The organism is Arthrobacter sp. Y3221157, from assembly GCF_059089865.1.
Window position 1 is genome coordinate 56,747 of sequence record NZ_JBNHFD010000003.1, and the last position, 57,319, is coordinate 114,065.

At 66.1% G+C, this 57,319-nt stretch carries 49 protein-coding genes and 1 riboswitch (2 of these 50 cut by a window edge); of the genes, 27 read left to right on the plus strand and 22 right to left on the minus strand.

The features are described 5' to 3' along the window. From AC5RTT_RS01975 to AC5RTT_RS01985, 3 genes are all read right to left on the minus strand, one after another. Positions 1-52: the beginning of a MarR family winged helix-turn-helix transcriptional regulator gene (locus tag AC5RTT_RS01975; protein ID WP_494123852.1), read on the minus strand. Its footprint begins 383 nt before the window's first position; only the first 52 of its 435 coding nucleotides appear in the window; it begins with the start codon at positions 50-52; its stop codon lies beyond the left edge, outside the window. Between the two features lie 126 nt (positions 53-178). Next, entirely contained in the window at positions 179-1,378 is a 1,200-nt protein-coding gene (locus tag AC5RTT_RS01980; RefSeq protein WP_494010660.1) for an amidohydrolase, read from the minus strand. 99 nt (positions 1,379-1,477) lie between these two features. Continuing rightward, complete coding sequence (locus AC5RTT_RS01985; RefSeq protein ID WP_494143795.1) at positions 1,478-2,611, minus strand: mannose-1-phosphate guanylyltransferase; 1,134 nt, start codon at positions 2,609-2,611, stop codon at positions 1,478-1,480. Positions 2,612-2,877: 266 nt separating this feature from the next. Here AC5RTT_RS01985 and sdhC point away from each other — a divergent pair, with 266 nt between their 5' ends. From sdhC to AC5RTT_RS02010, 5 genes are all read left to right on the plus strand, one after another. Further along, a complete protein-coding gene (sdhC, locus tag AC5RTT_RS01990; RefSeq protein WP_015936418.1) occupies positions 2,878-3,258 on the plus strand; it encodes a succinate dehydrogenase, cytochrome b556 subunit in 381 nt (126 codons plus the stop codon). A 3-nt stretch (positions 3,259-3,261) separates the two neighbouring features. Next, positions 3,262-3,723, plus strand: a complete 462-nt coding sequence (locus tag AC5RTT_RS01995) for a succinate dehydrogenase hydrophobic membrane anchor subunit (RefSeq protein ID WP_494010662.1) — start codon at positions 3,262-3,264, stop codon at positions 3,721-3,723. Between the two features lie 108 nt (positions 3,724-3,831). After that, positions 3,832-5,631 (plus strand): succinate dehydrogenase flavoprotein subunit, encoded by a 1,800-nt coding sequence (sdhA, locus tag AC5RTT_RS02000; protein WP_494143796.1) that lies wholly within the window; start codon positions 3,832-3,834, stop codon positions 5,629-5,631. A 1-nt stretch (position 5,632) separates the two neighbouring features. Next, positions 5,633-6,415: a succinate dehydrogenase iron-sulfur subunit gene (locus AC5RTT_RS02005; protein ID WP_133351107.1), complete on the plus strand. Its 783-nt coding sequence runs from the start codon at positions 5,633-5,635 to the stop codon at positions 6,413-6,415. A 94-nt stretch (positions 6,416-6,509) separates the two neighbouring features. Continuing rightward, positions 6,510-7,280, plus strand: a complete 771-nt coding sequence (locus tag AC5RTT_RS02010; RefSeq protein WP_494143797.1) for an alpha/beta hydrolase family protein — start codon at positions 6,510-6,512, stop codon at positions 7,278-7,280. Here the strand turns inward: AC5RTT_RS02010 and AC5RTT_RS02015 are convergent. From AC5RTT_RS02015 to glyA, 10 genes are all read right to left on the minus strand, one after another. Next, the gene (locus AC5RTT_RS02015; RefSeq protein ID WP_494143798.1) at positions 7,237-8,259 is read right to left on the minus strand and encodes a YihY/virulence factor BrkB family protein; all 1,023 of its coding nucleotides are present in this window, start codon (positions 8,257-8,259) and stop codon (positions 7,237-7,239) included. The genes AC5RTT_RS02010 and AC5RTT_RS02015 overlap by 44 nt on opposite strands. Before the next feature lie 85 nt (positions 8,260-8,344). Continuing rightward, positions 8,345-8,941, minus strand: coding sequence for a 2'-5' RNA ligase family protein (locus AC5RTT_RS02020; protein WP_494123856.1), 597 nt, complete (start codon positions 8,939-8,941; stop codon positions 8,345-8,347). A gap of 4 nt (positions 8,942-8,945) precedes the next feature. Continuing rightward, complete coding sequence (gene trpS, locus AC5RTT_RS02025) at positions 8,946-9,989, minus strand: tryptophan--tRNA ligase (RefSeq protein ID WP_494143799.1); 1,044 nt, start codon at positions 9,987-9,989, stop codon at positions 8,946-8,948. Between the two features lie 34 nt (positions 9,990-10,023). Further along, on the minus strand, positions 10,024-10,857 hold the full coding sequence (locus AC5RTT_RS02030; protein WP_494143800.1) for an exodeoxyribonuclease III: 834 nt from the start codon (positions 10,855-10,857) through the stop codon (positions 10,024-10,026). A gap of 10 nt (positions 10,858-10,867) precedes the next feature. Further along, positions 10,868-11,431, minus strand: a complete 564-nt coding sequence (locus tag AC5RTT_RS02035; RefSeq protein WP_494010670.1) for a hypothetical protein — start codon at positions 11,429-11,431, stop codon at positions 10,868-10,870. Between the two features lie 144 nt (positions 11,432-11,575). Beyond that, the gene (locus AC5RTT_RS02040; protein WP_494143801.1) at positions 11,576-12,418 is read right to left on the minus strand and encodes an ABC transporter permease; all 843 of its coding nucleotides are present in this window, start codon (positions 12,416-12,418) and stop codon (positions 11,576-11,578) included. Then, positions 12,415-13,266, minus strand: coding sequence for an ABC transporter permease (locus tag AC5RTT_RS02045; RefSeq protein WP_494143802.1), 852 nt, complete (start codon positions 13,264-13,266; stop codon positions 12,415-12,417). The genes AC5RTT_RS02040 and AC5RTT_RS02045 overlap by 4 nt, the downstream gene beginning before the upstream one ends. After that, a complete protein-coding gene (locus AC5RTT_RS02050; RefSeq protein WP_494143803.1) occupies positions 13,259-14,236 on the minus strand; it encodes an ABC transporter ATP-binding protein in 978 nt (325 codons plus the stop codon). Before AC5RTT_RS02050 ends, AC5RTT_RS02045 begins: the two co-directional genes overlap by 8 nt. Positions 14,237-14,377: 141 nt before the next feature. Continuing rightward, complete coding sequence (locus AC5RTT_RS02055) at positions 14,378-15,280, minus strand: bifunctional methylenetetrahydrofolate dehydrogenase/methenyltetrahydrofolate cyclohydrolase (protein ID WP_494143804.1); 903 nt, start codon at positions 15,278-15,280, stop codon at positions 14,378-14,380. Positions 15,281-15,283: 3 nt separating this feature from the next. Then, positions 15,284-16,582 (minus strand): serine hydroxymethyltransferase, encoded by a 1,299-nt coding sequence (gene glyA / locus AC5RTT_RS02060; RefSeq protein ID WP_494010675.1) that lies wholly within the window; start codon positions 16,580-16,582, stop codon positions 15,284-15,286. A 147-nt stretch (positions 16,583-16,729) separates the two neighbouring features. Beyond that, positions 16,730-16,815: riboswitch (ZMP/ZTP riboswitch) on the minus strand. Positions 16,816-16,858: 43 nt separating this feature from the next. On the opposite strand from glyA, the gene purU reads away from it, so the two are divergent. Then, positions 16,859-17,719, plus strand: coding sequence for a formyltetrahydrofolate deformylase (gene purU / locus AC5RTT_RS02065; RefSeq protein ID WP_494051374.1), 861 nt, complete (start codon positions 16,859-16,861; stop codon positions 17,717-17,719). A 233-nt stretch (positions 17,720-17,952) separates the two neighbouring features. Next, positions 17,953-18,471, plus strand: coding sequence for a gamma carbonic anhydrase family protein (locus tag AC5RTT_RS02070; protein ID WP_494143805.1), 519 nt, complete (start codon positions 17,953-17,955; stop codon positions 18,469-18,471). A gap of 1 nt (position 18,472) precedes the next feature. Here AC5RTT_RS02070 and AC5RTT_RS02075 read toward each other — a convergent pair whose 3' ends face one another. Then, a complete protein-coding gene (locus AC5RTT_RS02075) occupies positions 18,473-20,209 on the minus strand; it encodes a flavin monoamine oxidase family protein (RefSeq protein ID WP_494010679.1) in 1,737 nt (578 codons plus the stop codon). A 50-nt stretch (positions 20,210-20,259) separates the two neighbouring features. Further along, the gene (locus tag AC5RTT_RS02080; protein ID WP_494143806.1) at positions 20,260-21,765 is read right to left on the minus strand and encodes an amino acid permease; all 1,506 of its coding nucleotides are present in this window, start codon (positions 21,763-21,765) and stop codon (positions 20,260-20,262) included. A gap of 110 nt (positions 21,766-21,875) precedes the next feature. Here AC5RTT_RS02080 and AC5RTT_RS02085 point away from each other — a divergent pair, with 110 nt between their 5' ends. Next, complete coding sequence (locus AC5RTT_RS02085) at positions 21,876-23,561, plus strand: PucR family transcriptional regulator (protein WP_494143807.1); 1,686 nt, start codon at positions 21,876-21,878, stop codon at positions 23,559-23,561. Here AC5RTT_RS02085 and AC5RTT_RS02090 read toward each other — a convergent pair. After that, positions 23,558-24,352, minus strand: coding sequence for a nitrilase-related carbon-nitrogen hydrolase (locus tag AC5RTT_RS02090; protein ID WP_494143808.1), 795 nt, complete (start codon positions 24,350-24,352; stop codon positions 23,558-23,560). The genes AC5RTT_RS02085 and AC5RTT_RS02090 overlap by 4 nt on opposite strands. Positions 24,353-24,557: 205 nt before the next feature. On the opposite strand from AC5RTT_RS02090, the gene AC5RTT_RS02095 reads away from it, so the two are divergent. The 9 genes from AC5RTT_RS02095 (at position 24,558) to AC5RTT_RS02135 (ending at position 35,946) form a co-directional block, all read left to right on the plus strand. After that, positions 24,558-25,748: an ROK family transcriptional regulator gene (locus tag AC5RTT_RS02095; protein WP_494010683.1), complete on the plus strand. Its 1,191-nt coding sequence runs from the start codon at positions 24,558-24,560 to the stop codon at positions 25,746-25,748. A 131-nt stretch (positions 25,749-25,879) separates the two neighbouring features. Then, a complete protein-coding gene (mmsA, locus tag AC5RTT_RS02100; protein WP_494143809.1) occupies positions 25,880-27,442 on the plus strand; it encodes a multiple monosaccharide ABC transporter ATP-binding protein in 1,563 nt (520 codons plus the stop codon). Between the two features lie 45 nt (positions 27,443-27,487). Continuing rightward, positions 27,488-28,780 (plus strand): multiple monosaccharide ABC transporter permease, encoded by a 1,293-nt coding sequence (mmsB, locus tag AC5RTT_RS02105; protein WP_494143810.1) that lies wholly within the window; start codon positions 27,488-27,490, stop codon positions 28,778-28,780. Between the two features lie 50 nt (positions 28,781-28,830). Then, complete coding sequence (locus AC5RTT_RS02110) at positions 28,831-29,928, plus strand: substrate-binding domain-containing protein (RefSeq protein ID WP_494143811.1); 1,098 nt, start codon at positions 28,831-28,833, stop codon at positions 29,926-29,928. Positions 29,929-30,108: 180 nt separating this feature from the next. Then, positions 30,109-31,179: a Gfo/Idh/MocA family protein gene (locus AC5RTT_RS02115; RefSeq protein ID WP_494143812.1), complete on the plus strand. Its 1,071-nt coding sequence runs from the start codon at positions 30,109-30,111 to the stop codon at positions 31,177-31,179. A gap of 209 nt (positions 31,180-31,388) precedes the next feature. Beyond that, entirely contained in the window at positions 31,389-32,330 is a 942-nt protein-coding gene (locus AC5RTT_RS02120) for a hypothetical protein (RefSeq protein ID WP_494143813.1), read from the plus strand. A gap of 88 nt (positions 32,331-32,418) precedes the next feature. After that, positions 32,419-33,879, plus strand: a complete 1,461-nt coding sequence (locus tag AC5RTT_RS02125; RefSeq protein WP_494143814.1) for a hypothetical protein — start codon at positions 32,419-32,421, stop codon at positions 33,877-33,879. A 280-nt stretch (positions 33,880-34,159) separates the two neighbouring features. Continuing rightward, the gene (locus tag AC5RTT_RS02130; protein ID WP_494143815.1) at positions 34,160-35,428 is read left to right on the plus strand and encodes a serine/threonine-protein kinase; all 1,269 of its coding nucleotides are present in this window, start codon (positions 34,160-34,162) and stop codon (positions 35,426-35,428) included. Further along, entirely contained in the window at positions 35,425-35,946 is a 522-nt protein-coding gene (locus tag AC5RTT_RS02135; RefSeq protein WP_494143816.1) for a hypothetical protein, read from the plus strand. Before AC5RTT_RS02130 ends, AC5RTT_RS02135 begins: the two co-directional genes overlap by 4 nt. 129 nt (positions 35,947-36,075) lie before the next feature. Here the strand turns inward: AC5RTT_RS02135 and AC5RTT_RS02140 are convergent, their stop codons facing one another. After that, positions 36,076-38,295: an NADP-dependent isocitrate dehydrogenase gene (locus tag AC5RTT_RS02140; protein WP_494143817.1), complete on the minus strand. Its 2,220-nt coding sequence runs from the start codon at positions 38,293-38,295 to the stop codon at positions 36,076-36,078. A gap of 331 nt (positions 38,296-38,626) precedes the next feature. Here AC5RTT_RS02140 and AC5RTT_RS02145 point away from each other — a divergent pair, with 331 nt between their 5' ends. Together AC5RTT_RS02145 and AC5RTT_RS02150 are read left to right on the plus strand one after the other, a co-directional pair. Next, positions 38,627-39,589 (plus strand): trypsin-like serine peptidase, encoded by a 963-nt coding sequence (locus AC5RTT_RS02145; RefSeq protein ID WP_494143818.1) that lies wholly within the window; start codon positions 38,627-38,629, stop codon positions 39,587-39,589. Further along, complete coding sequence (locus AC5RTT_RS02150; protein WP_494143819.1) at positions 39,573-39,770, plus strand: hypothetical protein; 198 nt, start codon at positions 39,573-39,575, stop codon at positions 39,768-39,770. Before AC5RTT_RS02145 ends, AC5RTT_RS02150 begins: the two co-directional genes overlap by 17 nt. A 135-nt stretch (positions 39,771-39,905) precedes the next feature. Here AC5RTT_RS02150 and purH read toward each other — a convergent pair whose 3' ends face one another. Further along, a complete protein-coding gene (purH, locus tag AC5RTT_RS02155) occupies positions 39,906-41,591 on the minus strand; it encodes a bifunctional phosphoribosylaminoimidazolecarboxamide formyltransferase/IMP cyclohydrolase (protein WP_494143820.1) in 1,686 nt (561 codons plus the stop codon). A 141-nt stretch (positions 41,592-41,732) separates the two neighbouring features. Between purH and AC5RTT_RS02160 the strand changes: the two genes are divergently transcribed. Continuing rightward, the gene (locus tag AC5RTT_RS02160) at positions 41,733-43,085 is read left to right on the plus strand and encodes an MFS transporter (protein ID WP_494143821.1); all 1,353 of its coding nucleotides are present in this window, start codon (positions 41,733-41,735) and stop codon (positions 43,083-43,085) included. 115 nt (positions 43,086-43,200) lie between these two features. Here the strand turns inward: AC5RTT_RS02160 and purN are convergent, their stop codons facing one another. Next, positions 43,201-43,770: a phosphoribosylglycinamide formyltransferase gene (gene purN, locus AC5RTT_RS02165; RefSeq protein ID WP_494143822.1), complete on the minus strand. Its 570-nt coding sequence runs from the start codon at positions 43,768-43,770 to the stop codon at positions 43,201-43,203. Positions 43,771-43,809: 39 nt separating this feature from the next. Here purN and AC5RTT_RS02170 point away from each other — a divergent pair, with 39 nt between their 5' ends. After that, on the plus strand, positions 43,810-44,241 hold the full coding sequence (locus tag AC5RTT_RS02170; protein ID WP_494143823.1) for a hypothetical protein: 432 nt from the start codon (positions 43,810-43,812) through the stop codon (positions 44,239-44,241). 21 nt (positions 44,242-44,262) lie between these two features. Here AC5RTT_RS02170 and AC5RTT_RS02175 read toward each other — a convergent pair whose 3' ends face one another. Together AC5RTT_RS02175 and AC5RTT_RS02180 are read right to left on the minus strand one after the other, a co-directional pair. After that, positions 44,263-45,576 carry a cell division protein PerM gene (locus tag AC5RTT_RS02175; protein WP_494143839.1) on the minus strand — a complete coding sequence of 438 codons (1,314 nt, stop codon included), beginning with the start codon at positions 45,574-45,576 and terminating at the stop codon, positions 44,263-44,265. 474 nt (positions 45,577-46,050) lie between these two features. Next, complete coding sequence (locus tag AC5RTT_RS02180; RefSeq protein WP_494143824.1) at positions 46,051-46,902, minus strand: PRC and DUF2382 domain-containing protein; 852 nt, start codon at positions 46,900-46,902, stop codon at positions 46,051-46,053. A 263-nt stretch (positions 46,903-47,165) separates the two neighbouring features. On the opposite strand from AC5RTT_RS02180, the gene AC5RTT_RS02185 reads away from it, so the two are divergent. Beyond that, on the plus strand, positions 47,166-48,335 hold the full coding sequence (locus AC5RTT_RS02185; RefSeq protein ID WP_494143825.1) for a glycosyltransferase family 4 protein: 1,170 nt from the start codon (positions 47,166-47,168) through the stop codon (positions 48,333-48,335). Next, entirely contained in the window at positions 48,335-49,744 is a 1,410-nt protein-coding gene (locus tag AC5RTT_RS02190) for a UDP-glucose dehydrogenase family protein (RefSeq protein WP_494143826.1), read from the plus strand. The genes AC5RTT_RS02185 and AC5RTT_RS02190 overlap by 1 nt, the downstream gene beginning before the upstream one ends. A 6-nt stretch (positions 49,745-49,750) precedes the next feature. On the opposite strand, the gene AC5RTT_RS02195 is transcribed toward AC5RTT_RS02190, so the two are convergent. After that, a complete protein-coding gene (locus AC5RTT_RS02195) occupies positions 49,751-50,617 on the minus strand; it encodes an HAD hydrolase family protein (RefSeq protein WP_494143827.1) in 867 nt (288 codons plus the stop codon). 220 nt (positions 50,618-50,837) lie between these two features. Here AC5RTT_RS02195 and AC5RTT_RS02200 point away from each other — a divergent pair, with 220 nt between their 5' ends. The 4 genes from AC5RTT_RS02200 to AC5RTT_RS02215 form a co-directional block, all read left to right on the plus strand. After that, a complete protein-coding gene (locus AC5RTT_RS02200; protein WP_494052373.1) occupies positions 50,838-51,107 on the plus strand; it encodes a GlsB/YeaQ/YmgE family stress response membrane protein in 270 nt (89 codons plus the stop codon). A gap of 165 nt (positions 51,108-51,272) precedes the next feature. Next, a complete protein-coding gene (locus AC5RTT_RS02205; protein ID WP_494143828.1) occupies positions 51,273-53,462 on the plus strand; it encodes a sensor domain-containing protein in 2,190 nt (729 codons plus the stop codon). Positions 53,463-53,603: 141 nt separating this feature from the next. Further along, on the plus strand, positions 53,604-56,615 hold the full coding sequence (locus AC5RTT_RS02210; RefSeq protein WP_494143829.1) for a response regulator: 3,012 nt from the start codon (positions 53,604-53,606) through the stop codon (positions 56,613-56,615). After that, positions 56,612-57,319, plus strand: partial view of a GGDEF domain-containing response regulator gene (locus AC5RTT_RS02215; protein WP_494143830.1) — the 5' portion only. Its footprint extends 201 nt past the window's final position; 708 of the gene's 909 nt are visible here — the first part of the coding sequence; the start codon lies at positions 56,612-56,614; the stop codon falls past the right edge of the window. Before AC5RTT_RS02210 ends, AC5RTT_RS02215 begins: the two co-directional genes overlap by 4 nt.

Below are 57,319 nucleotides of genomic sequence, written 5' to 3' on the forward strand. Positions count from 1 at the left end.
CGGAGTAGAGCGCAAAACAGACCTGGCGGTCCAGGCGGGGAGCTTCACTCATGGCAACAACAGTAGCGCGCAACTAAGTTGTGTACAACTTACCCAGCTCCGAGGCGCAGGTAAGGAATGAAAAAGCCCGACGCCGGCACTTCAGCACGTGCCGGCGTCGGGCTTTCCCGAAAAGCGTTTAGAAGTCGCGGATGGTGCGCAGGGCGGCCGCGGTGAGGACCCGGATGCCCAGGCCCAGGGCCTGCTCGTCCACGATGTAGTCGCCGCGGTGCAGGTCATATTCCTCGCCGCCGGGGGTCTTGGTGCCCAGGCGCATCATGGCGCCGGGGAGCTCGGCAAGGAACCAGGCAAAGTCCTCCCCGCCCATGGACTGGGGCGTCAGCACCACGGCGCTCTCGCCGATTTCCGCGCGCGCGGCTGCCTCAATGATCGCCGTTTCGTGTTCGGAGTTCACCACCGGGGGCACACCCCGGGTGTGTTCAAGCCGGACGTCCACACCGTAGGGCGCCGCCACCTGGTGGACCACCTCGTCCAGCAGCTCGCCGGCCTCGTGCCAGGCCTCGCGGTCCAGGCAGCGCATGGTTCCCGCCATGTAGCCGGTGCCGGGAATCGCATTCGGCGCGGATCCGGCGGAAATCTGGCCCCAGACGACGGACACTCCGCTGCGGACATCCACCCTGCGGGACAGGACGGCGGGAACGTTGACCGCGATCTGGGCCAGGGCGAACACCAGCTCTTCCGTCAGGTGCGGCCGGGAGGTGTGCCCGCCCCGGCCGGAAAGCTCGATCCGGATGGTGTCCGATGCCGAGGTGATGGCCCCGATGCGCGTTCCGATCTTGCCCACTTCGATGCGCGGGTCGCAGTGCAGCGCCATGATGCGGGGCACGCCCTCCAGGACGCCCTGCTCAATGCAGGCGTGGGCACCGCCCGGCATGGTCTCCTCGGCAGGCTGGAAAATGATCCGGACGGTCCCGCCCAGGGGGGTCTCCTGGTGCATGCGGTGCAGTACCAGGGCAATGCCAAGCATGGTGGCGGTGTGTACGTCGTGGCCGCACGCGTGGGTGACGCCGTGGTTCTTGGACGCGAACGGCAGGCCCGTTTCCTCGATGATGGGCAGGGCGTCGATGTCGCCGCGCAGGGCGGTGGCAATGGGACCGTCGCCGACGTCCACCGTGAGCCCGGTGCCCTCGAGGCGGCGGGGTTTCAGGCCGGCCTCCTCGAGGCGCTCGGCCAGTTTGTCCGTGGTCCGGTACTCCTTGAAGGAGAGTTCGGGGTGCGCGTGCAGGTCCCGGCGGAATTCAATCAGTTCCGGCAGGAGCGGTTCGAGCCAGGGCGACACCAGGGCGGTGGGCTCGGCTTCAGTAGTGTAATTGCGCACTTCATCACTCTAGCGAGGATGGACGCAATACAGGCCATCACGGTTACCGCGTTACATCCCGGGCAACCGTGACGGCAAGAACTGCAGGCAAACTTTGGGTTAAAGGACGTCCGTGTCGCCGCTGGCCTTGAGGGCGTCAACGGCTGCCTTGACCCGCTGCGAGTTGGCCATGGTGGTGACCAGCAGGGCATCGGGGGTGTCCACGATGACCACGTCCTGGATGCCGATCAGGGCGATCACACGCTTGGTGTCGGTAACCACCACGCCGCTGGAGTTCTCGGTGAACACGCGCGCGCCTTCGCCGAGGACAGTCACGTCATCCACTTCCTTGGCGGAGTTGAGCCTGCCCACGGAGGCGAAGTCACCGACGTCGTCCCAGCGGAAGGTTCCGGGCACGACGGCGACGTCCCCGGCTTCCGCGGCGGGCTCCGCCACGGCATAGTCGATGGCGATTTTCGGCAGGGTGGGCCAGATGCGCGACGTGACCTGGTCCCGGTTAGGGGTGTCCCAGGCACGCGCAATCTCCTGCAGGCCCTGGAACAGTTCCGGCTGGTTGGCTTCGAGGTGCTTGAGCAGCAGCGCAACCGGCGCAACGAACATGCCAGCGTTCCACACGTAGTTGCCACTGTCCACGTACTGCTGCGCCACCACCTCGTCCGGCTTTTCCACGAACTCCACCACGTCCTGCGCGCTGGGTGCGCCGTCGATGTGGAGGTCCTGGCCGGAACGGATGTACCCAAAACCGGTGGATGGGTGCGTGGGCTTGATGCCGATGGTTACGATCTTGCCGGCGGCGGCGGTGTGGATGGCCTCGCGGACGGCCGCCTGGAAGAGATCGTCCGGGCTGATCACCTGGTCGGCGGCGAAGGAACCCATGATGGTTCCGGGATCGCGCTCGTGCAGGATGGCCGCGGCAAGCCCGATGGCTGCCGCCGAGTCCTTGGGCTCGGACTCGAGCACCAGATCCGAATCCGTGACCTCGGGAAGCTGGCGGCACACTGCATCGCGGTGCGCCTTGCCAGTGACAACCAGCATCCGACTACCGGCCAGCGGGTGCAGCCGGTCGTAGGTGGCGCGCAGCAGCGTACTGCCCGAACCCGTGAGGTCGTGGAGGAACTTGGGAGCTGCGGCTCGTGACAGAGGCCAGAGGCGGGTCCCCACTCCGCCGGCCGGGATCACCGCGATGAAGCGGTCAAGGGGTGATGCCGGGCTTGTCACTTTGTCTGTACTCATCACCGCCTACTTTAGCTGACGAGCCGCTGGAGCCTCCGGCGTGAACCGAGCGCTGACACAGTGTGGCCATGAACCGGGCGGGCGGTGTGGCATTTGTCTCATAATTTTCAGAAATCCGCGCCACTACAGGGCACCAAGGCGTTCCTAAATTGAATAAGCTGTTAGCTGAGCCTAGATTTAGGCCTGAGCTACGAGTGCTCTCGCAGCAGGCGTTCCCCCCGCGTGGATCTCATGCCAGCGCCGCTGTGTTGCAGGGAGGTTTATCAGTGCCGACAAAACCAGCTGGCACCTTGTACCGCGGCCGTGAAGGCATGTGGTCCTGGGTAGGACACCGTATTACCGGTGTAGTGATCTTTTTCTTCTTGTTGGTCCACGTTTTGGACACCTCCTTGGTGCGTGTGTCTCCCGAGGCTTACACCGCCGTGATCGGTGCATACAAGAACCCCTTGATGGCCCTTGGCGAAACCGGGCTTGTCGCCGCCATCGTGTTCCACGCTTTCAACGGCCTGCGGATCATCGCAGTCGACTTCTGGAAGAAGGGTGCCAAGTACCAGCGGCAGATGCTGTGGGCAGTCCTGGGCCTGTGGGTCGTGACCATGGTTGCCTTCTCCATCCGCCATCTGTCCCTCGCCCTCGGAGGCCACTAAGCCATGTCTGCAACCATCGAGAGCCCCCGCAGCGGGCGGATAGCCCCCCAGTACCGGCGCAACGGCGGCACCCGCGGCAACTTCGAAATGATCGCCTGGCTGTTCATGCGCCTCTCCGGCGTGGTGCTGGTGGTCCTCATCTTCGGACACCTCTTCGTGAACCTCATGGTGGGCGAAGGCATCCACGCCATCGACTTCGGCTTCGTGGCCGGCAAGTGGGCGGATCCCTTCTGGCAGTTCTGGGACCTGGCCATGCTGTGGCTGGCCATGCTGCACGGCACCAACGGCGTGCGCACCATCATCAATGACTACGCAGAGAAGGACACCACCCGCCGCTGGCTGAAGACTGTCCTGTACTCCGCCACCGTGGTCATCATCGTCCTGGGCACCCTGGTGATCTTCACCTTCGATCCGTGCCCCGTCGTGGATGGCGTTCCCCTGCCGGGCGGATTCTGCCCTGCCTAGCACCGGCATCATCCCGGGCCCGCGGGCTTTTCCGCGGGCCCTGTTTTGCGGAGCAGGCAACGCCGCCCCGTTGTTCCATAGCGAATTTTGAGAGAAAGAGCATCTGGTATGCAGGTCCATAAGTACGACGTCGTCATCGTCGGTGCCGGTGGCGCTGGCATGCGCGCCGCGATCGAATCAGGTCAGCGTGCGCGCACAGCAGTACTGACCAAGCTCTACCCCACCCGCTCGCACACCGGTGCGGCCCAGGGTGGCATGTGTGCAGCCCTTGCCAATGTCGAGGAAGACAACTGGGAATGGCACACGTTCGACACCGTCAAGGGTGGCGACTACCTGGTTGACCAGGATGCCGCGGAGGTCATGGCCAAGGAAGCCATCGACGCCGTGCTGGACCTGGAAAAGATGGGCCTGCCGTTCAACCGCACGCCCGAAGGCCGCATCGACCAGCGCCGCTTCGGCGGCCATACCCGCGACCACGGCAAGGCGCCCGTCCGCCGCGCCTGCTACGCGGCGGACCGCACGGGCCACATGATCCTTCAGACGCTGTACCAAAACTGCGTCAAGCACAACGTCGAGTTCTACAACGAGTACTACGTGCTGGACCTCCTGACGGTTGAAGAGGACGCGGTCCGCGAGGACGGCACCCCCTACAAGCAGAAGCGCGTGGCGGGCGTGGTCTCCTACGACCTCGCCTCCGGTGAACTGCACGTCTTCCAGGCCAAGTCCGTGGTGTTCGCTTCCGGCGGCGCCGGCAAGGTCTTCAAGACCACCTCGAACGCCCACACCCTCACCGGTGACGGCATGGGCATCGCCTTCCGCCGGGGCATTCCGCTGGAGGACATGGAGTTCTTCCAGTTCCACCCGACCGGCCTGGCCGGCCTGGGCATCCTCCTCTCCGAGGCTGCCCGCGGTGAAGGTGCCATCCTGCGTAACTCGGAGGGTGAGCGCTTCATGGAGCGCTACGCCCCCACCATCAAGGACCTGGCACCCCGTGACATCGTGGCCCGGTCCATGGCCAACGAAGTCCGTGAAGGCCGCGGCTGCGGCCCGAACAAGGACTACGTGCTGCTGGACCTGACCCACCTGGAGCCGGCCCACATCGACGCCAAGCTTCCGGACATCACCGAGTTCGCCCGCACCTACCTTGGCGTCGAGCCCTACACCGAGCCTGTTCCGGTGTTCCCCACGGCGCACTACGCCATGGGCGGCATTCCGACGAACATCGAAACTGAGGTCCTCCAGGACAACGACACCGTTGTCCCCGGCCTGTTCGCCGCCGGTGAGGTGGCCTGTGTGTCCGTGCACGGTTCCAACCGCCTGGGTACCAACTCGCTGCTGGACATCAACGTGTTCGGCAAGCGTGCGGGCATCGCTGCTGCCGAGTACGCCAAGACCGCCAGTTTTGTGGAACTGCCGGAGAACCCGACGGCGTACACCACCGAACTGCTGGACATTGCCCGCAACGGCACCGGCGATGAGAAGGTGGCGCAGATCCGCAAGGAACTGCAGGACACCATGGACGCGAACATGCAGGTGTTCCGTACCGCCGAGACGCTGAACCAGGTTCTGCGCGACATCGCATCGTTCGAGGAGCGGTACAAGCGCATCAACGTCCAGGACAAGGGCAAGCGCTTCAACCTGGACCTGCTCGAAGCCGTGGAGCTGGGCTTCCTGCTGGAACTGGCCAAGGTCATGACCGTGGCCGCCCTGCACCGTGAGGAATCCCGCGGCGGACACTTCCGCGAAGACTTCCCGGAACGCAACGACGAGAAATTCATGAAGCACTCCATGGCGTACAAGGACGACCACGCGCCGGCTGACGGATCGGCAGAAGCTATTGCCGGCATCCGCCTGGCCACCAAGCCGGTTGTCTTTACCCGCTACGAGCCGATGGTGAGGAAGTACTAAGATGACCGCTGAAATCGCTGAGCCAGCCTCAAAGATTGAACTGCCTGCCGGCGTCGGCGGTGGCGGCGAAATCCCCACGTTCGATGTGCACATGCGCGTCCGCCGGTACAACCCGGAGGTCTCCGAAGAGGCGACCTGGGACGATTTCCACCTCACCATGTACGGCACGGACCGCGTCCTGGACGCCCTGCACAAGGTCAAGTGGGAGATGGACGGCAGCCTGTCCTTCCGCCGCTCCTGCGCCCACGGCGTGTGCGGATCCGACGCCATGCGCATTAACGGCCGCAACCGCCTGGCCTGCAAAACCCTGCTGAAGGACCTGGACACGTCCAAGCCCATCACGGTGGAACCCATCAAGGGCCTGCCGGTGGAGAAGGACCTCATCGTGGACATGGAGCCGTTCTTCCAGTCCTACCGCGAGGTCATGCCGTTCCTCATCAACAAGGGCCACGAGCCCACCCGGGAACGCCTGCAGTCCGCCGAGGACCGAGAGCGTTTCGATGACACCACCAAGTGCATCCTGTGCGCCGCGTGCACGTCCTCCTGCCCGGTGTTCTGGACCGACGGCCAGTACTTCGGCCCGGCGGCCATCGTGAACGCACACCGCTTCATTTTCGATTCCCGCGATGATGCCGGTGACATGCGCCTGGAAATCCTGAACGACAAGGAAGGCGTGTGGCGCTGCCGCACCACATTCAACTGCTCCGAGGCATGCCCCCGCGGCATCCAGGTGACGCAGGCTATCGCCGAGGTCAAGCAGGCAATTCTTTCCCGCAAGATCTGACCAGGGATCAAGCGGACGACGGCGTCGCCCACCTTGTACGGAAAACGTACGGTGAGCGGCGCCGTCGTCGTATCAACGATAGAAAGGGGACGCGGTGTCCCGCTCGGAAAAAGTCTCGTTCGCCGGCTCCACGGGGGAAATCCTCTCCGGCATTATCGATGTGCCGGAAGGCCCGGTGAAGGGCTGGGGCGTCTTCTCGCACGGCTTCACCCTGGGCAAGGATGCACCGTCGGCTTCCCGGATGTGCAAAGCCCTGGCGGACAGCGGCGTAGGCATGCTGCGCTTCGACAACCTGGGCCTTGGCGGTTCCAGCGGGGAGTGGGCCGCGGGTTCGTTCAGCCATAAGGTGGCGGACACGGTCAAGGCTGCCGAGTTCATGCGGAATGAAGGAAAGGCGATTTCCCTGCTGGTGGGGCATTCTTTCGGCGGCGCCGCGGTGCTGGCCGCCGCCAGGGAGATTCCGGAGCTCGACGCCGTCGCAACAGTCGGCGCCCCCTTCTCGCCCAAGCATGTTGCGCATGTCTTTGACGCTGCGCTGGACAAGATCCTGAGTGAGGGCAGCGCCGAGGTGGACCTTGGCGGCAAGCGGGTGGAGATCCGCAAGCACTTCGTGGAGGACCTGGAGAGGGCTGACCTTACAGACTGCATCCGGCAGCTGCACAAGCCACTGATGGTGCTCCACTCCCCCACGGACAACACCGTGGGAATCGAGAATGCCAGCACCATCTTCCAGACGGCCCGCCACCCGCGCAATTTTGTGTCCCTGGAGGGCAGCGACCATCTGTTGACGGGCAAGGGACAGGCGGCACGGGCCGCACGGATTATCGCTGCGTGGGCCGACCAGTACCTCGACGCCGGGCAGTAGCGGCTTTGCCGTCCTCGGAGTAGAGCGGGGCCTTCCCGGGCTGGACCGGTACTTTTCCCGGCTGCACCTGGCGTGCGCCCCACATGCCCTTGTCGTGACCTGAGGGGCCGTGCCGAAGGTCTGCTTCCCGGATGGCAGCCCAACCTGCAGAGATCAGGTACACCTGGCTCACCAGGTTGAACCAGATCAGGAGGCCGATGATGATGGCGAACGGCGCAAGGATGGGGTTGCGGCTGGCGCCTGCCAGCAGTTCGGTGCTGAAGATCTGGAGCACGCCCGTGCCCAGCGCCGCCAGGACGGTGCCTTCCAGCAGTGCCCTGCGGGACAGTTTGAGGCTCGCAGCGAACTTGTACATAATGAGCGCCGTTGCCCAGCCCAGGACCAGGGGAACAGCAATCTTTACGGAGGTGGCCAACGGCCCCGCCAGCGCGTCATCGAGCCGTAGGAAGTCCGAGACCCACCCCGCAGCGGCTCCGAACACCAGGGAAGCTCCCGCGCTGATCACCAGCGCAACACCCAGCAGCAGCAGCGTTCCGGCATCCCGCAGCTTCAGCAGGATGGGGTTGACCGTCAGCGGCGCCAGCTGCAGGACGCCGCGCAGCCCCTCCCGGATACCGGAAATCCAGCGCAGCGAGGTGACCACAGTGACCAACGAGCCGATCACAGCTGTCCAACCCAGCCCGTCCGGATTCAGCAGGTCCTGCGGATCCACCAGCCCGGGGCCGCCGTTGAGCTTCAGGAGCCCGGGCGCACTCGATGCCACACTGCTGATCACCGTGTCCAGGAGGGCCGGCTGTCCCCGCAGGACCAGGCCGGCGATGGAGAAGCCGGTTGTGAGGAGGCCGGTGATGGAGAAAAACATGTTGAAGCCGATGCCGGCGCTCATCAGCGGTCCGCGCTGAAGGGTGTAGTGCCGGAGCGCGCGCATCGGCCGGAATACGTTGAGCCGGGCCAGGATCCACTGGAACATGGCCATCATTGCGGCCAGGGGGCCTCCGCCGGACCTGCGTGCCCTTCCCCAGTCAATCCGTTTCTGGATGACGGCAAGCTTCAGCTGGGCACGTTCAGTGGGAAGAGGCTGCTGCTCCGCCTGCTTTGGCTGCGGCTTCCGCGGCGGCTTCCGCGAATCTGGTGCCGGCGTGGTTGTCAGTTTCGCTCCCAAAGTCCAGCTCTTCCCGTAGCTGCCAAATGCCGTCTGCATCGTGCTCGTAAAGACCCATGCTAACCACGGGGAAGGTGGCCCTGTAGTTCTTCAGCGCCGTTTCCGCCTCATCAAGGCTTTCCGGGGCGACGTCGTGGGCGATGGTGACGTGCGGATGGTAGGCAAAGGGAAGTTCCCGCTGGAGCGGGCCCTGCTGGAGTTTCCCGTGCAGCTCAACACAGTCCTCAAACCCTTCCTCCACGTTGATGAAGACCACCGGTGAAACGGGTCGGAAAGTCCCTGTGCCGGCGATCGTCACCATGAACGGGCTCTGCCGGCGCGCCACCTCGCGCACGTGCTCACACGTGGCGTCCCAGTCATGCGTGGGCGTGGTGGTCACCAGGGTGATGTGGGCAGGCACAACATCCGCCAGCGGGTCGCCGAAGGACGCCCGCCAGCGCTGCAGCTCCTCCGCAATGTCAGGAGGGAACCCCAGGATGACGCCTACGCTGGATGCCATGGCCCTAGCGGACTCCCGCGAGGCTCAGGGAGGGCAGGAAGCCCATGCGCTCATACACCTGGCCAAGGGTGGCCGAGGCAATCTCGCGGGCTCGTTCAGCACCGAGGGCCAGCAGCCGGTCCAGCTCTGCCGGGTCAGACATCAGCTCGTTGGTGCGGTCCCGCAGCGGGGTGACGAACTCGACCACCACTTCGGCGAGGTCAACCTTCAGGTGGCCGTACATCTTGCCCTGGTACTCCGCCTCCAGCTCCGCGATGGACTTGCCGGTCAGCGAGGAGTAGATGGTCAGCAGGTTGGAAACCCCGGGCTTCTCCTCGCGGTCGAACCTGATCTCGGTGCCCGCGTCCGTCACTGCGGATTTAATGCGCTTGGCCGCGATCCTGGGGTCCTCAAGCAGCTGGATGGCCCCGTTGGGCGACTCGCCGGTCTTGGACATCTTGGCACTCGGGTTTTGGAGGTCGTAAATCTTCGCGGTTTCCTTGACGATCGTCGCCTCCGGAACGGTGAACGTTGTCCCGAACCGTGTGTTGAAGCGCTGGGCCAGGTTGCGGGTCAGTTCCAGGTGCTGGCGCTGGTCCTCCCCTACCGGAACCAGGTCCGTCTGGTAGAGCAGGATGTCCGCTGCCATCAGGGTGGGGTACGCGAAAAGCCCAAGCGTGGCGGCGTCCGCACCGGACTTCTGGGTCTTGTCCTTGAACTGCGTCATCCGGGAGGCCTCACCAAAGCCCGTGATGCAGTTCAACGCCCATGCCAGCTGCGCATGCTCGGGCACGTGGGACTGGACGAAGAAGATGCTCTTGTCCGGATCGATGCCGGCGGCGATGTACTGTGCGGCCACAATCCGGGTTCGCCTGGCCAGGTCCGTGGGGTCGAAGTCGACGGTGATGGCGTGGAGGTCAGGAATGAAAAAGACGGCGTCGTACTCCGCCTGCATGTCCACCCAGTTGCGGACGGCACCGATGTAGTTGCCGAGGTGCAGTGAGTCCGCAGTGGGCTTGGCACCGGAGAGGATGCGCTTCTTGGCGGCCGGGGAGGTCTGGCTAGTCATGGGAAGGAAACTTTCGGGGCTTGGAGCTGCGGGCTTAGAGCTGGTAGTCCACTACCAGGGGTGCATGGTCGGAGAAGCGGGTGTCGTAGGAGGCAGCCCGGTCCACGACGGCGGAGATCGCCGAGGCTGCCAGCGCGGGTGTCGCCATGTGGTAGTCGATGCGCCAGCCTGCATCATTGTCAAAGGCCTTGCCGCGCCAGGACCACCAGGTGTAGGGCCCGTCCATCTCACCGGACATGGTGCGGTGGACATCGTGCCAGCCGATCTCTTCACCGAAGAACCGGTCAAAGTAGGCGCGTTCCTCCGGGAGGAAGCCCGCCTTCTTCAGGTTGCCCTTCCAGTTCCGGATGTCCAACGGCGTGTGGGCCACGTTCAGGTCCCCCACCACCAGGGCGTGGTCGCTGTGCTTGGTCAGTTCCGGCAGGCGGGTGCTCATGGCGTCGAGGAAGCGGTACTTGTCATCCTGCTTCGGCGTGCCCGCCTCGCCGGAGTGCACGTAGGCGCTGGCGACAGTCAGTTGCACGCGCTCACCGGCAGTGTCGGTCAGCCGGAAGTCGGCTTCCACCCAGCGCCCGGCCGTAGCGAAGTAGTCGTCACCGATGCCGTTCCGGGTGGCCAGGGGCTCTTCCCGGGAGGCGATAGCCACCCCTGCGCGGCCCTTGGCTTCCGCCTCAGCGTGCAGGATGTGCCAGCCATCACCCAGCAGCTGGCGCACGACCGCGTCCGGGGCCCGGACCTCCTGGAGGCAAAGGATGTCCACCTCGCGCGGTTCCAGCCAGGCCGCCATGCCGTTCTTGTAGGCGGCCCGAAGGCCATTGACGTTGACCGATGCGATGCGAAGGTGGTCCTTCTTCAATGCCGAGCTCACCCGCTCCACTCTAGTCGATGATGGTGCCGGTGACCGGTTCTCCGCTGCCGCCCGACGACTTGATCATGTCGCGGGCATTGGTGGCTGTGATCTCGATGGTTTCCAGGGCACGGTTAATGGTGTCCTGGTTGGCCGCGGCTCCCTTGGCACGCTCGTCCTCCACCACGCGGACCTGCACCTGCACGATCTTGAACGAGTGGTCCAGCTTAAGGTCGCGGACCTCGTCCGCCTCGCTGCGTTCGGACACGACGCGCGTCCCGCCATGGTTGACCGCGGACGACGACGGGCCACGGCCGGCTGCCGTGGTGAAGGCATTCTGGGCTTCAGTCAGCTTGGCTCCGGCCTTCTTGGCGGCCTTCTGGATGCTGAACACCACGAAGCATGCCAGCAGGAGCCAGAAGAGGGCGATCACGGCAACAACCCAGCCCACGACGTCGTTCTGGTTGGCCGCGAAGATGACGGCCACAACGAACGCCGTCACCAGGACCATCAGCCCGGGACCGCTGATGCGGAACAAGGAGAAACCGCCCCTGGCGGGTTTGGCGGATGACTTGGAGCTGCCCAGAGATTGCATGAACCTATTCTCTCAAACCCCGGGGTGTGCTCCCGTCCGCTTCCACCTCCGGCGAACAGCGCCTCCCTCCCCCAACCCAGTAGCGCCAACTGTCGTTATGGGGCACCAAAACGACAGTTGGCGCGACGTGGTTGGGCCCGGGGACTACTTGAGGAACAAGGCCCGCAGGCGCAGGGTGGTCAGCAGCATGCCGACGGCGGTCATCGCCAGGTAATAGCCAACGTGCAGGGGTGTTGCGGCAGTGAAGGTCCCCACGCTGATCTGGCGGAGCAGTTCCACCCCGTGCCAAAGCGGCATGGCCTGGATGAACCACTGGATGGGCTGCGGGTAGACGCTGAGCGGATAGAACGTGGCGCTGAAGAGGAACATGGGGAGCAGGATGAAGTTGATCCAGTCCATCTGCTGGAAGGTCTTCAGGAAGCTGGTAATGCCCATCCCCATGCTGGCGAAGCCAAACGCGATGAGCACCGAGGCCGGGACCATCAGGAGCGCCCAGGGCGAGGTGATCAGCCCCATCACCCCCATGACGGCGGTGAACCCGGTGGCGTAGAGCATCCCCCTCAGCAGCGCCAGGAAGATCTCGCCCAGGGCAACATCCAGCGGTCCCAGCGAGGTGTACAGCATGCCCTGGTACAGCTTGGCAAAGTGCATCTTGAAGAAGACGTTCCACGTGGAGTCGTACACAGCCCCGTTCATGGCCGAGACGGCGAGCAGGGCCGGTGCGATGTAGGCCGCGTAGCTGATCTCGCCGCCGCCCGGGCCCTCCACCGTCCCCACGATGGCTCCCAGCCCCACACCCATCGACAGCAGGAACAGGACCGGTTCGAAGAACCCGGACAGCATGACCAGCCAGTTGCTGCTCCGGGTGGCCATCAGCCCGCGCGAAATGACCGCCCTGGCGTTGCCCGAATAGAGCCTGCCGAAATGCCTGTTGAGGGCTTCCTCGGTGGCGCTTCGTCCCCCTGCCGGAGGTGCTGTCCGGCTCATTGGCCCATCCTTGCCGCGAACCGGCGCCGGGTCAGGACCCAGCCCACCACGGCGAGGCCCGCCAGGACCCCCACGTGCACCAGGGTCAGCAGCGGCGGTTCCTGGTAGCCGTAGCTGGCCACGCGCCCCAGTTCGGTGCCGTGCCAGATGGGTGAGATCCAGCCGATCCAGCGGACCGCCAGCGGGAGCGTGTCCAGCGGAAAGAAGGTGCCGGAGAACAGGAACAGCGGCATCACGATCAGCCGCATCACCAGGGCGAACTGGCCCTTGTCCTCGGTGATGGACGCGGAATAGGCCATCAGCGGCAGCCCGAAGGCCAGCCCGGCGAGTGTTGCCACCAGGATGCCTGCCCACGCCCCGCCGGACGGGGCGGCACCAAACAGCGCGACGGCGGCGAAGTAGACAGCGGACTGCAGGAGCAGGCGGAGCGTCACGGCCATGATGTGGCCAGCCGCGATCTGGGCCGGCGTCAGCGGGGACGCATGGGGGCCAAAGTAGGTCCGGCGCCATTTGAAGCCGGCCATCACCGGGAAGGTGAACTCGTTGGCGGCCGTCATCACCGCGGCGGACACCAGCAGCGCCGGCGCGATGAAGGTCAGGTAGCTGACTCCACCGAAAGCGTCGGCACCCTGCCCGTCCACCAGCGTGGCAAGTCCTACCCCCATGGCAAAGAGGTAGGCGACCGGCTGGCCCACGCTGTACATCAGGATGGACCAGCCGTAGTTCTTCATGACCCGGAGCACTTGCTCTGCGAAGTAGAAGGCACCCCAGCGGCGGGCCTTGGCGGCGGCGACTTCAGGGCCGTGCGCCTGCAGCGCGGAAGGGCCAGGCAGCCCCGGCTCAGTCAACGAGGCTCCTGCCTGTAAGCCGAAGGAAGACGTCCTCCAGTGACGACCTCCGGACCAGCGAGGTCAGCGGCCGCAGGCCGCGGGACGCCACCTGCTCAAGCGCGCCCTCGCCGTCGTCCGCATAAATCAGCACCCGGTCCGGCAGCACCTCCAGACGTTCCCCGAGGCCGTCCAGCTCCGCGCCGATGGTGGAGTTCCGTTCCGATCCGAACCGCAGTTCCACCACCTCGCGGGTGGAATGCTCCCGGATGAGCTTGGCCGGGGAACCCTCGGCCATGATGCGTCCCTTGTCCACCACGATGAGCCGGTCGCACAGCTGCTCCGCCTCGTCCATGTAGTGCGTGGTCAGGATCAGCGTGACGCCCTGCTCCTTGAGCCGGAACAGCCGGTCCCACAGGACGTGCCGGGCCTGCGGGTCCAGGCCTGTGGTGGGTTCGTCCAGCAGCAGGATGCGTGGTTCGTTGATGAGCGAGCGGGCGATGGTGAGGCGCCGTTTCATGCCGCCGGAGAGGGCGTCCACCTTGGACTTCGCCTTGTCCGCCAGCTGGGCGAACTCCAGCAGTTCGTCGGCTTTGGGCCGCAGGTAGCTCAGCGGCAGGCCGAAGTAGCGCCCGTACACGATGAGGTTGTCCCGGACGCGCAGTTCCTCGTCCAGGTTGTCCTGCTGCGGCACCACACCCAGGTGCGCCCGCACTTCCGGCCCCGAGGAATCCGGGTCCAGGCCCATGATGCTGAGGCTGCCCGACGTGCGCCCGGTGACCCCGCCGATCATCTTCATGGTGGTGGACTTGCCCGCACCGTTGGGACCCAGCAGGCCAAAGGACTCGCCCGCCGGGACCGTGAACGAGATGCCGTCCACCGCCGCCACGTCGCCGTACGTCTTGGTCAGGTTCTCGGCCGCGATGACTGTGCCGCGCGGCGGCGGGCTGCCTGCCTGTGCGCCCGCGGGCAGGATGGCTTCGTTGTGCACCCTCCGCAGACTAGTGGAGGGCCAGGGGATGTGGAAGGGGACTTGCAGTTCCGGCGTGCCGGAGGGGATTAACGGGCGACGGCGGCGCGGCACCTTTTGTGCGAAAGGTGCCGCGCCGCCGTCGTGCGCACTGGAAGGGAACTAGGTTGTGATGCCTGCCTGGCGTTCCGCGGCTTCCACCACGTTGGTCATCAGGAGCGCCACGGTCATGGGCCCAACGCCGCCGGGGTTCGGCGAAATCCAGCCCGCCACCTCGGCGGCGGCGGGGTCAATGTCGCCGTGGACCTTGCTCTTGCCCGTTTCAGGATCGGTTTCCCGGGTGACGCCCACGTCCAGCAGGGCCGCGCCAGGCTTGACGTCGGACGCTTTGACGATGTGCTTCACCCCTGCGGCGCCCACGATCACGTCGGCCTGCCGCAGCAGCCCGGACAGGTTCGTGGTGCCGGTGTGCGTCAGGGTGACGGTGGCGTTGACGTTCCGGCGCGTGAGCAGCAGCCCAATGGACCGGCCGATCGTGACGCCCCGGCCAACCACCACCACGTGCTTGCCCGCAAGGCTGTAGCCGTTCCGCTCCAGCAGTTCGATGACGCCCCGGGGGGTGCAGGGCAGCGGCGAGGTGATCTCGCTGTTGACGTTCAGCACCAGCCGGCCAAGGTTGGTGGGGTGCAGGCCGTCGGCGTCCTTGGCGGGGTCGATGCGCTCCAGGATGGCGTCGGTGTCCAAATGCTTGGGCAGGGGCAGCTGCACGATGTACCCGTGGCAGGCGGGATCCGCATTGAGTTCATCAATGAGGGCCTCCACCTGCGCCTGGGTTGCATCTGCCGGAAGCTCGCGCTGGATCGAATTCATCCCGATCTGCACAGACTGCTTGTGCTTCATGGAGACGTACAGCTGCGAAGCCGGGTCCGCGCCCACCAGCACAGTGGCGATGCCGGGAACGACGCCTTTGGCCTTGAGTGCGGCCACGCGTTCGGTCAGCTCGGCCTTGATGGCAGCGGCGGTAGCCTTGCCGTCGAGGATCTGTGCAGTTGTGGTTTCAGGCATGGGTCACCACTGCTCGTGCTGCGGGTAGAGCGGGAAGTCCGCGGCCAGCTTGTCGACGCGTGCCTGCAGGGCCTCGACGTCGGCGCTGCTGCCAGCCTTCAGGGCGGTGGCGATGATCTCGGCAACCTCGGTGAATTCGGCAGCGCCGAATCCACGGGTGGCCAGCGCCGGGGTGCCGATCCGGAGGCCGGAGGTGACCATCGGCGGGCGGGGGTCGAACGGCACGGCGTTGCGGTTGACGGTGATGCCCACCGAGTGCAGGAGGTCCTCGGCCTGCTGGCCGTCCAGCTGGGAGTTGCGCAGGTCCACCAGGACCAGGTGCACATCGGTGCCGCCGGTCAGGACGGAGACGCCAGCCTCGGCGACATCCGCCTGGTTCAGGCGGTCGGCGATGATCCTGGCGCCTTCAAGGACACGCTCCTGGCGCTCCTTGAATTCCTGCGTGCCGGCGATCTTGAAGGCCACGGCCTTGGCGGCGATGACGTGCATCAGCGGTCCGCCCTGCTGGCCCGGGAACACGTTGGAGTTCAGCTTCTTGGCCCACTGTTCCTTGGCCAGGATTACGCCGGAGCGCGGACCGGCGAGGGTCTTGTGCACGGTGGAGGTGACGACGTCGGAGTGCGGGACCGGGCTCGGGTGCAGGCCGGCGGCAACCAGGCCGGCGAAGTGTGCCATGTCCGTCCAGAGCAGTGCGCCCACTTCATCGGCGATGGAGCGGAAGGCTGCGAAGTCAAGGTGGCGGGGGTAGGCGGACCAGCCGGCGATGATGACCTGCGGCTTTTCCTTGATGGCCTGTTCGCGGAGCTTGTCCATGTCCACGCGGAAGGTGTCTTCCTCCACCTGGTATGCCGCTACTTCGTAGAGCTTCCCGGAGAAGTTCAGCTTCATGCCGTGGGTCAGGTGGCCGCCGTGGGCCAGGGACAGGCCCAGGATCTTGTCGCCGGGGGTGATCATGGCGGAGAGGGCTGCCGCGTTGGCCTGCGCGCCGGAGTGCGGCTGGACGTTGGCGTACTCGGCGCCGAACAGGGCCTTGACCCGGTCGATGGCCAGCTGCTCTGCGACGTCAACGTACTCGCAGCCGCCGTAGTAGCGGCGGCCCGGGTATCCTTCGGCGTACTTGTTGGTGAGGACGGAGCCCTGGGCTTCCATCACGGCGCGGGGCGCGAAGTTTTCGGAGGCAATCATCTCCAGGGTGCCGCGCTGGCGGCCAAGCTCCTGGTCCAGGACTGCGGCGATTTCGGGGTCCAGCTCGGCCAGCGGCTGGTTGCTGACGGCTGTGGTTGAGGTGGCTGTGGTAGTCACGGAGAACTCCTGGCTAGGGATTGGGCACTGCTTAGGTCAGGCTACCGGCTGGCGCGTCTTCGCACCGCGTTGATGAACGGGCGTGAAAGCGCGGGGCATGGCGCTGCAGCACTGGACGAAGTGCAGCCCCACTTCCGGCAAGACATGACCCTCGGCCCAGGCGTACGATCCGTGGTCTTCGTGATTGCCGCTCCCTGGTGGTTAGCCACCCAACGCCAGTTGCGACCCTTCCAGCCTACCAAAACCGGTGCCCGCCGCGCGGGTAGGCTTGTACGCGTGAGTGAACAGCAGCTGAACCAAGCGTATGTAGTAACCCTGTCCTGCCCCGACCGGCCCGGAATCGTCCACGCCGTAGCAGGTGCCCTGCTGGTGGCAGGCTGCAACATTCTGGACTCACAGCAGTACGGCAGCCCCGCCACCGGGAACTTCTTCATGCGCGTGGAAGTGACGACGGCGGCATCCGCAGCGGAGCTGCGTGCCGCGCTCGAGCCGGTGGCTGAGGCCTTCGGCATGCAGTGGGGCCTGCACGCCGTGGGCCAGAAGGTGCGCACCCTGGTGATGGCCAGCACGTCCGCCCACTGCCTGAACGACCTTCTGTTCCAGCAGCGTTCCGGCACCCTGCCGGTGGAGATTCCGGCCATCGTCTCCAACCACCAGGACCTGGCCGGGCTGGCCGATTTCTACGGGATCCCGTTCCACTACATCCCCGTGACCAAGGACACCAAGGCCCAGGCCGAGGACAAGCTGCGGGCCCTGATCGCCGAGCACGACGTCGAGCTGACGGTCCTGGCCCGTTACATGCAGATCCTGTCCGATGAGCTGTGCACCGAACTGACGGGCAAGGCCATCAACATCCACCACTCGTTCCTGCCCTCGTTCAAGGGTGCCAAGCCGTACCACCAGGCCCACGCACGCGGCGTGAAGCTGATCGGCGCCACCGCCCACTACGTCACGGCCGCGCTGGACGAGGGGCCCATCATCGAGCAGGAAGTCATCCGCGTGGACCACGCCCGTACCCCTGAGCAGTTTGTGCAGATGGGCCGCGATGTCGAGGGCCGCACCCTGGTACAGGCGGTGCAGTGGCACGCTGAACACCGGGTGCTTCTGGACGGCAACCGGACGGTGGTTTTCAACTAGCTCCGGAACCAGCCGCCCGGCCCTAGGCTGAAGCGATGGCTGACGCACCGAAGCACGCGGACCACGAGGCCGGCCTGAACCGGGGACGACTCAGGGCCTGGACGGGGCGCCTGGACCCAGCACTACCAGTTCCTGGTCCTCCGCACCCCAGGCTCCCCCAACGAGGCGCGGACGACAGAGTCATACTTGGGGCACACAAGCCAGCCCGCCCGGGAGTGGCCTAGGGTGTTGCCATGGCTCCCCTGTACCCTTTCGCCGGCAGCAGCCCGGCAGTCCACGAATCAGCTTTCGTTGCTCCTACGGCGTCCCTCATCGGCAACGCCAGCCTGGGCCCGGACGCCAGCGCCTTCTACGGCGTCTCCGTGCGGGCCGACACCGCTGCCATCTCGGTGGGCGCGGGCAGCAATCTGCAGGACAACGTGGTGCTGCATGCCGATCCTGGTTTCCCCTGCACGGTAGGCGAGCGCGTCAGTGTGGGGCACGCCGCCGTCGTGCACGGCTGCACGGTGGAGGACGACTGCCTGATCGGCATGGGCGCCACGGTCCTCAACGGCGCGGTGATCGGCGCCGGCTCGCTGGTGGCGGCCGGCGCCGTGGTCCTGGAAGGAACCGTGGTCCCGCCCCGCTCGCTCGTGGCGGGCGTTCCGGGGAAGGTGCGCCGTGAACTCACTGATGAGGAGTACGACGGCGTGCGCGCCAACGCTGCCCGGTACGTCGAGCTCGCGGCGCAGCACCGGGAGATGCACGCCTGAATCAGTCCAGGTTGATAGGGCCGATGGCGTCCAGCAGTTCGCCCGGGCCGGGGTTGGCCGGCGCCGACGAACCGCCCAGGTGGTTCACCACGCCCCACACCGCGTTCAGGCCCGTCGTCACCGCACCTTCGGCCCAGCCGGCGGTGAAGGAGACGTCGTCGCCGGCGAGGAAGATGCCGCGCTGGGACTCGGGCAGCCGGTCCTGCTTGAAGTGCGTGAACAGCCGCTGCTGGTAGCGGTAGTGCCCCGGCAGGTTGGCCTTGAAGGCACCCATGAAGTTGGGGTCCGCCTCCCAGGACACAGTGATTGGCTGGCCCACGATGTGGCTGGCGATGTCCACGCCCGGGTAGATCTGCTCCAACGAGTGCAGCATCAGTTCCACCCGCTCGTCTGCGTCCAGGGCGAGCCACTTCAGCGCGTCGTCGTTCCACGTGTAGGAGAGCAGGATGACGGCGGGCTGGTCCGGGCCGTTGTCCAGCAGGTAGGTGGCGCGGTTGAGCCGGTCGGTCAGGGTCATGGACAGGACCTCGTTGCCGGTTTCCGGGTCGATGTCCTTCCAGAACGGCCGGTCCACCATCACGAACGTCTTGGACGACTGCATGTAGTGAGAGCGCTCGATGGCGGTCCACAGCTCCGCCGGGAACAGCGCCTCTTCGGTGTGGATCCGGGTGGACAGCAGCCAGGACTGGCAGGTTGTCACCACGGCCGGGTAGCTGGCTTCGCGGCCCCACCGCTCGCGGACCCGCAGGTTCCCGTCCGGGTCGCGGCTGATTTTGCCGACGGCGCCGCGCGGCGAGCCGGAGTGCAGTGACGCCAGCGAGGTGCCCTCGGGCCAGTGCCTCATGCCCGACGGCGCGTGCTGCCACAGTGCCTCGGGCAACCGTTGGGCTCCCCCGCGGATGAGCCGGTGCTGGTCGTCCGCGTCCGTGTACACCACCCGCAGGATTTCCAGTATGGAGTTGGGGAAGTCGGTATCCCAGCCGCCGGTGCCGAAGCCCACCTGCCCGAATGCCTCGCGGTGCGCGAACCCTGCCTTCTTGAAGGACTCGCTGGCGGCGATGAACCCGTAGAACGTCTGCTCGTCCATCAGTGGCAGCAACTCGTTCCACAGCTCCTTGATACGGGCCGTGTCCCGCGCACGGATGGCGTCCTGCATCTGCGCGAACTTGGCGCCGTCATTCACTGCCGACTTCCACGCGTCCGCAACCTCGCGGAAGAAGGGCGGAAGGTCGGTGGGCTTCTCCGCGTAGTGCTTCTTGCCCGCAAGTTCGATCACCGTGCTGGAGGTGGCCTCGGCAAGCGGGTTGGGGAAATCCTGCGTCTCCAGGCCCAGCAGGTCAATGTAGTGGTAGAACGCCCTGCCGGAGACCGGGAACCGCATGCCGCCCAGGTCCGCAACCACGCCCGGGGCAGCCGGGAAGGCGGCGGTGCGGAGCCGCCCGCCAATCTGGTCCGCTTCGTAGACGACCGGGCGCAGGCCGAGCTTCATCAGCTCATATGCCGTCACCAGGCCGGACAGCCCCGCACCAATAACCGCAACTTCGGTGCCCAGCATGTCCTCCGGAACGGATCCCAGCCCGTCCGGGTGCGCCAGGTAGTGGTCGTAGCTGAACGGGAAGTCCGGATTGAGCATGGTGATGGGCGCGGTTTGCTCTTCCGGGCGCCGGCTGACGCCGTCCTCCGTCAGGGTGGAGGTGCTGGACGGGTCGGAGGCCGGAAGTTCAGTGGCGATGGTCATGGAAGGTCTGCCTTTTGTTATTCGGGGCGTCGGTAAGTGGCTGGGGACGGTCAGGACTTGTTAAGGGACATGGCGGACAATTCACGGTATTCCCCCTCATCCAGGGCCGCCACCCTGGAGTTGCGCCGTCCGTAGGCGAGGTAGGCGGCCAGGCCCACCAGCATCCACACGGCAAAGGTCACCCAGGTGTCTGCGCCGAGGTTGGCCATCAGGTAGCCGCACATCAGCGCGCCAAGGATGGGAGTGAGCGGGAACAGCGGAACCCGGAAGGTCCGTTCCAGTTCGGGCCGCGTGCGGCGGAGGTAGATGACCGCCACATTCACCAGGGCGAAAGCGAACAGGGTGCCGATGCTGGTGGCGTCCGCGAGCGCGCCCAGCGGCACCAGTCCGGCGGTCAGCGCGACGGCGATGCCCACCAGCAGCGTTCCGGCCACCGGGGTGCCGGTGCGTCGGGAGACGCGGCCGAAGACGGCAGGAATGAGTCCGTCGCGGGACATGGACAGCAGGATGCGGGTCTGGCCGTACAGGACTGTCAGGACAATGCTGGCGATTGCCAGGACGGCGCCTACGGCGAAGACCAGGGCAATCCACGGCTGGCCGGTGGTCTCTTCCAGGATCTTCACCAGGGCGGCCTCGGTGCCGTCGAACCAGCCCCAGGGACGGGCACCGATCGCGGCGACTGCCACCAGCACGTAGATGGTGGTGACGATCAGCATGGAAAGCATGATGGCACGCGGCAGGTCACGCTTGGGATTCCGGGCTTCCTCTCCGGCGGTGGAGGCGGCGTCGAAACCGATGTAGGAGAAGAAGACGCGGGACGCGGCGGCGGAAACACCGGCGGCACCCATCGGCAGCAGCGGTTCGAAGTTGCCTGCGTTGAAGGCGGTGAAGGCGACGGCGCAGAAGAAGAGCAGGATGCCTACCTTGACCACCACGATGGCGGAGTTGATCCAGGCACTTTCCTTGGCGCCGCGGACCAGCAGGACGGTGGCCAGCACCACGATGACCATGGCGGGGATGTTGACCATGCCGCCGTCGCCCGGGGGTTGGGAGAAGGCGTCCGGCAGTGCTGTACCGAACACGGCCAGGGCTTCGTTCACGTATTGCCCGGCGCCAACAGCCACGGCGGCTACGGACACTGCGTACTCAAGGACCAGGCACCAGCCGCAGATCCACGCCATGCCCTCGCCCATGGTGGCGTAAGTGTAGGAATAGCTGGAGCCGGACACGGGCACCAGGCCGGCCATTTCCGCATACGACACCGCGGACAGCAGCGCGGCCAGCCCGGCGATCGCAAAGGATATCCAGATGGCGGGACCGGCCAGGGGCACGGATTCACCGAGGATAACCAAGATGCCGGTGCCCAGCGTCGCGCCCACGGAGATCATGGTCAGCTGCAGGACGCCGAAGCTGCGGACAAGGCGGGGTCCGCCTTGTCCGGACTCGGCCTCGTTGACCATCTGGGCGATGGGCTTACGGCGCAGCAGCTGCGCTCCAAGGGTGGGGCGGGCGGCCGCGCGGGCAGGTACCTGGCCCGAAAGTGTAGGCACAGTCATCGTTGACGTCCGTTCGTGTCGGTGGATGGTTGGACTGGTTTTTCCCCTCCCCTAGCGTAGGGGTGTGAGCCGCATCTCAAGCTGTGCAAAATGCCCTATAGTCTTCACTCATGAGACGCAATGCACCAGAGAGCGAGTCCGCTTCCGGCGGGCTGCCTGCCCAGCTGGACGCGGTGACACTGAACCAGTTCCTGGCCCGGCTGCCGGCCGGGGTGGCGATGCTGCACGATGCCGGCAATGGCCACACTCCCCTGCGGTGGGTGGAGCCGAGTGAGCTTGAGGACCCTACGCCGTACCTGCTTGATGGCGAGTTCGTGCTGACCGCCGGGCTTCCTTTCAGGCGTGGGGGCAGCGGCCCCGGTGACGACGGCGGCACGAGCCGCGGCGGTGCTGGAGCCGCAGAGGGGGCCGACGCCGACGCCTACGTCCGCCGCCTCGTCGCGGCGGGAGTAGCGGCACTCGGGTTCGGCCTCGAACCGTACTTCGACGCTGTGCCCGGTGATGTTGTGGCGGCCTGCCGGAAACACGGCCTGACGCTGGTGGCGGTGCCCGCCAGCATCCCGTTCGCTGCGCTGGGACTCGAGTTCTCCAAGCTGCTGGAATCAGGAAACGCCCAGGTGTTCCGCCAGCTCGCCGAGACCAACCGCCATCTCATGCGGGCGGTCCTGTCGCCACGGCCGGAGCACGAGTTGCTAGCGGCCCTGGCGGAGCGGGTTCCGGCATGGGCCATCCTGGTTGGCGCGGACGGCAGGGTACGCGCCCGGGCAGGCACCGCCGTCGAACTTTCCACGCTCCAGCCGCTGGTCAAAAGGCTCCTCACGGGAAGCGGCCCGCGCGTGGAGACCGAAGCCTTTGATGTTCCCGGATCAGCGTTGGTGTTCGGCCACCCGCTGCGGAGCACCAGGGACGCCACCCTGGGCGGCTTGCTGCTTGGCACGGACAAACCGCTGACCCCGGCGCAGAACAACGTGGTCTCCTCAGTAGTGGGCCTGCTGGAACTCCTGGTCCGGCAGCGGACCAGTGGTTCCCTGGCTCCCAGCCAGCTGGCCACGGCGTTGCTCCTGCATCCGGAAAGCATTGCAGGGGCCAGCACCACGGAGCTGAACACCATGAGGGACCTGCTGGCGCAGAGCGTTGGAGGCACCCGCAGCGGGCTGGTCCGGGTGGTACAGGGAATCCGGCCCAAGGCAGCGGCAGCCGCCGACGGTCCCGTGCGCGAACTGCTGCAGTGGCGGCGGCTGTTCGATACGAAAATGGTGGAACTCACGGACTACGGGTTTGCCGCCGTGACACGGCTGAAGGTGGACGACCAGCTGCTGGCCGAGGTGGAGCAGCTGGGCTGGCGGCTGGTGGTGGGCCGGGCCACGGAACTGCCAGTCCTTGCCGCCGCCTACCGCAGCGCTTCGGCATTGCGTCCCCGGGTCCAGGCCACCGGGACCACCGTCCGGGAAGAAGAACTGACGTGGTCCGTCATGGGCCTTTTGGGCGGTGAGGCAGGCGGGATGCTGGCTTCCCGCCTGCTGGCGCCTGTTCTTGGTCAGGAGCCGGAGCGCCGCCAAGCCCAGCTCCAGGTCCTCCGTGCATGGTTGGGCGCGAACGGCAACTGGGACGCGACAGCCAAGGACACAGGACTGCACCGGAACAGCGTCCGCCGGCAGATCAACGCCCTGGCGGAGATCCTTGATGTGGACCTGGCGCAAGCGGGAACGCGGGCCGAACTATGGATCGCCCTGCAGTTTGCCGACTCTGTGGCTTTGCCCAGCAGCACAGCGCTGGAGGGCGGTACAGGCGCTTAGGCTTCCCAGGCGCGGTAGAGGTCAGGGCGGCGCTCGTCCAGGTAGGGCACGGCGGCCCGCTCACGCTTCGCCGCTTCCGCGTCCACTTCCGTGAAGAGCAATTGCGGCCCTTCCCCCGCTGCTGCCAGCAGCTTCCCGTCCGGCCCGGCCACAACGCTTCCGCCGAGGAACCTGCACCCGTCCTCCACTCCCGAATGGTTGGCGTACGCGACGGTCAGCTGGCTTTCGAGTGCCCGGGCCCGCAGCAGCACCTGGGGGACGTCGTCGAACCCGTGGGCCAGTGCCGTGGGCACCAACAGCAGCTCGGCACCGCCGGCCGCCGCGGCGCGCACGGCTTCCGGGAATTCCACGTCGTAGCAGATGACCATGGACGTGGGGATCCCCTGGAAATCCACGACGGCGGGACGCTCTGCTGCCGGACTGAAGGCGGCACGCTCGTCGGGTCCGAACAAATGGACTTTCCCGTACTCCAGCAGCACGTCCCCGTTCGCAGCCAGCAGGGTGGCGCTGATCTGCCAGTCCCCCTCGGCCGTGACACGGGGAAGGCTGTAGACCAGCCCGATGCCGTGATGGCGGGCGGTGGCGGCGAGCCTTTCGCGAAGCACGGGGAGGATTGCCGGATCCAGCCCGGACCGGACTTTCCGGGGGGCATACCCCACCGGGAAAAGCTCCGGGGTGACCAGCACGCGGGCGCCGGCCGCTGCTGCTTCCCGGGCGGCGGCATCGATGACGGCACAGTTGGCCTTAGGATCAAGGACTGCAGAGTTTGCCTGCAAGAGTGCCAGCAGCACCGCTACCACCTTCCATCGTTGGAGCGGCCGCGTGACGGGCCGTTCTTCCCAGCGTAGCCAGAGGGGCCGGGCAAAGGGCGGGGCCATTTGCACCGGAGGGCGAAGCTAGGCGGCCGGATCGTCCCGACCGTCCGACATACTGCGCTGCAGCAGTTATGCGTTAACTTCTTGACGCCAAGACTGCGGATAGGGCAATCTTCTTAGCATGTCCGCAACCCCGCGCTCAACGAGGAGCAAGCCAAAAAATCCGGGTTCCCAGTCTGCCCTGCGGCAGTTGAACCAGCAGCGGATCATCGAGAGCCTGATGGGCGGTCCGTCCACCCAGGCAGAGCTTGCCCGGCAGACGGGCCTCTCCACCGCAACGGTGTCCAACATCGTCAAAATCATGCTGGACACGGGCCTCGCATCCACGGAACCGATCACCAGTTCCGGCCGCCGGGCGCTGAACGTCAGGCTCAACAGCAACGGTGCCGTGGCGGTGGGGATCGACTTTGGCCGGCGGCATCTGCGGGTGGTCCTCGCTTCGCTCAGCTACCACATCATTGCGGAGGAATCGGTGATGCTTCCCCTCGGCCACCAGGCAGAGGAGGGGATCCAGGCCGCCGTCGTCCTGCTGGACAAACTGTTGCAGGACAGCGGCATTGAACGGTCCGCCGTGGTGGGTGCCGGCGTCGGAATTCCTGGACCCATCGACCGCCGGACCGGAACCGTGGCGCAGGGGGCCATCCTTCCCGAATGGGTGGGTATCAACATCCTCCAGCACCTTGAGGAAACCTTGAGAATCCCCGTACTTGTTGACAACGACGCGAATCTGGGCGCGTGGTCGGAGGTGACCTGGGGGCAGCACACAGGGGTCAGCAACCTGATGTTCCTGAAGATCGGTTCGGGCATTGGCGCAGGGTTGATCCTCAACGGCGCCCCCTACTACGGGAACGTGGGGATCACCGGCGAGATAGGCCACGCGACCATTCACGAGCAGGGCCTTGTCTGCCGCTGCGGGAACCGTGGCTGCCTGGAAACCATCGCCTCCACCACCACCATGATCGAGCTCCTTAGCCGCGGGGAGGACCGGCCCCTGACGCCTGCAGACATCGTCCGGAAGGCCTTGAACCGGGACCCCGCGACGCTGCGCGTCGTGGACGACGCAGGTCTGTCCGTGGGCCGCGCCCTGGGCAATGTTGCCAACTTGATCAACCCGGAAGTGATCGTTGTGGGCGGGCCCCTGGCGGGCCTCGGCGACCTGCTGCTGGATCCGATCCGCCGCGGCCTCGTGCGGCACGCGGTGCCGGTGATCGGCGAAACCACCACCCTGACCATGTCCTCCCTCGGGGACCGTGCCGAAGCGCTTGGGGCGGCGGCGCTGGTGTTCCAGCATGCCGGAATCAGGAAAAGCTAGACCGTTTCGTTACCCGGCAATTGCGTTCAAGACTTGACGACAACAGCTGTGATCCAGTTTACTTTTTCATCAGACGGCCCTGCGCTTTGCCGGCCGGACAAAGAAGTCATTGCATTGGAGGGTTAGGGCTTATGACGTCCCAGGCCACGCAAAACGAACCGATCATCCTCGAGATGCGGTCCATCACCAAGGAATTTCCCGGCGTGAAGGCGTTGGATAACGTAAGCCTGCGGGTTAAAGCGGGAGAGATCCACGCGATCTGCGGTGAGAACGGCGCCGGCAAATCAACCCTGATGAAGGTCCTTTCGGGGGTATATCCCTACGGCAGTTATGACGGCGACATCGTCTACCAGGGGCAGGTCCAGCAGTTCCGGGACATCCGGGCCAGCGAGCAGGCCGGCATCGTGATCATCCACCAGGAGCTGGCGCTGATCCCGGAACTGTCCATCATGGAGAACATCTTCCTGGGCAACGAACCCACCAAGCGCGGTGTCATTGACTGGGCGGAAGCACGGCTCCGGTCACTGGACCTCCTGGCCCGGGTGGGCCTGCGCGAGGACCCGGATACCCCCATCAAGGAAATCGGCGTCGGCAAGCAGCAGCTGGTGGAAATCGCCAAGGCCCTGAACAAGTCCGTGAAGATCCTTATCCTGGACGAGCCCACTGCAGCGCTGAACGAGTCTGACTCCCAGCACCTGCTGGACCTGATGCTGGGCCTGAAGGGCAAGGGCATCACCAGCATCATCATCTCCCACAAGCTCAACGAGATTGAGCAGATCGCCGACGAGATCACCATCATCCGTGACGGCAAGTCCATCGAAACGCTGAACGTGAAGGCCGACGGCGTGGATGAGGACCGCATCATCAAGGGCATGGTGGGCCGCGCGCTCGAATCCCGGTTCCCGGACCACACGCCCAAGATCGGCGAGGTGTTCTTCGAGGTCAAGAACTGGACCGTGGGGCATCCCAATGTGCAGGACCGGCTGGTCTGCAAGAACTCCAGCTTCTTCGTCCGGCGGGGCGAAATCGTCGGGTTCGCCGGGCTCATGGGCGCGGGCCGCACCGAGCTTGCCCGCTCCGTCTTCGGCCGCTCCTACGGCCGGTTCATCAGCGGCCAGATCTACAAGGACGGCAAGGAAATCACCCTGAAGTCCGTCCGCCAGGCCATCGACGCCGGGCTGGGCTACGTCACGGAGGACCGCAAGTCCCTGGGGCTGAACCTGCTGGACGACATCAAGACCACCACGGTGGCTGCCAACTTGCGGAAGATCAGCCGCAACTTCGTGGTGGATCCCAACCAGGAATTCACGGTGGCTGAGCAGTACCGCAAGTCGCTGCGCACCAAGACCCCGTCCGTGGAGGAAGGGGTTGCCAAGCTCTCCGGCGGCAACCAGCAGAAGGTGGTCCTGTCGAAGTGGATGTTCACCGACCCGGACTTGCTGATCCTGGATGAACCCACCCGCGGCATCGACGTTGGCGCCAAGTACGAGATCTACGGCATCATCCAGCAACTCGCCAACCAGGGGAAGGGGGTCATCGTCATCTCTTCGGAGCTCCCCGAACTCCTGGGCCTGTCCGACCGCATCTACACCATCTTCGAAGGCGCCATCACCGGCGTCCTCAACAAAGACGAGGCCAGCCAGGAAAGCCTGATGAAACTAATGACCTCCGCACGAAAAGCCGAAGCCGCCTGACCCTCTGGATCATCCCAGAACCTTCCGGACACAAGGACTGACACCATGAACGCCCTCAAGAAGCTGTTTGGCGGCAACACCCGCCAGTTCGGCATGATCTTCGCCCTGGTGGCACTGATCGCCTTCTTCCAAATCGCCACCGACGGCCGGACACTCACCCCCGGCAACGTCATCAACCTCTTCAACGGCAACTCCTACATCCTGATCCTGGCCATCGGCATGGTCCTGGTCATCATCGCCGGGCACATCGACCTCTCCGTGGGCTCCATTGCAGCCTTCGTAGGGGTCACCGTTGCCCTGGCCATCAGGGACTGGGGCATCCCCTGGTACGCCGGCGTGCTCCTGGGCCTGGCGCTCGGGGCGCTGATCGGCGCCTGGCAAGGGTGGTGGGTCGCCTACGTGGGGATACCCGCATTCATCGTCACGCTCGCCGGCATGCTCCTGTTCCGCGGCTTCAACCAGTTCGTCGGCAAGTCCAACACCATCCCGGTCCCGAGCGATTTCCAGTACCTCGGGGCAGGCTACCTTCCCGAAGTCGGCCCGAACACCGGGTTCAACAACCTCACCCTCCTGCTGGGCATCGCGGCCGCTGCGTTCGTGGTGTGGGGCGAACTCCGCTCCCGTGCACGCGCCAAGGCCCTGGGCGCGGAGGTCCCGGAAATGTGGGTCACCGCACTGAAACTGGTCCTGATCGCGGCCGCCATCCTCTACGCCACGTACCTCTTCGCCACCGGTCGGCCCGGCACGTCGTTCCCGATCCCCGGCCTCATCCTGGCAGTCCTGGTCCTGATCTACGGCTTCATCTCTTCCCGCACCGTCCTGGGCCGCCACGTCTATGCAGTGGGTGGCAACCGTCACGCCGCCGAACTGTCCGGCGTCCAGTCCAAGAAGGTCAACTTCCTGGTCATGATGAACATGTCCATGCTGGCCGGCCTGGCAGGCATGATCTTCGTGGGACGCTCCACCGCGTCCGGACCGTTCGACGGCGTCGGCTGGGAACTTGACGCCATCGCCGCAGTCTTCATCGGCGGTGCAGCTGTCACCGGCGGTGTGGGCACCGTGGTCGGATCCATCATCGGTGGCCTGGTCATGGCAGTCCTGAACAACGGCCTGCAGCTCCTGGGCATTGGCGCGGACCTCACCCAGATCATCAAGGGCCTGGTGCTCCTGATCGCCGTCGCGTTCGACGTCTACAACAAGAGCCAGGGCAAGAAGTCGATCATCGGCCTGCTGATGAGGAACGCCGGCGGCAGCCGCGCCTCCGGCGGCGGGCCCAGCAACCCCCTCCAGCCGGACGAGACCACTTCCACCAAGGAAGCCATTGCCCGGGAAGCCTAAGCCTTACAGCCTGAATAGCGTTTCACCACAACAGAGAAAGAGAACCAACAATGCGTATGTTTGGTAAAGCAGGAAAGGCCGCAGCGGTAGCTGCCATCGCAGCACTGGCGCTGACGGGCTGCGGCCGCTCCGAGACCACAACCGGCGGCGGGACCGAGGGTGCTGGCGGATTCGAAGAGGGCGCCTCCATTGGCGTCGCGCTTCCGCAGAAGACCAGTGAAAACTGGGTCCTCGCGGAGAAGCTGTTCAATGAGGGCCTCAGCGAGGCTGGCTTCAAGCCTGACGTGCAGTTCGCCAACGGCGGCGTGTCCGAGCAGCAGAACCAGATCAGCGCCATGGTCACCAAGGGTGCCAAGGTCATCATCGTGGGCGCGATCGACGGCTCCCAGCTGGGCACCCAGCTCAAACAGGCCAAGGATTCCGGTGCCATCGTCATCGCCTATGACCGCCTGCTGCTGAACACCGAGAACGTGGACTACTACGTGGCTTACGACAACTTCAAGGTGGGCGAGCTCCAGGGCCAGGCACTGCTGGAAGGCCTCGAAGAGAAGAAGGGTTCCGGTCCTTACAACATCGAACTCTTCGCCGGCTCCCCTGACGACGCCAACGCGAAGGTCTTCTTCGACGGCGCCATGAGCGTCCTCAAGCCGAAGATCGACGACGGCACCCTGAAGGTCCTTTCCGGCCAGACCGACTTCGAACAGGCTGTCACGCAGGGCTGGAAGGCTGAGAACGCCCAGCGCCGCGCAGACACCCTGCTCACCGGCAGCTACTCCAGCGAGTCGCTGGACGGCGTCCTCTCCCCCAACGACACCCTGGCCCGCGCAGTCCTGACCTCCGTCAAGGCCGCCGGCAAGGAGATCCCCGTCGTCACCGGCCAGGACTCCGAGGTTGAGTCAGTCAAGTCGATCATGGCCGGCGAGCAGTACTCCACCATCAACAAGGACACCCGGAAGCTCGTGGAGCACGCCGTCACCATGGTGAAGGACCTCCAGGCCGGCAAGGAACTGGAGATCAACGACCCCAACTCCTACAACAACGGCGTCAAGACAGTCCCGGCGTACCTGCTGGAACCGGTCATCGTCACCGACGAGAACGTGAAGACCGCTTACCAGGGCGATCCCGTACTCGAGCCCATCACCAAGTAGTCCCCTCCGGAAAAGCCCGGTCCTCCGTCTTGGAGGGCCGGGCTTTCCTCATGTTGCAGGCGTCTCACCGCGCCCTCCTGACGAACGCTCTCTCACTTCCGGCGGCCCATTCCCGAACGCCTGCGCAGTTATGGCGGGTAAACAGCAAACCCTTCCGCAGCGCTGTGACAGGATTGGGCCATGAGCGCGCCCATCGCCACGCCGTGGCTGTCCAGCCAGCCCAACACGGACCCCCGTTCCGCCACCGGGGACTCCCTGCGCTGGGGAATCATCGCCACTGGCGGCATTGCCCGGTCAGTGGCCCAGGACCTTGCCCTGCTGGAGGACGCGGAACTTTATGCCGTCAGTTCCCGGGGCCAGGGGACGGCAGATGCCTTCGCCGCGGCTTACGGCGTCTCCACTGCGTACGGGGACGACGACGGCCTGCATGGCTACCAGCGGCTGCTCGCCGATGACGCGGTGGACGTCGTCTATGTCGCAACCCCGCATGCCCAGCACCACCAGATTGTCCTCGCGGCCCTCAACGCCGGCAAGCACGTCCTCTGCGAAAAGGCCTTCACTGTCAATGCCCGGGAAGCCGCGGAGCTCATCGACGTCGCCCGCAGGCGCAACCTGTTCCTGATGGAGGCAGTCTGGAGCCGCTTCCTGCCGAGCATGCAGCGGGCGTTCGAGATTGCCGCCTCCGGCGAACTCGGAGACCTTCACTGGGTGTCGGCCGACCTCGGCTTCCCCGCTCCGTACTCCCCCACCTCCCGACTGTGGGCACGCGGGGACGCCGGCGGAGCACTCCTGGATATTTCGGTCTACCCCCTGCTGTGGGCGCTGGGAACCCTGGGCTTTCCGCAGACGGTCAGCGCCACCGGCTTCGTCAACGACGACGGCGTGGACGCCCAGAATGCGATGACCCTTGGCTACAGCCACGGCGCGCAGGTCCAGCTCACCTCATCGCTGTTGTCCCACGGTCCACGCACCGCTACCGTGGCGGGCAACCTCGGCTTCCTGCAAAGCATCGGATCCATCAACAACCCCCACAAACTCAGCGTTGTCACAGGGCGTACCAACCACAGGACCGAGACCTTCGACGTCGTGGGCAAGGGCTACACCTACGAGCTGCGCGAGGTGACACGCTGCATCCAGCAGGGCCTCACCGAAAGCCCCGTCATGCCGCTCGAGGATTCGCTGAACACGATGCGCCTCTTTGACGGCGTGCGTGCCCAGCTCGGCGTCAGCTACCCAAATGACAGCCACTGAAGGGCATAACTGAGAGGCCGATTCGCATTAGAACGCCTGCCTGCTTTTCTCCTGCAACATTTGCATGACGGACATTTGCGAGCTGTCATGATGTTTACCCGGGAATGTTCTGACTTTGTCGATTTGTTTTAGGACTCCCTAGACTTTCCGCAATATCCGGTCTTACGCTATAGGCATCGTCGAATGCAGCAGTACTGGGGGTGATACGCGTGGGTGAATCTCGTTCACCGTGGCGTGCCCTGCGGCCGGTCCTTCTGGCCGGCGCCGCTGCCTTCACCTGGCTGACATTCTCGGCCACGTCCGCCTCTGCAGATCTGCTTCCGGACACGTCATCCCTGTTGGGGGGCGCCACTAGCTCAACGCAGTCGGTGGCGGAGAATCTTGTCCCGGTACTGCCCGCACCACCTGTCCAGTCCCCAGCGCCACCTGCGGCCGGCCTGCTGCAGCCCGTGGTGTGGCAGGTCTCAACTGTGGCGGATGACCTCGTTGCCTCCGTACCGGTGGTGAATCAGGTGGTTCCGGCCGGCACTGTCACTGGAATCTCCGCGCCGGTCGCACAGATTGCCGACGGCGCAACCACAGCCGTGGTGAAAACTGTTGTGCCGCCGGTCGTTGAGACCCTTCCTGCACTTGAGCCCGTGCTGCAGCCAGTCGCGGATGTTGTGACCGGCACGGCTCCGCTTCCTGTTGCCGTCCCCGAACTGCCCGGGGCAGCCGTGGAAGAACCTGCAGCGGACGTCCTTCCGGCCGTCACAGCAGATTCCGGAAGCGCATCTGCAGTGACCGATGTGGTGCCTGCCGGCGACCGGTCCCTTGTTTCTGCTCCAGCTCTACCTTCAGCAGGAACGGCCGGCACGGAGGCAACCGCTCTCGCAGGCACATCTGCCGTTCCCCCGGCCGGCCGCACCGTGACGGCACTGACTGGTGACAAGCCCGATACGACGGAGGCCTCACCGCACCCTGCCCAGGTCCCGGCTGCACCCGGTTCAGGCAGTGGCAGCGGCGGTTCCCCCGCCGGTTCTTCCGGCTCCGCCGCGTGGCTGAACACCTTCCACTTCAACCTTCCTGATGCCGGCGCAGTACTCGCCGACGATGCTTCCGAGCACGTTCCCGCACCGGTGTCCTTCGACCCCGGTTCTTCTCCTGACTAGTTGAGTCCACCCTGCCCTTCTGGGCAGCACGTGGCCATACGGGCAGCTGACCAGCGCCCGAACCTCAACTCTTTCAGGAGACATCACCATGAGTTCCAACCTTCGCAGGGGGCTGCTTGGCACCCTCTTTGCCGGCGGGCTCCTAGCCGTCGGCTGCACCGCGGCAAACGCTGCGGACACCACTAGCGGATCGGATCTTTCCGCCTCCGCCCTCATATCGGGGGCGGCGTCCGCTGACACGACGTCGTTGGGCCTGCTGGGTGACCCAACGCCGTCCGGCTCAACGGACGTCGCCGCCGTAGCAGATGCCGCCGTCGTAGCTGACGTCGCCGTCGGCCTCGGAACCGGAACCGTTGCCGATACGACCGGGACGGACCTGGCAGTAGCCGCAGACGCCGCCCTCGCCCTCGGCACCGCTACGGGTACCACCGACGTCGCCGCGGGAGCGGATCTCGCCGTCGGCCTCGGGACCGGAACGGTTGCCGATACGACCGCCACGGACGTGGCAGTAGCCGCAGACGCCGCCCTCGCCCTCGGCACAGCCACCGGCACAGGCACAGGCGCCACTGATATGGCTGCAGCAGCTGACATCGCCCTGGGCGTCGGTAGCGGAGACGGCGTAGCAACAGATGCAGCCGTTGCCGCCGACGTAGCCCTGGGGCTGGGCGGTGTGACGGGTGCGGACGGAACCACTGTAGGCCTGGATGCTGCGGTTGACGCAGCCCTCGGCCTCGGCACCGGAACCACCGGTGGCAACGGCGGCCTGGATGCTGCGGTTGACGCCGCCCTTGGCCTCGACCTGGGCCTCGGAAACGTCACCGGCACTGACGGCACCACCGGCGGCCTGGACACCGTCGTAGACGCCGCCCTCGGCCTCGACCTCGGCACCGGCTCCGGCACCACCGACGGAACCACCGGCGGTAACGGCGGCCTGGATGCCGCCGTTGAAGCAGCCCTCGGCCTGGACCTGGGCCTAGGAAACGTCACCGGCACTGACGGCACCACCGGCGGACTCGACACTGTCGTAGACGCCGACCTCGGCGTCGACCTCGGCACCGGCACGGGCACCACCGACGGAACCACCGGCGGCAACGGCGGCCTCGATGCAGGTGTCGATCTCGGGATTGACCTTGGTATCGGCCTCATCGGTGGCGGTAATGGCACCGAGACTCCGGGCACCGAAAACCCCGGCACCGGTACTCCGGGCGATGGCAACACCGGCGGTGTTGGCACCGTTGATCCCGGCACGGACAACGGCGGCACCGATAACGGCTCCGGCAGCGGAGATACCGACAACGGCACCACGGGCACGAACAACGGCGCCAACGGCGGAGGCACTGCAACCGCCGGGACCGGCAGCTTCTCCGTAGCACCGGCAGGTTCCACCGCGGTGGGCGGCGCCATTGCAGCGGACACCACCGAGCGGAACGTGCAGCCCCGGGCCGCCAATACCCTGGCAAACACGGGCATGGACGCCTCCCTGGTCCCGCTCGCCCTGCTGCTGCTGGTGGCCGGACTCCTGATGCTTCGCAAGCGCAAGGTGTCCTAACCGTACTAAAGGCATCAGACAACGCCTGCGCCATGCGCCTGAAGCGGCAGCAACCAGCAGGCTGAAGGAGAGGAGGGCCGCCTAGAAGCACCAAAATCAAACGCAAACATGTCCTCAGCACACATGTCCTTGTGGCTGGTGGTCCGGTGGCGAAAGCACCTGTTTCGCCTCCGGACCACCGGTATGCCCCCACCGGTACATCCGGACCAATCGCTAGTTCGGCCGCAGCCCCCGTATAATTTGAGTACGACAGTGCCGCAGCGCACCGGGAGGAACGGTCATGGTGGCGGAATCGCCTAGCTCCATTACGAATGAAGTGGTTGGCGGACGTTATCGGTTGGGTGAAGTTATTGGCCGTGGCGGAATGTCATCCGTGTATTGTGCCCGGGACGAAAACCTGGGCCGCGATGTAGCCCTCAAGCTCTTCGCACCGCAGGCCCCGGACGCCGACGAACTGAAGCGCCAGGAAGCAGAAATCCAGCTTCTGGCCACACTGAATCATCCGGGCCTGGTCACCCTTTTCGACGCCGGGATCGATGACCGCATACCCGACGAGCCCCGCCCGTTCCTCACCATGGAACTGGTGGAGGGCCAGGACCTGCGCACCCGGATCCGGCACAGCACCGTCCCGCTGGAGGAGTTGGCCGTGATCGGCGCGGGCATCGCCGATGCCCTGGCCTACGTCCACGGGCTCGGCATTATTCACCGGGACATCAAGCCCGCGAACATCTTGCTGGTCCAGATCCGTCCCGGCGAGCCGCTGCGCCCGAAGCTGACCGACTTCGGCATCGCCCGGATCGCCGATTCAACCAGGCTCACGGCGACCGGAACCATGGTGGGGACGGCCGCCTACCTCAGCCCTGAACAGGCCATGGGCCAGCCCCTTACCCCCGCATCGGATATTTATTCGCTGGGCCTCGTGCTTCTGGAATGCATCAAGGGCGTGGTGGAGTACCCGGGCGGCGCGGTGGAGTCTGCGGTTGCCCGCCTGCACCGGGCACCCGAGATTCCGGAGGACGTCCCCTCCGAATGGGCAGACCTCATCCGCTCCATGACCGCCATCGAGCCGCTGGAACGGCCAGCCGCGGCGGACATCGAAACCGCGCTGCGGCAGGCTTTGGTGTCACCGGCCTCGACCCCCGGGGAGCTGGCGCCGGAAACAACCAGGGTGCTGCCCGCCATGCCTTTCCACCCGCCATCCATCACAGCCGAGGAATCGGTGGAAGAGATCCGTGAGGCGGCTGCTTCCCCCGATAAACCCGCACCTGCAGCAGCACAGGACGAACCCGCAGCAGCCCGCCCTGAACCGCAGGCCGTCCAGCCTGCACCGGCTGAAAATCCTGTCGCAGGACCTTCCTTGCATCCGCAAACCCGGACTAAGCGCTTTTGGTTGGCCCTGGTCATGGGGCTGGTGGTAGTTGCCGCGGCTGTCGCCGCGGTCCTGATGACCCTCAACGCCCAGTCTCCCGCCGACGTCGTGCCCTATCCCGAGGTGACCGGCGTCCTGGGTGAGCATCTGGAAGAGTTGCAGAAAAGCGTGGAACCGTGAGGTTTAACCAGGGCAACCGGCTGGCCCTTGCCTGGTCGGCCACCCTGGTGGCAGCAAGCCTGCTCACCGGCTGCGCTACCTCGGAAACGGGACTGCAGCGTGATGCTGCCCGCCAGCTCCAGGCCCGGGTCCTTGAGGTGACGCAGGCTTCGTCGCAAAGCGACCCTGCGGCAGCCCTGAAAGCCCTGGACGGGCTCGAAGCCGAGCTTGAAGCTGCCCAGGCAAAGGGCGATATTTCCGAGGAACGACGGCGGAGCATCACCACCATCGCCACCGCTGTGCGCGCAGACCTCGAGGATGCAATAGCCGCGGCGGAAAAGGCTGCAGCGGAAAAAGCCACGGCTGAGCAGGCGGCAGCTGATCAGGCCGCCGCCGAGCAGGCCGCTACCCAGGCTCCTCCCCCGGCCGTCCAGGAGCCGGCACCCGCTCCGGTGCCGGAGCCCCAGCCGCAGGAGGCCGACAAGGAGGCCGACAAGGACGACGACAAGAAGGATGACAGGGGCAAGGGCAACGACTAAGCCGCTGCAGGCTCTGACCTGGCCTCAATTAGGCTCAGCCACCATTCGCCAGTCATGACGAAGGAGGCGGTGCCCCGTTTACGGGGCACCGCCTCCTTCGTCTTTGCGGCTGCCGCAGCAGCGCTTCACCTAGCTCAGGGTGGCAATAACCTTGTTCAGGGTGGCCGACGGGCGCATCACTGCCGAAGCCTTGGCGTCGTCCGGATGGTAGTAGCCTCCGATGTCCACGGGCGAACCCTGGACCTGGGCCAGCTCGCCAACGATCGTGTCCTCCTTGGAGGTCAGCTCGTCGGCGACGGAGCTGAAGGCGGCCGCGAGGTCGGCGTCGTCCGTCTGCTTGGCAAGTTCCTCGGCCCAGTAGCGGGCCAGGAAGTAGTGGCTGCCGCGGTTGTCGAGCTCGCCGGCGCGGCGGCTCGGGGACTTGTTCTCCAGCAGGAAGGTGCCGGTGGCGCGGTCCAGGGTGTCTGCGAGGACCTGTGCGCGGGCGTTGCCCGCCGTGGTGGCCAGGTGCTCGAAGCTGACGGCCAGGGCCAGGAACTCACCGAGGCTGTCCCAGCGCAGGTGGTTTTCCTTCAGGAGCTGCTGGACGTGCTTCGGTGCGGAACCGCCGGCGCCGGTTTCGAAGAGGCCGCCACCGTTCATCAGCGGAACAACGGAAAGCATCTTGGCGCTGGTGCCCAGTTCCAGGATGGGGAACAGGTCCGTGAGGTAGTCGCGGAGGACGTTGCCGGACACGGAGATGGTGTCCTCGCCCTTGCGGATCCGCTCCAGGGTGTAGGCGATGGCCTTGACCGGGGACATGATCTGGATGTCCAGGCCCTCGGTGTCGTGGTCCTTCAGGTACTCGTTGACCTTGGCGATGAGGTTGGCGTCATGGGCGCGCTCCTCGTCCAGCCAGAACACGGCGGGGGTCTGGGAGGCGCGGGCGCGGGTAACGGCCAGCTTGACCCAGTCGCGGATGGGGAGGTCCTTGGTCTGGCAGGCGCGCCAGATGTCGCCCTCCGAGACCTGGTGTTCGATCAGGACGTTGCCGGAACCGTCAACGATCTGGACGGTGCCCGGCTCCTGGATCTCGAAGGTCTTGTCGTGGCTGCCGTATTCCTCTGCGGCCTGCGCCATGAGGCCGACGTTCGGCACGGTACCCATGGTGGTGGGGTCGTAGGCGCCGTTGGCGCGGCAGTCATCGATGACCACCTGGTAGATGCCGGCGTAGGAGCTGTCCGGCAGGACGGCCAGGGTGTCCGCTTCCTTGCCGTCCGGACCCCACATGTGGCCGGAGCTGCGGATCATGGCCGGCATGGACGCGTCCACGATGACGTCGGACGGGACGTTCAGGGTGGTGATGCCCTTGTCCGAGTCCACCATAGCCAGCGCGGGACCGTCTTCGAGGCCCTTCTTGATGAGCGACTGGACGCCTTCGCGCACGTCCTCGGGCAGGTCTTCGAGGCTGCTCAGGATGGCGGCCAGGCCGTTGTTCGGGCTGATGCCGGCGGCGGCGAGCTGCTTGCCGTAGGTCTCGAAAAGCTCCGAGAAGTAGGCCTTGACCACGTGGCCGAAGATGATGGGGTCGGAAACCTTCATCATGGTGGCCTTCAGGTGTGCGGAGAACAGCACGCCCTCTTCCTTGGCGCGGGCAACCTGGGCCTTGAGGAATTCGTCCAGTGCGGCGGCGCGCATGACGGTGCCGTCCACAACCTCGCCGGCCTGGACCGGGAAGGCCTTCTTCAGGACCTTCACGGAGCCGTCTTCGCGGACCAGCTGGATGGTGATGCTGCCCTCGGACTCGATGACCACGGACTTCTCGTTGGAGCGGAAGTCGTCCTTGCCCATGGTGGCCACGTTGGTCTTGGAGTCTGCGGTCCAGGCCCCCATGGAGTGCGGGTTCTGGCGGGCGTAGTTCTTGACGGACAGTGGAGCGCGGCGGTCCGAGTTGCCCTCGCGCAGGACCGGGTTCACGGCCGAGCCCTTGATCTTGTCGTAGCGGGAGCGGATGGCCGTCTCCTCATCCGAGGAGGGGTTGTCCGGGTAGTCCGGCAGTGCGTAGCCCTGGCCCTGCAGCTCTGCAATAGCGGCCTTCAGCTGCGGGATGGACGCGCTGATGTTCGGCAGCTTGATGATGTTGGCTTCCGGCGTCTTCGCCAGTTCGCCCAGTTCAGCAAGTGCGTCACCGATCTGCTGCTCCGGGGTGAGGTAGTCACCGAACACGGCGATGATGCGGCCGGCGAGCGAAATGTCGCGGGTCTCCACCTCCACACCTGCAGTCGAAGCGAACGCCTCGATGATGGGCAGGAACGAATAGGTAGCCAGCATCGGCGCTTCGTCGGTGTGGGTGTAGATAATCTTGGACATGCGCGGGCGTCTCCCTGTGGGTCGGCTTGGTTGTGAAATGTCGGTCTATTTCACCATTTACAACTTACCCGAGGACACGGGTTTGAACCTTACCGGCGCCGCTTGATTACCCCGCGGTGAGCAGGATTACAGCGATGGAGAACAGCCGACGGCGGCACGCACCCGCGTGCCCTCCCGCCGTCGGAATATGCCTGCCTTCCCGCGCCGGGGACCGGCGCAGGGCCCTACATGATACGTCACTACTATTTACAAACTTGTCATGCGGCGGTAAATTCGCTACGTCACTCTCCGCCCCGCGGCGGGGCCGATACCCCGTTCAGACAGGACACCAATGACACGCACCAGGTCTCTCGCTTCGGGCTTCCTGAGCCTTTCAGCCGCCGCCGTCCTGGCAGTTGCCACGGCCGGCGGAGCCTCAGCCGCACCGGACGCCACAGAAGACAAGAACACCCCGGCCATCGCCAGCGTCACCGTCGACGGCACCGGCGCGGCCGAATACTGGACGGCGGACAAGATGAAGGGCGCCATCCCGGGCGATGTTTTGGCCGGCAAGGCCTTGGAACGTGGCAACCGCTCAGCTGTCCCCGTCGAAAAGGGAAAGGGCTCGCAGGTCAGCCCCACGCGCGGCAAGCAGACCATCGCTGCCAGTGAGGCCCCGGTGAAGCACATCGGGAAGGTCTTCTTCACCCTGGGTGGCGCGAACTATGTGTGCTCTGCCAACGCGGTGTCGTCGGTGAATAAGAGCACGGTAGCCACGGCGGGGCACTGCCTCAACGAGGGCCCGGGTGCGTTCGCCACGAACTTCATCTTTGTTCCTGCCTACGACAACGGGGCTACGCCGTACGGAAAATGGACGGCCCGGAAGTACTTCGCCCCCACTCAGTGGAGCGCCGGCGGGGACATGGCCTACGACACCGGCTTCGCCGTGATGAACCGGCAGAACAACCAGAACTTGACCGACGTGGTTGGCGGGTCCGGCGTCGCCTTCAACCAGGCGTACGGCCTCACCTATAAGTCCTTCGGCTACCCCGCGGCCCGCCCGTTCAACGGCGAGACCCTGAAAAGCTGCACCGGAACGGCCAGCCCTGACGGCAACAACCCGCAGTTTGGCACGCAGGGCATCCCCTGCGACATGACCGGCGGCTCGTCCGGCGGCCCGTGGTTCATCGGCACCAGCTCCTCCGGCGTCCAGAACTCCGTCAACAGCTACGGCTACACCGGCTCCAACGTGATGTACGGCCCGTACTGGGGCACGGCCATCCAGGCAACATACCAAAGTGCAGCACTCTCCTAGCAACGAATCCGGCCAGGACCCTTCGGTCACCCGCAGCGACGTGACGCAGACGCACGAGGAGATCCTCGAGTACTGGACTAAGCAGCGGATGGCACAAGCAAAGCCCCGGGAGCTCCGGCTTCCGGCGGAGGGTCCGCGTCTCAAGCAGAGGGACGCGGGCGCTGGTGAAGCCGGGTCCTAGACCATCTGCCCAACACGAACGACGGCGCCTGTCCCCTTCGCGGGGACAGGCGCCGTCGTCCATTCTGCAGGCGCTGGGCCCACGCCGCCCGGGTTCCCGGGCCGAGCGGCAGCGAGGTTAGGGAGGCGGTGGGGATCAGTGGAAGAAGTGGCGCGCACCCGTGAAGTACATGGTGATGCCGGCCGCGTTGGCTGCCGCGATCACTTCATCGTCCCGGACGGAACCGCCGGGCTGGACCACGGCGCGGACGCCAGCGTCGATCAGGATCTGCAGCCCATCGGCGAACGGGAAGAACGCGTCGGAGGCGGCAACGGCCCCGCGGGCACGCTCAGGGGCGTTCGACGCGCTGGCGTTGGACGCGCCGCCGGCACCATCGACGTCGGACTCCACCGTCACGCCCAGCGTGTTGGCCCGCTCCACAGCCAGGCGGCACGAATCCAGGCGGTTGACCTGGCCCATGCCGATGCCGACGGCGGCACCGTCAGCGGCAAGCAGGATGGCGTTCGACTTCGCCGCACGGCAGGCGGTCCAGGCGAACGCAAGGTCCGCGAGGGTCTTCTCATCCGCCGCTTCACCCGCTGCGAGCGTCCAGTTGGCGGGGTTGTCGCCGTCGGCGTCCACTTTGTCGCTGACCTGGACCAGCATGCCGCCGGATACCTGGCGGAACTCCGTGGGGTACCGGCCGTAACCCTCGGGCAGGGCGAGCAGGCGGATGTTCTTCTTCTTGGAGAGAATCTCAACGGCTTCCGGCTCGAAGCCCGGGGCGATGACCACCTCGGTGAAGATGTCCTTGACGGTGTTGGCCATGCCGGCGGTGACCGGACGGTTGGCTGCGATCACGCCGCCAAACGCGGAAACGGGATCGCAGGCGTGGGCCTTGGCGTGCGCATCTGCAATGGGGTCCGCGGCGTCCGCGGATCCCACGGCCACGCCGCAGGGGTTGGCGTGCTTGATGACGGCCACGGCGGGCTCGCTGAAATCGAAGGCTGCGCGCAGCGCGGCGTCGGCGTCCACGAAGTTGTTGTAGCTCATGGCCTTGCCGTGCAACTGGTCTGCCTGGGCGATGCCCACCGGCGCGGCCTTGTCCACGTACAGGGCTGCCTGCTGGTGCGGGTTCTCGCCGTAGCGCAGGACCTCGGAGCGCTCCAGCGAGAGGCCGGCGTAGGCGGGCCAGTCGATGACGCCGTCGCCGTCCTCGTCCAGGAACTGGCTGGCCGTCCAGGTGGCCACGGCGTTGTCGTAGGAAGCGGTGTGGGCGAACGCCTTGGCGGCCAGCCGGCGCCGGGTCTTCAGGTCGAAGCCGCCCTCCGCGGCCGCTGCGACCACCTGGCCGTAGAAGGAGGGGTCCACCACAATCGCGACGGCGGCGTGGTTCTTTGCTGCCGACCGCACCATGGCGGGGCCGCCGATGTCGATCTGCTCGACGACGTCGTCCTGGGCCGCGCCGGACTTGACGGTTTCCACGAACGGGTAGAGGTTCACCACCACCAGGTCGAAAGGTTCGATCTCCATGCGGCTGAGCGTTTCCATGTGGGCGGGCACGCGGCGGTCTGCGAGGATGCCGCCGTGGACCCGCGGGTGCAGCGTCTTGACGCGGCCGTCCAGCATCTCCGGCGAGCCGGTGACTTCCTCAACCTCCTGGACAGGAATGCCGGCGGCGGCGATCTTCTTGGCCGTGGAGCCGGTGGAGACCAGCTTCACTCCCGCTGCGTGCAGGCCCTGGGCGAGTTCCTCCAGACCGGTCTTGTCGTATACCGAGATCAGCGCCCGGCGGATGGGAACACGGTCAATGGATACGCGCTCATGCTGCGTGAAGCTCACAAATGTCTCCGTCTTATCTCGCGAACAGTGCCGCGGTTGGTGGGGATAGGGCCAGTTTATCGCGAAGCGCAGGTTGCCCCGCGTGTCAGCCTGAGTGTGAACGCCAGTGGGCCCGGCTAGAGTTTTTCCCAGGAGGCTGCGATGAATACTTACACCACTGTGCCGAGCGGCGAGCAGGTGGTCCAGGAACTGCCCTGGCGATGGAAAGTCCAGGGCAGGATCTTCCTGATCGGCGGGCTCGGGTTCATGTTCGATGCCTGGGATGTGACCCTGAACGGCATCCTCATTCCGCTGCTCTCCACGCACTGGGCACTGACTCCGGGTGAAGTGGCATGGGTGGGAACGTCCAACCTCATCGGCATGGCCCTCGGCGCCTTCGTCTGGGGCACCATCGCGGACACCATCGGGCGCAAGAAGGCATTCACGGCGACGCTGCTGATCTTCTCGCTCTTCACCGTGTTCGGCGCCTTTTCCCCCGACTTCATCTGGTTCTGTATGTTCCGGTTCATGGCCGGCTTTGGCCTGGGCGGGTGCATTCCCGTGGACTATGCACTGGTGGGTGAGTTCACGCCACGGAAGCAGCGCGGCAAGGTGTTGACCGCCATGGACGGCTGGTGGCCCATCGGAGCCGCGCTTGCGGGCTTCGTCTCGGCGGGCCTGGTGGCCCTGTACGGCGACTGGCGCTTCACCATGCTGGTCATGGTCCTGCCAGCACTGCTCGTCTTCTGGGTACGGCGGAGCGTGCCGGAGTCACCGCTGTTCCTGATCCGCCAGGGCCGGCGGGAGGAGGCGGCCAAGGTCATCGACGGCCTGGTGGAAGCAACCGGGGCCGAGCCCCGCGCCTACAGCCTGCCGGACGCCAAGGACGTCCCGCGGCTCTCGGCCGGCAGCGCCTGGACCCAGCTGCGGTCCGTGTGGCAGTTCAACTGGAAGATCACCGCTGCGGCATGGGCGCTGTTCTTCAGCATCCTGCTGGTCTACTACCTGTCCCTGACCTGGATGCCTCGCATCCTCATCGGCGCCGGCTTCGCGGAGTACAAGGCGTTCGTCACCACCGCGTCCATGGCCGCCGTCGGCCTGCTGGGTGTGATCGTGGCCGCCCTCCTGGTGGAGCGGGTGGGCCGTAAGTGGATCCTGGCCATCACCGGTCCGCTGTCCGCACTGACGCTGGTGATCGTGGCGTTCGTGGTGGACATCCCCACAGCGGCGGTGTTCTGGCTGCTGGTGTTCGGGTTCGTGGTGCAGGTGGCCATTCCGGTGCTGTACGCCTACGTGTCCGAGCTCTACCCCACGGAGCTGCGCGGCAGCGGCTTCGGCTGGGCGTCCACGTTCTCACGGCTGGGCGCAGGCTTCGGCCCATTGATCTTCGCCCACTACTTCTGGCCCGAGCTGGGGCTCGCAACGTCCTTCGCCCTGGCCGGCGGGCTGGTGCTGCTGGCGGTGCTGTGGATGGCGTTCTTCTCCCCAGAGACCAAGCAGCGCCGCCTCGAGTAGGGCTGCTTTCGACGCGCTCATCCGCTGCCGACGCGCATGAGCACTTACGCACCGTGTATTTTGGGTGCGCCAATGCGTGTGAGCGTCGACAAGTAACCTGCGCGTCGACGGCGGGTCAGGACCGGGCGGCGGAGAGGGCTGCCAGGGTGGAGACCAGCAGCCGGCGCTCCACCACCTTGATCCGTTCGTGGAGGGTTTCCTCGGTGTCGATGTCCTCGATGGCCACGGCTTCCTGGGCGATGATCGGGCCCGTGTCCACGCCGGCGTCGGCCCAGTGCACCGTGCAGCCGGTAACTTTCACCCCGTACGCCATCGCGTCCCGCACGCCATGGGCGCCCGGGAAGGCGGGCAGCAGCGCCGGGTGGGTGTTCAGGTATTTCCCGTTGAACGCGTCGATGAACTCCGGGCTCACGATCCGCATGAACCCCGAAGACACCACAACGTCCGGCTCGAAGGCGGACACAGCCTTTGTCAGTGCGCTGTTCCACTCCGCCCGGTCCGGGTAGGCCTTGAAGTCCACCACGAACGTTGGGATGCCGGCGGCGGCGGAGCGCTCCACGCCGTAAGTCCCCGGGCGGTCGGCACCCACAGCGGCGATTTCCACGTCCAGCTCGCCGGCCTTCACCGCGTCAATTACTGCCTGGAGATTGGACCCGGTGCCGGAAACGAGGACTACGATGCGCATTGGTCTAGCTTATGGGCAGCCTCGCGTAGGCTGGAAAACATGAACAGCAACCCCGAACCGGCGCAGCAGCAGCGGACCAGAGCTCCGCTCAGCGAGGCAGCAAAAGCCTCGCTCGCCAGGACCCACACGCTGTTCCGGATGTTCGTCGTCTCGGTCCTGGGCGCTTTCTTCGTCTACCAGTTGGACGTCAACTACCTCTGGCTGACAGCCATCCTCACGGCCGCCAGCCTGGCCCTGGGGGTGGTGCTGCTGATCCGGGCAGTGAGGTTTCGGGAGTCCAAACTCGTCCTGATCGGCACCATCTCAGGGATGGTGGTTTCGGCCATCCTGGTGCTGCTGATCGTTGTCACAGCGGTGTTCTTTGGGCAAATCCGTGACTACCAGGCGTGCGTGGGCCGGGCGCTGACGGACCAGGCCCAGACTGCGTGCCGCGTACAGCTTGAGAAGTCGCTGCCCGCGCAACTCCCCTAGCACCCACAAAAGGCGTCCACGCTAGTGGACCAGTTCTGCATCCGCTTCTTTTGCGGCCCGCTCACGTTCCAGCCAGGGTCCGGCTGCGTAGCCGACGACGACGCCGGCCCCCACCTCGGCTGCCACCCAGACTCCCGTCCACAAAGGGTCGGGCCCGATTTCCGTCAGCCGCCCGATCCCGGCCGAGCCCCGCGCCGTCCACGCCAGCGCCATGGTCAGCAGCCCGGCCGCGAGCCCGGTCAGTACGCCGAGCACCAGGGTGGAGACGGTGGCCGTAAACCAGCGCGCGCGGACCTTGATGGAAAGCCACTCGTCAAAGTGGTTTTCACCTTCCCGCAGGAACCACCACCCGGCCAGGACACCGGCAAGAACCGGGGCGATCAGGGCAACGAAGGCATAATCGAGCGACCCGCTCGGAATCGCCGCCAGGACGGGGATGGAGGGCAGCGGTCCGACGGCCGTGCCGAGCGGACCAACCTGGGAACCCACCCCCATCGCAAAGCCCGAACCGGACGTCCATGCGAGGGCGAAGACCACCAAGTTGGGCAGGTAGCCAAGTTGCGCGACGGTGAGGGCCGCGCCTCCCACGGCGCCGGCGTCGAGCGCCTCATAGACGGCGACCACAAGGTTCCAGTGGGTGAACAAGTCCACGGCCAGCAACGCCGAGGCAAGCGCCAGCGCGGACACCACGCCAACGAAACCGGCCTTGGCAGCGGATGCGAGGTACGAGCCGGCCCAGCGGGAATGCTGGCTGGTGCGTGAAATCCAGTCCACGGCGTCGACGCCGATCAGCCGGCTCCAGGACCCTGCCTCACGGCGGGCCCCGATCACCATTCCCAGGGCGTAGGGAATCAGGGGGAACAGCATCGCGTGCCCCAGGTTAATGCCGACGTCGGCCGTGCGGCAGACAAATCCGGTAGCGGCACCAAATGCGGAGTAGACAAGCCACGATCCCAGGAGCGCCTGCCAGAGCTGGTCCGTGTAGGACGCCCGCGCCAGGCGCCGGCCCGCGCGCCACGCCAGCAGGAACGGGATCAGGGTCAGCCCCAGGGGAACGAGCGTCAGGAGGCCGGCGTCACCGCGGGCAGCGGTGTCGGATCCCGCGGCCGTGAGCGCGAGCGGCACACCGTGGACCAGCAGCCAGGACTGCCCGGCGAGCCGTGCCAGAGTTTCGAACTGCCCATCCCGGAAGCCTGCAGTCGCCCAGACGGCAATGATCGGCGCGATCACCACGAGCGCGCAAATGACCGCTGCCTGGGCTGTCTCAAGGGCACCCTGCAGCCACAGGGGCATGGGGAGGCCACGGTCTCCGGTCTGGTCGGCGCGCAGTTTCATCGTGTCCATGGTGTCACGGCGGGTCCCCCAGGCCTGGAAGCGACAGGCATCCGGCCCGCATCAACCGAGACTTAGAGGGCTTTTTCCCGGCGCTTTTTTCAGGGGTCCGCCGTAAAATGGGATTTACTGCAAGCGCTGGCACCCCAAAGGTGCATCGAGAGTACGCCTGGCCCCTGTCGTGTGCTCGAACAGCAGCATCGCGAGCAGGCCAGCGAGGGCCCGGAAACCGTAAACCGGGAAACAGGAGCCGCGAATGAGAGATGAACACTAAGTTCTGAAGATATTCGTCCTACTGGCTGGTGCAGTCACCGTCTTGGCGGAGGCTGCACCAGCGTTTTTATAATCTCTGCAGACACGGCGACGCCGGGAGCCCCCAAGTAGGCTCCCGGCGTCGTCTGTTTAGTTTCGGCGAATCGCCGCAGGGCCGAACCTGCCCGCTGTCAGCGGGGCGTCAGGGCCTTTGGCTTCGTAAACTCAGAGCCGGCGGTCGCGGTCCACGCCGTCAGCATCAATGTTTTCCTTGCGGACTTCCTCTTCGACCCGGACGTCCTCCTGGACCACGTCCTTGTCCAAGCGGACACGCTCCACCGGCACGGTTTCCTTCTCAACCACGGGGCGCTCCTCATGGAGGATCACCTCGTGCTCTTCCTCGCTGATGTCCGGTCCGGACATGGCAGCGCCGCGGTTGGCCTCGGTGATGGGTTCGCGCTCCAGGCGGACCTCCTCACGCTGCACCGGAACGGTCTTGGTGACGTTCTCCGTGGTGACATACTTCCGCAGCCGGGCACGTCCGGTGGCCTCGCGCTCCTTGCCGACGTGCAGCCGTTCCTCGGAACGGGTCATGGCATCGTCAGTGTTGGGGCCCGAGGTGTCGTGGCCCACCGTGCCGCGATCAGTATCCCGGTCAGTGAGGTCGCGGTCCCGGCCGATGCCGGCTGTGGGGGTGCCGGTGTTAAGGTCGGCATCGCCCTGGAGGTCCACATCGTTCCGGGTGTCGGAGTAGGTGCGGGCACCGCGGTCGTAGTAGGTGTACAGGCGGTCCTCCTCCTCGGGGGTGAGGTGGCCGTCCACGTCTACCCGGGGCGCGTCCTTGACGTGTTCCTTGGTGTACGGAACCACCAGGTCATCGCCCTGGGTGTGCGCGCCCTCAACGGGGACGAAGGACTGGGAGGTGCCGAAAAGGCCCGTCTTTACGGTGACCCACGTCGGTTCACCCGTGTCGTCGTCCGCGTACAGCTGGCCAATCGAACCGATCTTCTCGCCATCGGAGCCGATGACGTTGCCGTTCCTGTTGAGCAGGTCTTCAATGTTTTCCCGATTGAGCATGACGTCTCCTTGGATGTGTCGTTGCACTGGGTTTTCACCAGCTGCGGATGGTCCGGTGCAGGGGTTGCCCGCGCTCCGGCCGAGCCCCGGCTGCTTGAGGCTTTTGTGCTGGCTGCCCCTCTACCGTAAGCATGCTTAGCATCATATGCAAAGCCTACTTAGTAAATCTTTTTTAAACCGGACCGCCTGCCGTTCACCCAAGCTTTCCCTCCGGGTAACGCGTTCTCCCCCGCCACGTCAGGGCCGGAGCCCACGGTGGTGGGGTGAGGATCGCAATTGTTGCTGAATCATTCCTGCCGCTGATGAACGGGGTAACGCACTCCATCCTGAGGGTGCTGGACCACCTGCAGGACCGGGGCGATGACGTCCTGGTCATCGCCCCGTCCACCCAGGACGGAGACGCGCCCGATCAGGTCAAGGGTGCCGAGGTCCATCGACTGCCCGCCGTGCCGCTGGCGGGATACACGAATGTCCGGGTGGCGATGGGCGGTGTGTACCGGGTCAAGAGAATCCTTGCCGACTACGCGCCGGACGTTGTCCACCTTGCCTCACCGTTCGTCCTCGGCTGGCGGGCGGCGCAGGCAGCACGTCAGCTGGGGATCCCCACCGTGGCCATCTACCAGACAGAGGTTCCCAGCTATGCGGCCCGCTACGGTGTGCCCTTCCTGGAGAACTGGGCCTGGAACCGCGTGGAAAACATCCATTTGCTGGCCTCCCGCACCCTGGTGCCGTCCACGTTCGCGCTGAACCAGTTGCGCGGCCGCGGCATCCCCCGGGTGCAGATGTGGCGCCGCGGCGTGGACACCGCCCGGTTCTCGCCGGAAAAGCGCGACGACGGGTGGCGGGCTGCGGTGGCCCCCGGCGGCGAGCGGATCATCGGCTACGTTGGCAGGCTCGCCGTGGAGAAGCAGGTTGAGGACCTCGCAGCCCTCGCCGGGATACCCAACACAAAACTGGTGATCGTGGGCGACGGTCCCCAGCGGGCCGCACTGGAGGAAGCCCTGCCGGCTGCCGCCTTCACCGGATTCCTGGGCGGCGAGGACCTGGCACGCGCCATGGCATCCTTCGACCTGTTCGTCCACCCCGGCGAGTTCGAGACCTTCTGCCAGACCATCCAGGAGGCCATGGCATCGGGGGTGCCGGTGGTGGCCACGGGCCGCGGCGGCCCCCTGGACCTGGTGGAGAACTCCCGGACTGGCTGGCTCTACGAACCGGGTGACCTGTCCGCCCTGCGGGCCCGCGTCCTGGACCTGATGGGTGATGACGCGAAGCGCCGGGCGTTCGCCGTTGCAGCCCATGCGTCAGTGCAGGACAGGACCTGGCCTGCACTCTGTGCCGAACTGGTCCGCCACTACGGGGACGTCCTGGCGGACGCACCGGCAGGACGGGCATCCGGGTCCTGGACATCCGCTTCAAAGACAGGGGCAGCATAATGAAAATTTCGGTCATCGGCTGCGGCTACCTTGGTGCCGTCCACGCTGCCACCCTGGCGTCGATGGGCCACACGGTGGTGGGCATCGACGTCGATCCCGCCAAAGTTGAACAGCTGGGCCGCGGGGCCGCCCCCTTCCACGAGCCCGGACTGGACGAACTGCTCCGGGACGGGCGCAGCAACGGCAGGCTGCGCTTCTCCACGGACACGGCAGAGGCCAAGGACTCACAGGTCCACTTCCTCTGCGTCGGAACTCCCCAGGACAAAACGTCCGACGCCGCCGACCTCACCTTCCTGGTCTCCGCCGCCAGAACGCTGCTGCCGCACCTGGCGGCGGGCGCCGTCGTCGTCGGTAAATCCACCGTGCCCGTGGGCAGCGTTCAGATGCTCCGCGGCGTCCTGGCCCGGCGGCCGGACGTGCTGCTGGGCTGGAACCCCGAATTCCTCCGACAGGGAACTGCGGTCAAGGACTCGCTGGTGCCTGACCGGCTGGTGTACGGCGTGGACGGCGGGCGGACCGCCGCGTTCAACCCGTCCACCGGCGCGCCGCTGGGCGTGACGGCCGTGCTGGACGCGGTGTATGAGCCGCTGCTCCGGGCCGGGATTCCCCGGCTGGTCTGCAATTTCGCGACGGCGGAACTCATCAAGTCGGCGGCTAACGCGTACCTGGCCACCAAGGTCAGCTTCATCAACGCCGTGGCCGAACTCTGCGACGCCTCCGGGGCGGACGTGGGCGAACTCAGCGAGGCGATGGGCCTGGACCCGAGGATCGGGAACCGGTACCTGCATGCCGGGCTGGGCTTCGGCGGCGGCTGCCTGCCCAAGGACATCCGCAGCTTCCGGTCCCAGGCCGCCGGGCACGGCGTCGCCGCCGTGGAGGACTGGATGCGCCTGGTGGATGCGGTGAACCTTGGGCAGCGGTCCCGGACGGTGGACCTGGCAGCGGAGCTCTGCGGCGGAACCCTGGCCGGCCGTTCGGTGACCGTGCTGGGGGCGTCCTTCAAACCGGACACGGATGACATCCGGGACTCCCCCGCCCTTGACGTGGCGGACAGGCTCGCGGCTGCAGGGGCACACGTAACGGTGACGGATCCCAAAGCGGTCAACAATGCCTGGCGGCGGTACCCCCGGCTGCGGTTCGAAACCTCCACCGGACGTGCCCTCGAGGGTGCGGAACTGGTCCTGCTCCTGACGGAGTGGGACGAATACCGGCAGCTCTCCCCCACCGTTGCCGGCGGGCTTGTCCGACGGCGGGTGGTGCTGGACGCACGCAATGTGCTGGACGCCGCTGCGTGGCAGGCAGGCGGCTGGGTGGTGCGCGGCCTGGGTACGGCGGCCGGAACGTCAACCGGCAGTGCCGCACCCGCGGTACCTGCCGCTGAACGCGTACCGGCCTCCCGCGCGCGGTAAGACCTCTTAGGTAAGCAGCCCCAGTTCGGCGAACGCGAGTGCCACGCCGTTGCCGGCGGGGCCTGGGGTAACCCGGTCTGCGACTGCCAGCACGCCCGGGTGGCCGCCTTCCACGGCGATGCCCGTGCCGGCGTACTCCAGCATCTCGATATCGTTGGCGCTATCCCCGATCGCCACAATGTCTTCCCGCTTCAGCCCCAGGCGCTGCTCCAGCACCTGGATCCCCAACGCCTTGTGGGTTCCGGCCATGTAGATCTCCCCGGCGCGGTCGCCCAGCGCGGAGAGGGAGCTCGGGATCAGCCCCACCCCGGGACCAAAGTCGTGCATGAGGCCGGGCAGCGGCACCGGCGAGTCGAAGCAGGAGATTTTGGCGAAGGATACGGACCTGAGGTCGTCGCCGTACTGCATGGGCCCGAGGATGTCTTCAAGGGGATCCACGTCGGTGCTCAGGACGCCGTCGTGCTGCGGACGTCCGGCAAAGATGGGTCCCAGGACCTCCCGCAGGCGCTGGTCCACGCCGGTGCGTCCGTGCAGCGCCTCGGGTGCTTCCAGGATGTAGGCGGCGTTGTTGGCGTCCAGGGTCTCAACGATGCGGGCAGCCACCTCCGGCTCAAAGCGCGAGTCCTTGAGGACCTCACCGTCCATTTCCACCCGGGCACCGGCGCCGGTGATCACGCCGTCGAATCCCGCCGCCAGGATGTGGCCGGGGACCATGGACAGCGGGCGTCCGGTGCACACGAATACCAGGTGGCCGTTCCGGCGCGCGGCCTGGACGGCCTCAACGTGGGCTTCCGGGGCCAGCCCGTGGTCGGCGTAGGTACCGTCGATGTCGAGAAAGATGGCACGCGGCCGGACGGTTCGCTGGCTGGACATGCCGGACTCCTTGGTCTGTTACGGGGACCGTTTCATCCTATCCAAGGCGGGACCCGCGGCAGTTTCCTGCCATTCCCAGGCCGGGAAACCTGCTGCGCGGCGGACAAAGTGACAGTCATCCTGTGATGTTTGAGGCCTTGCAGGCAAGTAAGCACACTGATTGAATTAGCACACCGGAATATGGGGGCCCGGCACAACTTACTGATTAAGGAGTGACAACATGGGCATTCTAGGATTTCTCATTTTGGGCCTGATCGCCGGAGCTATTGCGAAGGCAATCCTGCCGGGCCGCCAAGGCGGAGGCTGGGTTATCACCATGGTCCTCGGGGTTGTCGGCGCAATCCTCGGCGGCTGGATCGGTTCGCTGATCTTCGGTGGCGGACTGGCGGAGTTCTTCGATATCCGCACCTGGCTGCTGGCCATCCTCGGCTCGATCATCGTCCTGCTGGTCTACGGCATGGTCACGAACCGCAGCCACCGCAGGGTGTAGCCGCACAATAAATTCCAACGCAAAACGCCGTCCTCCATTCCGAGGACGGCGTTTTTTGCGTCGTGGCTTCCGGGACCAAACTTCCGGATAACTAATGGGAACCGATTTCACGTTCCGGGGCGAAAGTCCTGCGTCCGCATTTATGATGTCCGAGGGGGTGGTGTCATGGCTGATTCAAGCCAGGCGGAAAATCTGGCGGTCCGGGCATTCAGTGCGGTCCTGGACGCGACTCCGGACGCCCTTTTAGCCCTTTCTGCGGACGGCATCATCACCGTGGCCAATGCCGCGGCGGCGCGGCTCTTCGGGTTTCCACCCGAGGAGTTGACCGGACGCAACTACCGGAACCTGCTGGCCGCCGGGTTTGGTGACGACGTGGACCGTCTGCTCCGCCGGCTTACCCTCGAGCCCGGCGACTACCCACCGCCCGTGGAGATCCGGGGGAAGCATCGCGACCGCACGGAGTTCCCGGCGGAGGTGGCGTGCTCCCTGGTTCCTTCCGGCGGGCGCGATGAGGCAGCGGGCCTGGCAATCCAGGCCTCGCAGGCGGGCCACGACGGCGGGATGCCGGCCGGAACGTGCCTGCTGCTGTCCGTCCGGGGTACGTCACACCGCCAGGCCGCGGACGCGGACCTGCGGGAGGCCATGTCCCTGCTCACGGCCACCTTGCAGTCCACCGCCGACGGTATCCTGGTGTTGAGTTCCGAAGGACACGTGGCCGGCTTCAATGACCAGTTCGTCAGCATGTGGAACATCCCGGTGGAGCTCCTGAAGGGCGACAGCGAAGAACCCATCATGCGGCTCATCGTTTCGCAGGTGGCGGACCCTATTGCCTTCATGGCCCGGCTGACGGAGCTGGAAGAGGACCCGGAGGCCGAAAGCCACGACGTCCTGGACTTCAAGGACGGCCGGACCTTCGAGCGGTACTCCCGGCCCCAGCGGGTGGGCGAGAACGTTGTGGGCCGGGTGTGGAGCTTCCGCGATGTGACGCCGCGGCGGAAGGCCCAGGAACAGGCCCAGCAGGCAATGCTGGACCTCGCCGCGCAAACAGAGAAACTCCGTGCCATGGCCTTCCAGGACCCCCTGACCGGGCTGGCCAACAGGGCAGTCTTTAATGACGCCCTGGCCGGCGCGTTGCAGGAACCGCGGCTAAAGACCGTGGATGTCCTCCTTCTGGACCTCGACGACTTCAAGGAAGTCAATGACATCCTTGGCCACCAGGCGGGCGACGACATGCTGATCGAGGTATCGCGCCGGCTCCGCGGCTGCGTGCCCACCGCCGACGTCGTGGCGCGCCTGGGCGGTGACGAATTCGTGGTGCTGCTGACCGCCTGCCCCGACGCGGACCAGATCGCTGCCTGCATCGTCCGCTGCCTGCACGTTCCGCTGACCATCAACGGCACAGTGCTGCGCCCCAGCCTCAGCCTGGGGCTCGCATCGCTGGCCCAGGCGAGCGTGGGCCCGTCCGAACTCCTGCGCCAGGCGGACATCGCGATGTACGCGGCGAAGGCTGCCGGCAAGAACCGGTTCCTGCGGTTCCACCCGGACATGATGACTGCACTCGTGCAGCGCACGAATATGGAAAGCGCCCTGCAACTGGCCGTTCCTCGCGGCCAGATTACCGTTGACTTCCAGCCCATCGTGTCGCACCGAATGGGACAGGTGGTGAAGTTCGAGGCGCTGGCCCGGTGGGACCGCGGCGGCGAGCGGGTCCCGCCGTCGATCTTCATCCCGCTCGCTGAGCGCACCGGACTCGTCAACGAAATCGGCGCGGAGGTGATGGCGCTGGGGATGGTGCAGCTGGCACGGTGGCTCAGCGAGGATCCCTCGCGGTCCCTCTCGGTCAACGTCTCGGGGGTCCAGCTCCAGGACCCGGACTTCGCCCACGGGGTGCTCCACCTTGCGGAGGCCAGCGGAGTGGCGGCCTACCAGCTGATGCTGGAGGTGACCGAGAGCGTGTTCTTCGACGCCGACTGCAGCTTGATCAGACAACTCAGCTCGCTGCGGGACGCCGGCGCCCGGGTGGCCCTGGACGATTTCGGAACCGGCTACTCCTCCCTTGGCAGGCTGCAGGACCTTCCCGTGGATACGGTGAAGATCGACAAGACCTTCGTGTCCATGGTCCGCACCGGCGAGGAACGCCTGCCCATCCTGAGCTCCATGATCAACATGGCCCACAGCCTCGGGCTGACGGTGACGGCGGAGGGCGTCGAAACCGCCGCGCAGGCGGACTACCTGACGGCGCTGGAGTGCGACTCCCTGCAGGGTTACCTGTTCTCGCTCCCGGAACCCGGAGAACGGCTGGACCATGCCCTGCGGCGGGCCGAGGAAGCCCTCCATGCCCTCAAGGGTAGGTAGGTTCCCGGCACAGCCAGCACGCCGCCCGTGAGGTGTGAGGGATATCATAGGGAGGCGTCTCCACCCAGGTCTCGGGTGGGCCCGGCTGGGGCTCAGGGCGCCGGTAGGGGGAAGGGTTTGTCCGTGTCTCAGGCTGGTCTCTTGGAACAAAAGCCCACCACGGGCAGCAGGACGCGGCTGGGCCTGCTTGCCCTGCTGGTGGCAGCAGGGCTTGCGGCGCTGGGCCTGTACTTCGCCGCGAACAGCGGCACGTTGCATGCGCTGGTGACAGGAGATTTCCTGATTCTCGCCGCATCGCTGCTGGCAGGGGCAAGCTGCGCGCGCGCAGCCCGGCTCGGCGGGGTGAACGGCAGGGCCTGGACCTTCATGGCCATAGCGGTGTTCGTGTGGGCCGCCGGCATGGCTGTGTATACGTACTACGGCCTGGCCTTCAACCACGTCTATCCCTTCCCGTCGCTGGCCGACGCCGGGTTTATCGGCTACGCGGTGCCCGCCGTCATCGCGATATTCGCCTTCGCAAGGCGGGCGGGAAACCCCGTAGCGTTCTACCGGGCCCTGATGGACGCCGCGGTCATCGCCGGTTCGTTGCTGGTGGTCAGCTGGTACACGGTGCTCGGAGCTGCGTTCAATGCAGAAGGGGACGCCCTGGCCCGGCTCACCGGCATGGCCTACCCCGTGGTGGACTTGGCGATCACATCCCTCGTGCTGGTCCTGGCCATGCGCCGGCAGCCCGGGGAGCGGCTTCCCTTCCTGTGCTTCGGGGGCGGCATGCTGGTCCTTGCGGTCACGGACAGCATTTATGTGCGAATGACGTTTGACGGCTTCACCGGGGCCACCGGTTCGCTGCTCACTCTGGGCTGGGTCGCCGCCTTCCTCCTGATCGCTTTTGCCACCCTGGTGCCGGATGAGGACAAGCCAGGCCCGGTGGGGAAGGGTGCCACGCTGGCGCTTGAACTGCTGCCATACGGGCCGTTGCTGGCGGCCGTGATCCTATTGGCCGGGCCTGATTTGGCCACACATGATCCGTTCCCGCTGGTGGTGGGAGCCGCCGTGCTGGTATCCGCCCTGATACGGCAGGTGCTGATTGTGTTTGAGAACATCACGCTCACCGGCGGACTCGAGGACGAAGTGGCGGCCAGGACCCGCGAGCTGGAGACCGCAAGGGCGGCTGCCATGGAATCCAGCCGGCTCAAGTCCGAATTCCTGGCCACCATGAGCCATGAAATCCGGACCCCCATGAACGGCGTGGTGGGCCTGACTGCCCTCCTCCTGGAAACACCTTTGGATGACACCCAGAAGCAGTACGCCCAGGGCGTACGGGGCGCCGGTGAAGCACTCCTGGCCCTGATCAACGACATCCTGGATTTCTCCAAGCTGGAGGCCGGCAAGGTGGACCTGGACGTCCGCCCGTTCGATCCCCGGGCCCTCGTCGAGGAGGTGGCCGGGCTCCTGGCCGAGGCTGCCCTCGCCAAGAACCTTGAGCTCATCGGGTACTGCGAGCCTGATGTGCCGGCGCGCCTGCAGGGCGATTCGGGACGGATCCGGCAGATCCTGCTGAACCTCGCCTCCAATGCGGTGAAGTTCACTGCCTCCGGGGAGGTGTCCATCCGGGTAACAATACAAAACCCGGGCGCAGCCCCGGGAAGCATCTCCGCAGTCCACTTCGAGGTCCGGGACACCGGCATCGGCATCGATCCCGCCCACCACCGGAAACTGTTCGAATCGTTCTCGCAGGCGGACGCCTCCACCACCCGGCGTTACGGGGGAACCGGCCTGGGCCTGGCCATCAGCAGCCGCCTCACAAAAGCGATGGACGGCGATATCGGACTGGAGAGCATGCCCGGTCAAGGCAGCACCTTCTGGTTCCGGCTGCCGCTGCCCGTGGCGCCGCCGTCCACCGATCCCGTCCCCGCCGCGGGCTTCCTCAACGGCCTGCGCGTCCTGGTGGTGGACGACAACGCCACCAACCGCCTGGTGCTGGATTCGCAACTGCGGGGCTGGCGGCTGCAACCCGAGGCCGTGCCGGATGCCGCCGCGGCACTGGACCGCGCCCGGCAGGCACATGCCGCAGGCCAGCCGTTCCATCTGGCAGTGCTGGATCTCTGCATGCCGGACACCGACGGCCTGGAGCTGGCCCGGCAGATGAAGTCCGACCCCCGCCTGGTGGACATCGAACTCATCATGCTCACATCCACCATGCAGGTGAACACGGCCGACCTGGCCGGGGCTGGAGTACGCGAGTGGCTGATGAAGCCCGTCCGCAGCTCCGAGTTCTACAACCGCCTGGTCCGCCTCATGTCCAACAGCGAAACCGTCCAGCCCGCCGGAGCGTCCAGCCTTCTGCAGGAGACGGCCCCCGGGGACAGCCCGCACCGCGGGCGGGTCCTGATAGTGGAGGACAACGAGGTCAACCAGCTGGTGGCCGAGGCGACGGTCAGCAAGTTCGGCTACGCGGTGGACGTTGTCTCCAATGGAGCGGAGGCTGTGGATGCCACCGCCGGCACCCGGTATTCCGCGGTCCTGATGGACTGCCATATGCCTGTCATGGACGGTTTCGAGGCCACGCGCGTGATCCGCGCCCGCGGCGGAAGTGTCCGGCTGCCCATCATCGCCATGACTGCCGGCGCCCTGGACGGGGACAGGGAACGGTGCCTCGCCGCGGGCATGGATGATTACCTGGCCAAGCCGGTGGATGCGGCAGCACTGCAGGCTGCGCTGACCCGGTGGGTTCCTGAACCGGCCGCCCAGGTATTGGCAGCCACCGGCGCCACTTCAGCCGCGGCAACAGCCACGGAGCCCCGTGCTGTGGACCAGGACCGGCTCGCCATGCTCCGGGGCCTGGGTCCCGATGACGGCCGCGGGCTGCTGCCGGCCACGGTGGAAGCGTTCCGGAAGGACGTGCCGGCCCGGATGGCAGCACTGCAGGCTGCGCTGGATGACGGCGGCGGGGAGGCCCTGGTGCAGGCTGCGCATGCCTTGAAGGGGTCGGCGGCCAACATCGGCGCCGGCAGGGCGGCCGCCATCTGCGCCGACCTGGAGGGGCTGGACCGGGCAGGAAACCACGACGGCGGCAGGGACCTGCTGCGCCGGCTCGAGGCAGAGCTGCGGCGGGTGGATGTTGAACTCGATGCGGCACTGGAGGTGGACGGATGAAAGTCCTGGTTGCCGATGACGATCCGGGTTCGCTGCTGGTGGCCCGGGCCGCCGTCGAGCGCGCCGGGCACGATTGCCTGGCCGCCGCGGACGGTGACGAGGCGTGGGGACTGTACCTTGAGCACCAGCCCGATGTGGTGGTCACGGACTGGATGATGCCCGGGATGGACGGGCTGGCCCTCTGCCGCGCCATCCGGTCCCGGGGAGCAGACCTGTACACGTACATTGTGATGCTGACTTCGCAGGACTCCCGTGATCACGTGCTGGCCGGGCTCGAGGCCGGGGCTGACGACTACGTCACCAAGCCGCTGGATCCCTTCGTGCTGCGGGCCAGGCTGCTGGTGGCACTGCGGATCACCACCCTGCATGCGGACCTGGCCCACTACCGGAAGGTGCTGTCGCAGCAGGCGCGCACCGATCCGTTGACCGGGCTGCACAACCGGCTGAAGCTGGCTGAGGACCTGGAGCAGTTGCATGCCCGCAGCGTCCGCTACGGGGAGCAGTACAGCCTGGCCATGTGCGACGTGGACAATTTCAAGGCCTACAACGACGTTTACGGGCACCAGGCCGGCGACCTTGCGTTGCGCGCCGTAGCCGCGGCCCTCGCGGGGCAGGCCCGGAAGTCCGACGGCGTGTACCGGTTCGGCGGCGAGGAGTTCCTGCTGGTCTTCCCGCACCAAAGCCTGCTGCGCGCGAAGGCCTGC

Bases quoted from the DNA above. Each gene is read 5' to 3' on its own strand.
- AC5RTT_RS01985 (WP_494143795.1), bottom strand. From the start codon at position 2,611: ATGAGTACAGACAAAGTGACAAGCCCGGCATCACCCCTTGACCGCTTC.
- AC5RTT_RS01995 (WP_494010662.1), top strand. From the start codon at position 3,262: ATGTCTGCAACCATCGAGAGCCCCCGCAGCGGGCGGATAGCCCCCCAG.
- sdhA (WP_494143796.1), top strand. From the start codon at position 3,832: ATGCAGGTCCATAAGTACGACGTCGTCATCGTCGGTGCCGGTGGCGCT.
- AC5RTT_RS02005 (WP_133351107.1), top strand. From the start codon at position 5,633: ATGACCGCTGAAATCGCTGAGCCAGCCTCAAAGATTGAACTGCCTGCC.
- AC5RTT_RS02015 (WP_494143798.1), bottom strand. From the start codon at position 8,259: ATGATGGCCATGTTCCAGTGGATCCTGGCCCGGCTCAACGTATTCCGG.
- AC5RTT_RS02020 (WP_494123856.1), bottom strand. From the start codon at position 8,941: ATGGCATCCAGCGTAGGCGTCATCCTGGGGTTCCCTCCTGACATTGCG.
- trpS (WP_494143799.1), bottom strand. From the start codon at position 9,989: ATGACTAGCCAGACCTCCCCGGCCGCCAAGAAGCGCATCCTCTCCGGT.
- AC5RTT_RS02035 (WP_494010670.1), bottom strand. From the start codon at position 11,431: ATGCAATCTCTGGGCAGCTCCAAGTCATCCGCCAAACCCGCCAGGGGC.
- AC5RTT_RS02040 (WP_494143801.1), bottom strand. From the start codon at position 12,418: ATGAGCCGGACAGCACCTCCGGCAGGGGGACGAAGCGCCACCGAGGAA.
- AC5RTT_RS02055 (WP_494143804.1), bottom strand. From the start codon at position 15,280: ATGCCTGAAACCACAACTGCACAGATCCTCGACGGCAAGGCTACCGCC.
- AC5RTT_RS02070 (WP_494143805.1), top strand. From the start codon at position 17,953: ATGGCTCCCCTGTACCCTTTCGCCGGCAGCAGCCCGGCAGTCCACGAA.
- AC5RTT_RS02075 (WP_494010679.1), bottom strand. From the start codon at position 20,209: ATGACCATCGCCACTGAACTTCCGGCCTCCGACCCGTCCAGCACCTCC.
- AC5RTT_RS02080 (WP_494143806.1), bottom strand. From the start codon at position 21,765: ATGACTGTGCCTACACTTTCGGGCCAGGTACCTGCCCGCGCGGCCGCC.
- AC5RTT_RS02085 (WP_494143807.1), top strand. From the start codon at position 21,876: ATGAGACGCAATGCACCAGAGAGCGAGTCCGCTTCCGGCGGGCTGCCT.
- AC5RTT_RS02095 (WP_494010683.1), top strand. From the start codon at position 24,558: ATGTCCGCAACCCCGCGCTCAACGAGGAGCAAGCCAAAAAATCCGGGT.
- mmsA (WP_494143809.1), top strand. From the start codon at position 25,880: ATGACGTCCCAGGCCACGCAAAACGAACCGATCATCCTCGAGATGCGG.
- mmsB (WP_494143810.1), top strand. From the start codon at position 27,488: ATGAACGCCCTCAAGAAGCTGTTTGGCGGCAACACCCGCCAGTTCGGC.
- AC5RTT_RS02110 (WP_494143811.1), top strand. From the start codon at position 28,831: ATGCGTATGTTTGGTAAAGCAGGAAAGGCCGCAGCGGTAGCTGCCATC.
- AC5RTT_RS02115 (WP_494143812.1), top strand. From the start codon at position 30,109: ATGAGCGCGCCCATCGCCACGCCGTGGCTGTCCAGCCAGCCCAACACG.
- AC5RTT_RS02125 (WP_494143814.1), top strand. From the start codon at position 32,419: ATGAGTTCCAACCTTCGCAGGGGGCTGCTTGGCACCCTCTTTGCCGGC.
- AC5RTT_RS02130 (WP_494143815.1), top strand. From the start codon at position 34,160: ATGGTGGCGGAATCGCCTAGCTCCATTACGAATGAAGTGGTTGGCGGA.
- AC5RTT_RS02140 (WP_494143817.1), bottom strand. From the start codon at position 38,295: ATGTCCAAGATTATCTACACCCACACCGACGAAGCGCCGATGCTGGCT.
- AC5RTT_RS02145 (WP_494143818.1), top strand. From the start codon at position 38,627: ATGACACGCACCAGGTCTCTCGCTTCGGGCTTCCTGAGCCTTTCAGCC.
- AC5RTT_RS02160 (WP_494143821.1), top strand. From the start codon at position 41,733: ATGAATACTTACACCACTGTGCCGAGCGGCGAGCAGGTGGTCCAGGAA.
- purN (WP_494143822.1), bottom strand. From the start codon at position 43,770: ATGCGCATCGTAGTCCTCGTTTCCGGCACCGGGTCCAATCTCCAGGCA.
- AC5RTT_RS02170 (WP_494143823.1), top strand. From the start codon at position 43,810: ATGAACAGCAACCCCGAACCGGCGCAGCAGCAGCGGACCAGAGCTCCG.
- AC5RTT_RS02175 (WP_494143839.1), bottom strand. From the start codon at position 45,576: ATGAAACTGCGCGCCGACCAGACCGGAGACCGTGGCCTCCCCATGCCC.
- AC5RTT_RS02180 (WP_494143824.1), bottom strand. From the start codon at position 46,902: ATGCTCAATCGGGAAAACATTGAAGACCTGCTCAACAGGAACGGCAAC.
- AC5RTT_RS02190 (WP_494143826.1), top strand. From the start codon at position 48,335: ATGAAAATTTCGGTCATCGGCTGCGGCTACCTTGGTGCCGTCCACGCT.
- AC5RTT_RS02195 (WP_494143827.1), bottom strand. From the start codon at position 50,617: ATGTCCAGCCAGCGAACCGTCCGGCCGCGTGCCATCTTTCTCGACATC.
- AC5RTT_RS02200 (WP_494052373.1), top strand. From the start codon at position 50,838: ATGGGCATTCTAGGATTTCTCATTTTGGGCCTGATCGCCGGAGCTATT.
- AC5RTT_RS02205 (WP_494143828.1), top strand. From the start codon at position 51,273: ATGGCTGATTCAAGCCAGGCGGAAAATCTGGCGGTCCGGGCATTCAGT.